This window comes from Methylocaldum sp. RMAD-M (assembly GCF_017832375.1).
In the GTDB taxonomy this organism is placed as follows: domain Bacteria; phylum Pseudomonadota; class Gammaproteobacteria; order Methylococcales; family Methylococcaceae; genus Methylocaldum.
On record NZ_JAFIBZ010000006.1, the window covers coordinates 1 to 57,671 of the forward strand.

Sequence of the window (57,671 nt, forward strand, 5' to 3'; positions counted from 1 at the left end):
TTGGAAGGGTCGCGACTAAAGCGACCGTTTGCGATTGGGAAGGGATTGCCGACCTACCTATCGGGCTCTCTGACACCGAATCGGAAAATGCTCTAAAGGCGGGAGACGTAGTCGACTACCAACCCGAAAAATACCGCCGCGCCGAACCAATGATTGTTCAGAAATGCTTTGAAGCAGCCGGCGGGATCGCGCTCCCGGATCAGATACTGTTGGTAGGCGGCCAGCCCGGCGGCGACCAAGAGACCGAGAAAATAGGCTATTCCAAGCCCGGATTGCCTTCCCACCGAATAAAGAATCAGCAGCACGAAGACCTGAAGCATTCCGATCAGCACCCGATCCATGTCGCCGAACAGAATGGCGGTGGATTTGACGCCGATCTTGAGATCGTCCTCCCGATCCACCATGGCGTACATCGTGTCGTAAACCAAAGCCCACAGGATGGTGGCGAAGTAAAGTTCCCAGCCGACCCACGGAATGCCGCCCGTCTGGGCCGCGAAAGTCATGGGCACCGCCCAGCCGAAGGCGAGTCCCAGATAGGCTTGCGGAAGATAGGTGTAGCGCTTCATGAACGGATAGGACGCGGCGAGAAAAGCGCCGGGGACCGACAGCGCGATTGTGAGCGGGTTGGTGAGTAGAACCAGGCCGAACGATACCAGGCACAGCACGACGAACAGCCAAAGCGCTTCCTTGGGTGTCACCAGTCCGGCGGCGATCGGACGTAATTTGGTGCGTTTGACGTGGGGGTCGAAGTCGCGGTCGGCGTAGTCATTGATCACGCAGCCCGCCGCCCGCATCAGCACGACGCCGGTGACGATGACGAAGCTCACCAGGACGTCGGGTTTGCCGTTTCCGGCAATCAATAGCGCCCACAGGGCCGGCCAAAGCAGAAGGAAGATGCCGATGGGCTTGTCCAGACGCATCAATCGCCAGTAAAGCTCGAGACGACGGCTGGACAGCCGGAAGGTCGGTTGGTCGATCATAGGCTTGCTTCTCGCTTCAACAGAGAAGGTAGAAAAAACTCGGCTACTAACAGGTTTCCGTGCGCGACGGCGTACAGCGAGCGCCGACCCCAGATTCGGTCGGACGATTCGGCGAAGTCAAGAGCTTTGGAACGTTCCGGTAGCCATTTCGCCCTTTCGACGACGGCCAATTCCAGCCCCAGCCGCTTCAGGTTCGGGTCGGAGAAAAGAATCTCTCCCAGCGGGCGGTTGCCCAAAGAAGCCAGATGGCGCTGAGCGCCGCGGAGAATACTTGCCGGTATGATGCTGCGCGCCACGACCAGGGGCTGTTCGCCGCATTGAAGAGCCACCTCGCGTACCAACGCGACCCGCGAAGGTCTAAGTCTCAGCGCTCTCGATTCGTCGGCAAACGGCCTCAGCCAGTCCTGCTGCAGCACCCGGAGGCGAAAATCGCCGCCGCAAAGGCCGCGAACCCGGCGGGTCAGCGAGCCGGCTTCGAAAAGCCATGGATGGAGCCCTTCGGGGATCTGGCTGCGCTGACTGCTTCCAAGTTGAAACCAGTCCGGTGCTCGGCGGAAAAGTTGGCTGCGTGTCGTCAATGGTCGGTCTCGAGAATAAACCGCGAATTTTAGCAGAGCGCGTGAGTTTTCCTGACCGGCCGGATACATTCATCTGCAAGGAATTGCCTAGCTGCGCCTCTGTTCCGGCGGTTCGGTCGGAGCGGCCGCTTCGGTCGGACAAATCGCTATCTCTATCTCTTCCTTGAACCGCGCATGTGGAGAACATTGTCCACGAAGGTTCCGTCGTCGACTTCCTTCATGAATCGCTCGGCAACATCGACGATCGCTTTGCCAACGTAAGCGTACTGTCTCGAAAACGGCGGCCAGAAATCCCCCAGGCCGATCGCGTCGTTAATGACCAAAACCTGTCCATCGCACGATGCGCCGGCACCGATTCCCACGGTGGGCACCTTGATCGACTGCGTGATGGTCTTCGCCAGGGTTGCCGGTATGTGCTCCAGAACCACCAAGAACGCGCCCGCTTCCGCGATGTCGATCGCTTCGCTCAAGATGCGTTCCGCGTCGCTTTTCTTGCCTCCGACCTGTCGGAAGTCGGAAGCCGTCTGGGGCGTCAATCCGGTATGGCCGACCACGTCGATTCCGTTGGCAACGAGATGAGCGATCACGTCGTACTTCGGACCTTCCAGCTTGATGCTGTCGGCGCCGGCGTCCAGCAGCAGTTTGGCGTTATTCAGGGCCGTGGCCGGATCGCGATCGCTGTTGTATGGAAGATCGCCGATGATATGCGTATTCGGCGCGCCGCGGCGGACGGCGCCGATATGGTATTGCATGTGCTCGATGGTGACATGGCGCGTGCTGTCGAAGCCCATTTCCACCATCCCCACCGTGTCTCCGACCAGGATGACCGGAATCCCCGCTTTTTCGAGAGAGCGGGCTACGGGGGCGGTGTAAGCCGTCAGCATCGGGATCGGCTTTACCGACTTCATTTGTCTCAAGGACTCTGCGTTGAGTTTCATGGCTTTCATCTCCGGTGTGTCGGATTCGTATCTGGCGTCGCAAGCGTTTCGTCAGGGTGCTTAGAGCCTATCCCGGTAGGTCCCAGAACCCTTCGACTCGGCTCAGGACAGACCCTTCGACAAGCCTGTCCTGAGCTAAGTCGAAGGGCTCAGGGCGAACGGCCTGGATAGGCTCTTATCTCGTTGGTCGATTTTCCCTCAAGGCGGGGATAAGATGGGGTTTCGCCACGGCGTATCCGCTTCGGAAGAATGTAATGGCATCTCGAAAAACGTCGATACCCCGTACGGGTAGTCATTCAAGCCCCGGCATATTGCACCGAATGACCGACCCAGCGCCGGATAAGGCGTTCGGCACGGTCGGGGTAATCCCGCAGCAGAATGGCGGCCGTTTGAGCAACGGCATCCAAGAGGTGTCCGTCGCGCGACAAGTCGGCGATGCGGAACTGGACCTGGCCGGTCTGCCGGGTTCCCAGGAGTTCTCCCGGTCCCCGCAATTCCAAGTCTTTTTCGGCGATGACGAAGCCGTCATCGGAGTCCCGCAGGATACCCAAACGTTGTTTGGCGGTTTCCGACAGAGGCGGCTGGTACAGCAAGACGCAATGCGCCTCGCCGGGACCGCGTCCCACCCTCCCGCGCAATTGGTGCAGCTGGGCCAGTCCCAAGCGCTCGGCGTTCTCGATGATCATCAGGCTGGCGTTCGGGACGTCCACGCCGACTTCGATGACGGTGGTGGCCACCAGCAAATCGAAATGCCCTTCCTTGAAGGCTGACATGACGGCTTCCTTTTCGGCGGGTTTCAAACGCCCGTGTATCAGCGCGACGCGAACATCCGGAAGCGCTTCGGCGAGCACGACGGCGGTTTTTTCCGCTGCTTCGCATTGCAATGCCTCGGATTCCTCGATCAGCGTGCAAACCCAGTACACCTGTCTTCCTTTGGACGCCCAGTCGGTGATGCGGGCGATGATTTCAGCCCGGCGACTGGTCGGAATGACCACGGTCTTGACGGGAGTCCGTCCGGGCGGACGCTCGTCGATGACCGATAGATCGAGATCGGCATACCCGAGCATCGCCAAGGTTCTCGGAATCGGTGTGGCGGTCATGATGAGTTGGTGCGGATACAAGCCATCATGCAGACCTTTTTCGCGGAGCGCCAGCCGTTGATGGACGCCGAATCGGTGCTGTTCGTCGATGATGACGATCCCCAGGCGATGAAATGCCACCTGTTCCTGAAATAGGGCGTGGGTGCCGATGACGATGCCGGCTGCGCCGCGACCGATGGCGTCGAGCTTGGCTTTCCGGGCTTCGCCCTTGAGGCGTCCGGACAAGAAGGCGATCTGTATGCCGAAGGGTTCGAGCCACTGCCGAAAACTTCGGAAATGCTGCTCGGCCAAAAGTTCGGTAGGAGCCATGATGCCGACCTGGTAGTTGGACGACAGCGCGGTCAGCGCGGCATGGGCAGCCACCACCGTCTTGCCCGATCCCACGTCGCCTTGGACCAAGCGCATCATGGGACGGTTACCGGATAAATCGGCTTCGATCTCGGCAATCACGCGCTTTTGGGCGGCGGTTAGAGAGAACGGCAGGCTGCGCAGAAACCGGTCCGCCGCCTCCCGATTGATCGCCATAACCGGGGCTCGATGAGCCTGCATCTTGGCCCGGAAGCGCCCGAGGCTCAGATGATGGCTAAGCAGCTCTTCGAAGGCGAGGCGCGAACGGGCGGCGGCGAGTTGCGGCGAAGTTTCGTTGTAGCCGGCGGGCGGCTGATGCAGAAGCCGAAGCGCGTCCATGAGTCGCAACCGGTTCGCCGAAGGGATCAAGGGCTCGGGCAATAAGTCGGGAAGCCGGGTTTCGTCGGCCATGGACAGTGCTTGTGCGGCCAGCCGGCGAATGGCTTTCTGATGGATGCCTTCGGTCAAGGGATAAACCGGCGTCAGCGCGCGCTCGGGAACATCGGTCTCCGTATCGTCGATGAGTTTGTAATCGGGATGGGTCATTTCCAGACCGGCATAACCCGTCCGCACTTCGCCGTAACAGCTCAGCCGCCTGCCGCGGGTTAGCTGCTCGCGCTGTTTCGCCGTGTAATGGAAGAACCGCAGATCGAGAAAGCCTGTGCCGTCGCCGATCCGAACAATCAGCGAGCGACGGCCCTTTGGGAGGATTTCCGCGAGTTCGATCCGGCCTTCCACCAGCGCATGACCGCCGGGTTTCAGATGTCCGATAGCGGTGACGGACGTCCGATCCTCATAACGCAGCGGCAGATGGAAAAGCAAGTCGCTGACGGTCGAAATGCCCAGCTTTTCCAGCCGTTTGAGGGTTTGCGCTCCCGCCCCCCTGAGGGTGGCGACCGGAAGCTCGTCGAGAGAACGGTTTTGCGAAGCCAAATAGTCGCGGGACGCCTATTTCGCCAAAACCATGATCGCGTCCATTTCGACTCCGGCGCCACGCGGCAGGGAGGCCACGCCGATGGCGGCGCGGGCAGGATAGGGCTCGGCGAAATATTCGGCCATGATTTCGTTCACCAGCGGAAAATGGGCGAGATCGGTCAGGAAGACATTCAGTTTGACGACATCCCGAAGGCTGCCTCCGGCCGCCTCGGCCACGGCCTTGAGGTTGTCGAACACGCGGCGGATCTGCACGTCCATGCCGCCTTCGACCAGCGTCATGGTGGCGGGGTCCAGCGGAATCTGGCCGGACAGATAAACCGTGTCGCCGACTTTTACGGCCTGGGAGTAGGTGCCGATCGCTTTGGGAGCCTGGTCAGTCTGAATAATTTGTTTTGCCATGGTTCTGTTTCTTTCTGAGTTCGGACTTTACGCGGGAAATTTTCAAAACGACCGATAATTTTCGCAGTTCTCGCATGACCGAGGCGAGATGGACGCGGTCCTTGACCATCAACGTAATGATGTCGGTGGAAATCTGGCTGTCCTGATTGGAGATCTGGACGTTTTCGATGTTGGCGCGCATGCGGGAGATGGTGGAGGCGACTTTAGCCAGGGTACCGACCTGGTTCATCAGTTCCAGACGGATGACCGCCGGGAAATCGCCGCTGGCTTGTTTGTCCCAGTCCACGTCCAGCCAGTTCATGTGTTTTTTTCTGAGCTCCGAGACGTTCTTGCACTCGGTGAGGTGAACGACGATCCCCTTGCCGGGATTGAAGAATCCGACGATGGGGTCGCCCGGTATCGGGCGGCAGCATTTGGCGAGGTTGACCACCATGCCTTCTGTGCCTTTGATGATCAGAGGCGACAGTGCTGGCAGGTTTTCCTGGTTGGCTGTGGTCTCCGACGTGGCGTCGGCTTGCGCCATTTGGCGGACGACCAGGAAAGGCAAACGGTTGCCGAGCCCGATATCTTCCAGCAAGGCTTCGAGAGACGGCAATTCGAGCGCCTTCAGCAAATCGTCGATCCGCTCCCGCGGAATATCCTCGAAACGTATGTTTTGGGCATCGAATTCCTTTTCCAGCAAACGTTTTCCGAGGGCGACCGCCTCCTGTTTCTTGAAATTCCTGAGATAGCTGCGAATGGCCGCGCGCGCTTTGGCGGTGACGACGAAATTGAGCCACAGCGGATTGGGGCGGGCCCAGGGCGCCGTGATGATCTCGACGGTCTGGCCGTTCTCGAGAACGGTTTGCAGCGGCGCGAGTACCCGGTCGATTCGGGCCGAGACGCAAGTATTGCCGATATCGGTGTGCACGGCGTAAGCGAAGTCGACGATGGTGGCTCCGCGCGGAAGCTTGGTGATCTTGCCCTTGGGGGTGAAGACGTAAACTTCCTGCTGAAACAGGTCGACCTTCAAATTGTCCAGGAATTCCATCGAGTCGCCGGCGCTCTTCTGGATTTCCAGAAGATCTCTCAGCCACTCGTGGGCACGGGTCTGGCTGGTCGAAATCTGTTCATGCTCGCTCTTGTACAGCCAGTGTGCCGCGATGCCGGATTCAGCCAGATGGTGCATGGCGCGGGTGCGGATCTGAATTTCCAGCGGCTGGCCGTAAGGCCCGACCAGCACGGTGTGCAGCGACTGATAGCCGTTGGCCTTGGGCACGGCGATGTAATCCTTGAAGCGGCCAGGCACCGGCTTATAGAGGTTGTGAACTATCCCTAAGGCACGGTAACAATCGTCCACCTCATCTGCGATGATGCGGAAGGCGTAAACGTCGTAGACGCCGGAAAAGGAGACATGCTTGATTCGCATCTTTTGATAGAGACTATAAAGATGCTTCTCCCGTCCGATTACTTCGCAGTTGACCAGCCCGGCGTCCTGCAGTCGTTTCGTGATGGCCGACTCGATGATCGCCACCACCTCCTTACGGTTGCCGCGAGCTTTCTTTACCGACTGTTCCAGCACGCGGTAACGTACCGGATACATGGCGGAGAACCCCAGTTCTTCCAATTCCAGCCGCATCTCGTTCATGCCCAGGCGGTTGGCAATGGGTGCGTAGATGTCCAGGGTCTCGCGGGCGATGCGCCGGCGCCGCGTCGGAGACATTATCCCTAAGGTGCGCATGTTGTGAAGCCGATCCGCCAGTTTGACCATGATCACGCGGAGGTCCTTGACCATCGCGAGCACCATCTTTCGGACATTCTGGGCCTGCGCCTCGGCCCTCGATTTGCAGTCGAGCTGGGTCAGCTTGCTGACGCCGTCGACCAGTTCGGCGACTTCGTCTCCGAATTGTTCTCGCAGTTGCTCCTTGGTGACGGAGGTGTCTTCGATGACGTCGTGCAGAATGGCCGCCATGATGCCTTTTGCGTCCATGCGCATCTCGGCGAGGATGATGGCGACCGAAAGGGGATGGCACACATACGGTTCGCCGGTCAGTCGGAATTGGCCCTCATGCGCGGAAAGGGCAAGCTGATAGGCGCGATAAATTTCCTCGACCTGCGCTCCGTCGAGATAGGCCGAGACTATGCTGCACAGCCTGCGAATAAGCTTTTCATTCGGCAGTTCGGTCACTTCTTTGGGAAGAAGCTGGTTCATGGCAGCCTGCGCTCTTGTATCGGCTCTTCGGCGTTTGAGGTACCGATTCGCCTTACTCGAAATCGTCCTCTTCAAGGTTGCCCATGCCTGCGCCATGCGGATTGGGTACCGGCGGACGCTCGATGGCGAACCGCTCCTGTTTCGCGGCCGCAGTGAGATATTCGCGAGTGATCAAGCCCTGTGCAATTTCCCGAAGTGCCACGACGGTCGATTTATCGTTTTCCCACGGCACCTTGGCATCGTCCGGATGGCGGGACAATTGGCGGGCTCTCTTGGTTGCCAGCAAAACCAACTGAAAACGATTGTCGACGTGTTCCAGACAGTCTTCGACGGTTACTCTTGCCATGTTTGCTGTATCCTCGATTTAGAGTCGTTTTGAATGAAAAATTTAATAAAAACAAATAGTTTATGGAACCCTTTTACCCTAAAAGCAAGGTTCTTGTACAGAACACCCGCTTTTCAAAGCGGAATCCGATCCATCGGGCGTTTTGGTCGAAGGATTCTTAATCCAGACCGCCAACGCGGCTGGAAGGTTCAGATCGCCCAAAAAACAAGGCGCGAAGGACAGCTTCGGCCGCTCTCCTTCGCGCCGTGAACTCGAAGAACTATTTTGCCCGTTCCTGCAACATCGCTACGGCGGGAAGCATCTTGCCCTCCAGGAATTCCAGGAAAGCTCCGCCCCCGGTCGAGGTATATGATACCCGATCGCCGATGCCGTATTTTTCGATCGCCGCGAGCGTATCGCCGCCACCGGCGATGGAAAAACCCTTGGTTTCCGCAATAGCCATGGCTACGGTGCGGGTGCCTTCGCCGAACTGGTCGATCTCGAATACGCCCACCGGCCCGTTCCAGACGATGGTTCCGGCCGCTTTGATCATTTCCGCATAACGCGCCGCGGTTTCCGGCCCGATATCGAGGATCAAATCGTCCTCGGCTACTTTGCTGACTTTTTTAATCGTGGCTGTCGCCGAATCGGAGAATTCTTTCGCGCAAACCACATCGGTCGGTACCGGAATCTCCGCGCCTTCCGCTTTCGCTTGTTCCATCAAGCGTTTGGCTTCGGGAATCAGGTCGGCTTCATACAAGGACTTGCCCACCGGATGACCTGCCGCAGCGATGAACGTGTTGGCGATGCCGCCGCCGACGATGAGTTGGTCCACTTTGGCGGCCAAAGAGTCGAGCACCGTCAGCTTGGTGGAAACCTTGGAGCCGCCGACGATCGCCAAAAGCGGGCGCTCCGGGTTTTCCAGAGCCTTGCCGAGAGCGTCGAGCTCGGCAGCGAGCAGGAGGCCGGCACAGGTTTCTGTCGCGAAACGGCCTACGCCGTGGGTTGACGCTTCGGCGCGGTGCGCGGTGCCGAAGGCGTCCATCACGTAGATATCGCAGAGAGCGGCCATTTTCTTGGCCAACGCTTCGTCGTCTTTTTTCTCACCCTTGTTGAATCGGACGTTTTCGCATAAAACGACCTCCCGCGGGTGCATGTCGACGCCGTTCAGCCAGTCTTTCACCAGGGGCACTTTGCGTCCGAGCAGCCAGGTCATGCGATCGGCCACGGGTTTCAGAGAGAATTCGTCGGTGTATATGCCTTCGGTCGGCCGCCCCAGATGGGACATGACCATGACCCTGGCGCCGGCTCTCAAGCAATGTTCGATCGTGGGCAAACTGGCGCGGATGCGGGTGTCGCTGGTGACTTTGCCGTTCTTGACGGGAACGTTCAGATCCGCGCGGATCAGAACGCGCTTGCCGGCGAGATCGAGATCGGTGATTCGCTTGAAAGCGAGGGGCTTCTTCTTAGCGGCCTTCTTAGCGGTCTTTTTGGGTATCGATGGCTGCTCCCGCCATTTGATCGAGCAGCCCATGCTCGGGATTTGCTTCTTCGGACCCTTGCCGGTCTCCGCAACTTGTTTCATGGCGTCGAACAGCTCGCGCCTGACGTCCGGCGGGGCGGTTTCCTTGCGGCTGGCGTCCAGCCGTCCGCGGTACTGCAACTCCAGATCCTTGTTATAGCCGAAGAAGTCCGGGGTGCAGACGGCGCCGTAGGCCTTGGCCACTTCCTGAGTTTCGTCGTACAGGTACGGAAAGGGATAGCCGAGTTGCTCCGCGACGATTTTCATGTTTTCGAAGGAGTCTTCGGGATAATCGGCCGGGTCGTTGGACATGATGGCCACGGCGTTGATGCCGTGTTCCTTGAGCTCTTTGACGTCCCGCACGATGCGGTCCTGCACGGCCTTCACATAAGGACAGTGGTTGCAGATGAACATCACCAAAAGGCCGTTGGGGCCTTTGCACTTTTCCAGAGTCCAGATTTGCCCATCCACGCCAGGCAGAGCGAAATTGTGTGCCTTTTTTCCGAAATCACAAACCGGGGTTTCTGTGCGCGCCATGGAGATCTTCCTTCTTATACGTTATAAGTGAAAATCGATGAAAATGGCTGAAATCATAACAAAGAAATCGAATCCAGTCGTCCGCTTACCGTCCCGCGAATGTCGGGAAGGGCGGCTCCGGTGCTCCTGGAAGGATCGGTTCGACGCTCCAATCGCAAACGGCCTGGCCGGGAGCGCCGGTCAGCCCCTTCCCCGGATGACCGTTTGCGATTGGAAGGGTTGCGGCTAAGGCAACCGTTTGCGATTGGAAGGGTCGCGACTAAAGCGACCGTTTGCGATTGGGAAGGATTCCGGACCTACTCGGTGACGCAGAGCTCGTAGGCCGACAAACCCGCCGCCATGCTGAATCGTTCGTTAAAGCCAGGCGCCGACGAGAAGGAGTACGCCCAAAGCGCCGGCTATTCCGGCGACGGTCAGCGAGGCGGCGGAGCCGGACAGGACGGCCGCGCTGATGACAAGGGCGCCGCCGGTGATTCCGGTCAGCGTGCGCCGCCGGTTCTGGGTGATTTCCCGATGGATCTGTTCGAGTTCCCGCGACTGGAAAGTCACCGTCAGCTTTCCGGTTGCCGCGTTTTCCAGCATCCGATGGATCAGCATAGGCATCTCGGGCCAGCTTTCCGCCCATTCCGGAAGCTGCGACTGGATTTTTCTCAGGCCGGCTTTGGGTCCCATTTCGTCCTTGAACCAACGTTCCAGAAATGGTTTGGCGGTCTGCCAAAGATCGAGGTCCGGATAGAGGTCGCGCCCGAGTCCTTCGATATTCAGCAGGGTTTTTTGGAGCAGCACCAGTTGCGGCTGCACTTCCATATCGAAGCGGCGGGCCACCTGGAACAGCCGCAATAACAAATGGCCGTAGGAGATGTCCTTTAACGGTTTTTCGAAGATCGGTTCGCTCACGGCGCGTACGGCGGACTCGAATTCCTCGACGCGGGTGGTTTTGGGAATCCATCCCGATTCGATATGCATCTCCGCGACACGGCGGTAGTCGCGGTTGAAAAAGGCCAGAAGATTTTCGGCGACGTAACGCTTGTCTTCCCGTGAAATGCTCCCAACGATGCCGAAGTCGACGGCAATGTACTGAGCGGGCGGCGTGACGAAGATATTGCCGGGGTGCATGTCGGCATGGAAGAAGCTGTCCCGCAGCACCTGCGTGAAGAAGATTTCCACTCCTCGTTCCGCCAGAAGCTTGAAATCGACGCCTTCGCGTTTCAAGGTTTCCACGTCGCCGACCGGAATGCCCGATATGCGTTCCATGACCAAGACCTGCCGCCGCGTGTACGGCCAATAGACCTTGGGAATGTAAAGTATCTCGGAATCCTCGAAACGGCGCCGCATCTCGGCGGCATTGGCCGCTTCACGGACCAGATCGAGTTCGTCCAGAATGGTCTTTTCGAATTCGGCGACGACCTCGATCGGCCGAAGACGCTTGGCGTCGCTCCAGAAGCGCTGCGCGAGCCGAGCCAACTCGTACAGCAAGGCGATGTCCGAGCGGATCTGCTTTTCGATGCCGGGTCTAAGCACCTTGACCACTACATCCTGACCGTCGTGCAGCCGCGCGGCGTGTACCTGCGCCACCGAGGCCGAAGCGAGCGGCGTCTCTTCGAATTCGGCGAAAACCAGGCTGACCGGCTGTCCCAATGCCTGCTCGACGATGGCTTTGGCATCGCTGCCGGGGAAAGCCGGCACGCGGTCCTGAAGCTTGATCAATTCTTCGGCGATGTCGTCCGGCAGGAGATCCCGGCGGGTGGACAGGGTTTGGCCGAATTTGACGAAAATGGGACCCAAGTCTTCCAACGTTCGGCGGATCCGAACGCCGCGCGGTTCGTCTTTGGCGCCCAGCCAATAGTTCGGGGAAAGGGTGCCGACAAAGCGGATCGGCCGAAACAGGTGAGTGGCCAGCACCAATTCGTCCAGGCCGTGACGCACCAGCACGCGTTGAATGTGCAGCAAACGCCGGATCTGTTTCGGTCGAATCACGGGCGAGATGTTCCTAGGCAGCGGATTCGGAAGACGAGGAATCAGACGGCAGCGAGCACCGAAGCCGCTCTATCCGGGCTTTGAGGCGGTCGAAATCGGCGCGAAGCCGGTCGACTTCGGCGTAAAAGGCGTCAGCCTCGAATTGCGCCGGCAATTCCCGGCTTTCTTCCTGCCAATATTCAGCAAGATCGAGTCTTAAGGTGTTCAGGGAATCTTTGGTCCAACCGAGCCCCGAGCGAACAAGGTCGAAGCAGGCGGAGGCGAAGGCTCGGCCGGTATATTGGGCAAGGTGGGCCTCCCAGTCGACGTCCAGCTTCTCGAACAGCGCCTGGAAGCGGCGCGCCGTGTCCATGTCGCCGTCGATTTCGATGTCGCCGGAAGAGAGGAGTTGCCTGGCCGGTTCGCCGAACCTGAGCTTGGCAAAGGCCGGAATCGAACCGGCCAGAGTAACGTCCGGCCGGCCGCCGAAATCGCCGAGAATTTGTACGTCCGAATCGGTCGGGCAGAAATAAATCGACAGCTCGAACGGATGCAGTCGAAGCTCGATGACTTTGCCCGCGATCGGGGCCAGTAGTTCTCTGTTGCCTGAATCCAGGCTCAAATAGTGCGCGACCGCACGCTCCAGCGCTTCGGCAAGAATACCGGCCAACACCGGATGACGAGCCATCACGGTCAGACCTTATAGCCCCGGTGGACGGCGACGACGCCGTGGGTCAGGTTGAAGTATTCACAACGTTCAAAACCGGCTTCGAGCATCAGCTGCTTGAGCTTTTCCTGGTTGGGATGCATCCGGATGGACTCGGCCAGATATTTGTAGCTTTCGGCATCGTTGGCAATGAATTTGCCGAGCATCGGCAGGACCTTGAACGAGTAGAGATCGTAGACCTTTTTGAACAGATCCCCCTGCGCTTCGGAGAATTCCAGGATGATCGCCCGCCCGCCCGGCTTCAAGACGCGGTGAATCGAGCGAAGCGCGACCTCCTTGTGGGTTACGTTGCGTAGACCGAACGCGATGCAGACGCAATCGAAATAATTGTCCGGGAACGGCAGCTTTTCGGCGTCGATCTGCGCATAGCTGACGTTGTCGACCACGCCCTCGTCGATCAGCCGGTCGCGGCCGCGCTTCAACATCTCGGCATTGATGTCGGAAAGAACGACACGGCCGTTCGGACCGACCCGTTTCTGGAAGAGAGACGTCATGTCTCCGGTGCCGCCTGCAAGATCCAGAACCTTTTCGCCGGAGCGCACGTGGCTCAGCTGCAGGGCGATCCGTTTCCAAATCCGGTGAATACCCAAAGACATGAGATCGTTCATGACGTCGTACTTGCCCGCGACCGAGTCGAATACGGCCTTGACCATTCTGGCCTTTTCGTTCGCGGGAACCTCACGGAAGCCGAAGTGGGTGGTTTTTTGATCGTTCATTCGTAAGTGGCCGGATGGTTTCTTGATGATCGCCTGGCGAGATATGTGTTGATCTTATACTTCAGCGTGGATCGGGACGTGATCTAAATCACCTTCTCGGCGCCTTTATCGGCTCCGAAGCGCCTCGGTTCGACGTTCGTATCCCGCTTGCTCCAGTTTTTTCAAATACTCGTTCCAGAGTTCCGCCTGATGCACGCCCAGATTGTACAGCATCTCCCAAGTGTAGATCCCGCTATCGTGGCCGTCGCTGAAGCTGGGGGCGATGGCGTAATTGCCCACCGGCCGGATCGCCGTGATGGTGACATCCTCTTTCCCGAGCTGGAGGATCTCCTGGCCCGGTCCGTGGCCACGAACCTCGGCGGACGGCGAATAAACCCGCAGGTATTCGCAGGGCAGTTCGAAGCGGGAACCGTCTTCAAACGCGATTTCGAGTACCCGCGATTTTTGATGGAGCTTGATCTCGGTGGGCAGGGGCGCAGCCATGGCGGGACTGCCGGTTAAAGGATATAGCGGCTCAGGTCTTCGTCCTGGGCCAGCTCGGACAAATACCGGTCGACATACTGGGCGTCGATGACCACGGACTTTCCGGCATGATCCGGCGCTTCGTAGGAGATCGTTTCCAGAAGCCTTTCCAATACGGTGTGCAGCCGTCGGGCGCCGATATTCTCGGTGCGCTCGTTCACTTCCCAGCTAATCTCGGCGATCCGGGCGATGCCGTCCTGAGTGAACTCCAGTTCGACGCCTTCGGTGGCGAGCAACGCGGCGTACTGTTCGGTCAAGGAACTGGCCGGTTCGGTCAGGATGCGGATGAAATCCTCCACGGTCAGGGCGTTCAGCTCCACCCGAATGGGCAATCGCCCCTGAAGCTCCGGAATGAGGTCGGAGGGCTTCGACAGATGGAATGCGCCGGAGGCGACGAACAGGATGTGATCGGTCCGGACCATGCCGTATTTGGTGCTCACCGTGGAACCTTCCACCAAGGGCAGCAGGTCACGCTGCACGCCTTCGCGCGAAACATCCGGGCCTCCGTACTCGCCGCGCTTGCAGATCTTGTCGATCTCGTCGATGAATACGATGCCGTTTTGCTCCACCGACTCTACGGCGCGCAACTTGATGTCCTCCTCGTTGATCATCTTGGCCGACTCTTCCTCGCGAAGGAGCTTGAGCGCATCCTTGACCCGCAACTTGCGAGTGCGCGTGCGTCCGGTGTGCAGGTTCTGGAACAGGCTCTGGAGCTGATTGCTCATTTCTTCCATGCCGGGCGGCGCCATGATTTCCACGCCGATCGGTGCGGCGCTGACTTCGATCTCGATTTCTTTTTCATCGAGTTCGCCGTTACGGAGCTTTTGCCGGAATTTCTGGCGTGTCGCCGATTCCGGGGCCTGTCCTTCTCCGCCCCAGCCCGAGCCGCCGGGCAGCAAAGCGTTCAAAATCCGTTCTTCGGCCGATTCTTCGGCATGGGTTCGTACCTTCGCCATCTCGGTTTGGCGCGTCATTTTTACCGCGGCATCGACCAGATCGCGAACGATGGATTCCACATCGCGTCCGACATAGCCGACCTCGGTGAACTTGGTTGCTTCCACCTTGATGAACGGCGCGTTGGCAAGCCGCGCGAGGCGGCGGGCGATTTCGGTCTTGCCGACGCCGGTCGGACCGATCATGAGGATATTCTTGGGCGTGATCTCTTCGCGGAGCGCGGGTTCGATTTGCATACGCCGCCAACGGTTGCGCAAGGCTATGGCGACCGCGCGTTTGGCGGCGGCTTGACCGACGATGTGTTTGTCCAATTCGTGGACGATTTCTCGGGGAGTCATGTGCGTCATGGGTGTTCGTGCAGTTCCCGTTGCATGTCCAGTTCTTCGATAACCAGATTGCGGTTGGTATAAATGCAGATATCGGCGGCAATTTGCAGCGACTTTTCGACGATGTCGACAGCGCCCAATTCGGTATTTTCCAACAGTGCGCGGGCGGCTGCCTGGGCGAAGGGCCCTCCGGACCCGATCGCGATGAGGCCGTTTTCCGGTTCGATGACGTCGCCGTTGCCGGAAATGATCAAGGATGCTTTCGAATCGGCGACGGCAAGCAAGGCTTCCAGCCGGCGCAGCATTCGGTCGGTGCGCCAGTCCTTCACCAATTCGACCGCCGCTTTGGTCAGGTTGCCGCGCTGCTTTTCCAATTGGCCTTCGAAGCGCTCGAATAAGGTGAACGCATCGGCGGTTGCGCCGGCAAAACCCGCGAGCACGCGGCCGTGATAGAGCCGGCGGACCTTGCGGGCATTACCTTTCATGACGGTGTTGCCCATAGTCACCTGGCCGTCGCCGCCGATGACCACTTTGTCGCCGCGGCGGACGGACACGATGGTAGTGCCGTGAAACTGTTCCACAAAATTGCCTGCTTAGAGAAAACCGCCATTGTACACCATCCGGCTCGCCGCGGCCGCCGGCCGAAGCGGGCGCTCGGTTTTTTAGATTCTGCAAAGGATGGAATCGTGCGAGATAATGGCGAACTATTTTTTGTTTTCAGCGACAGTTATGAGCCAGTTACCTTCGATACGCCTCAAGAAAAATGAAGAACGACGCCTGCGCGGGGGCCATTCGTGGATTTTCAGCAACGAGGTGGATATCTCGGCGACGCCGCTCAAGATTTTCGGGGCGGGTGATTTGGCTATCGTGGAGAGCTCGCGCGGGCAAGCCTTGGGCATCGCCTACGTCAACCCGGCGTCGCTGATTTGCGCCCGTCTTTTGACTCGGGACGTGCACGCGGAGATCGATCAGGCCTTCTTTGAACAGCGCTTGAAGCGTGCCCTGCAATTACGAGAACGGGTGTTTTCCAAGCCTTTTTACCGTCTGGTATACGGCGAAAGCGACGGGATCCCCGGGGCGGTGGTCGATCGTTTCGGCGATGTGTTCGTCATTCAGACGAATACGGCCGGCATGGAGAAGCTTCAGGAACCTCTGGCGGCTGCGATCGAGGCTTTGTTCGGCCCGAGCGCCATTGTCTTGAAGAACACGTCCAGCCTCAGAGCCTTGGAAGGACTCGAGACTTACACGCGCATCGTCAAAGGTGCTCTGGAGGAGGCAATCGAAATCGAAGAAAACGGCGCACGATTTCAGGTTGATCCGGTCGGCGGCCAAAAAACCGGCTGGTTTTTCGATCATCGCGAGAGCCGGGCCGTGTTGGCGAAGCTTTCACGCGGTCTGCGCGTACTGGACCTTTTTTCATACAGCGGGGCGTGGGGCGTACAGGCGGCGCTCGCCGGAGCGGGAAGGGTCGACTGCGTGGACGGCTCGGAGGCCGCTTTGGCCTTGGCGGCCGAGAACAGCCGGCTCAATGGTGTTATGGAGAAAATGCAGTTCGTCAAGGACGATGTGTTCGAATTTCTGAAGCGGGCAAGGGAGGAACGGCTGCGCTACGACGTGATCGTGCTCGACCCTCCGGCTCTGATCAAGCGCAAGAAAGATGTCGGCCAAGGCGTAGAAGCGTACCGGCGGCTGAATCAAGGCGCGATCCAGGTATTGGCTCCGGGCGGCATACTGGTATCCGCATCCTGTTCATTTCACTTGCAGCGGGAGACTCTGCACGATCTTTTGCGGGCGACGGCGAGAAGTTTGGATCGCCATCTGGTCTTCTTCGGACGCGGTGGACAGGCGCCCGATCATCCCGTGCATCCCGCGATTCCAGAGACCGAATATCTGAAAACCTTTTTCTGCCATATCGGCGAGAGCTTATGAACCCTGCATCGGCGCGGAGGACATCGGGTTGGGCGGGATACGCTCGGGGGATGCCTGACTGGTTTGCGTCAGCAAGCGGCTGAGGAATTTTCGGCCGGATGCCGTGCCGAATAGCCCGCCAAAGACAAGCGCCGTCAGCAACAACGTTATCACGAGGGTTACCGGGAATGTGACGGCGAATTCGAAGTGTAGTTTCTTCTTCTGATCCTCATTGCCCGCTTGCGCTGCGGACGCGGCGGATTCCATAACGGCCAGCCGGGTCCGGGCCGATTGAAGTGCCTCTCTGAGCTGGTTGCCTTCCTCCTCCATGTCACGCAGTCTGGCTTGCAGCGCCATCAGTTCGTCGCCATGCTGGCGGCGCACGGTGTCCAACTCGGGATTGTTTCGAGCTCCGGCATTTTTGGCATGTTCCGCCAAGAGGAGCTCATAATTTTCGCGCAAGGATAGTAGCGCGGCTTCTCGATCGCTTGCCAGTTCGCGAGCCTTTTCGAGTTCTGCCTTCAAAGAGTCGATCTCTCCCTTGGCCTTTAGCAATCGCTCTTCAGCCTGCTGATACTTTTCTGTGACGGATGCGACAGACGAAACAATATCGCCGGCTTTGGTCAACTGCTTTTCCAACGCATGGGTTCGAGAAACCGCTTCTGCGGCCGTGTTTTCGGATGCCGCCAAACGCTCGGCGAGATCCCGTTCCCGTAAAAGACTTTCTTGTATTGTTGCTTCGAGTTCCCGCAGCCGGCGCTGCAATGCGGCCGACTGGTCTTCCGAATCCCGGCTTTTCTTCCGCTCAGAGGAGAGTAGCGCATCCAATGTCGGTGCATGGTCCGTTGAAGAAATTGGACCGAGCGATTCGCTCTCCCGAGACGCTGGCTCCGCAAGCGGGGCAGTATCGAGAGTGGTTCGGGTTTCTTCCGAATCTTCGGTTCGGCCGCCTTCGTAGTCCGCCGTCTCATACAGACCGGACAATAGCCCTTCTTGTCGAGTTGAATCCTGGGCGATGTCAGTGTCCATTTCGAATGTTGTCAAATCGGACTGCCCCGGCTGAGATGCCGAGTACGTTGGGGCGGTCGACGAGCGGGAGGGAGACCATTTTGTCGCTTCGACGACCAAGTGATCCCGTGGCACGTTGCCGATACCGCCGGCCAGCACGTGAGCCTCGAAGCCGTACCGAATTAGCAGGAAAGCGGAAGCCTCGCTGAGCCGTCCGTCTTCGCAAACCAAAAGGTATTTGCCTTGCCGGTTCAGGGTGGGAAGCATCACCCGCAGTGAAAAGAACGGAATATTAAGGCTTCCCGGCAAGCGGCCCTGCTCGTAGACATCCGGCGCTCGGACATCCAGCCATACCGCATCGCGACTGGCCATTCTTTGGGCGGTTTCGAAGTCGACATGAGATATCACCGGTTCCTTAAGGAGCTTGATAAAACTGGCTTTGTCCAGTCTCAGCAAAATGCCGTCGGTCACCATAGTGACCGTCACATTGCGCGGGTCTCCGGAAATGAGGGAATCCTCGCCGAAGGTATCGCTGATTTTTAGCGTGGCCAGCTTGATCTCTTTGGCGAGCCGCGACGGCTTGCGGGTTAGGGCGCAGCGTCCTTTCTTGATGATGTAATAAAAGTCGCCGGGGTCGCCTTGACGGCAAATGACATCGCCCGCTTTGACTTCAATTTCTTCGAGACTGCGAAGAATGGCCTGAATGTTCGCCGGAGACAGGCGCTGAAAGAGCGGCGACTTGAGCAGCGCTGTCATCCAGTCGCGCGTGGGTTCCTCCGGAATGTCGCTGACCTTGTACGTAGGCACGTCTCGGTTGAGTTCCTCCTGTTGGTTTATGATTTCCGGTTTGATCCTGACGTATCTGACGGTATCGTTCGCAACAGCCGAAACTTTGCGCGGAATCTGGTGGGCCAGGGCGAATCGGGCCGTATCCGTGCCGCCACTGATCGAATCCATTTCGACTCCCCCTGCCTGCAGCGATATCGTGCCGCTCAACAGGTACACGAACTCGTTCTTCGTTTCTCCTTGTCGAAAGAGAATGGAGCCTTTCGGCGCCTCATCGATTCGGATCTGTGAGCAGAGCTGCTCGAATCGGCTATCCGAGAGCGTATTCAGTGGAATCAGGCGGCGCAATTCCTGTGCATCAGAGGCGCTCAAGGCAGGGGGCATGTTCGTGTTGCTAGAGTATTCGAATTTGTGGACTTCGAGCATCGATCGTTTCCGGCATCCGAGCCGATAGCATTGTTGTTCGGTTTTCCTACGCTTCCATATAATAGACCATCCCTCCGTAAGCACTTTGTGATGTCTATCAATTATCGTTGGCCAAGGATCCGGGCCATTCAATCTTCTTGAAACGACCGAGGTATAACGAATGAGCGATAACCGTCGATTGCTTCCGCTTTTTTTGGCCGGTCTGCTGTTATTTCTGAATGCAGCGTATGCGGCCTGGCCGACCAGCGTGGATGGCCAACCCCTGCCTAGCCTTTCGCCTATGTTGAAGAAGGCGACGCCGGCTGTGGTGAATATTTCGACGCGTACGCAGATTCAAGAAGCCGAGCATCCTTTGTTGCGCGATCCGTTTTTCCGCTATTTTTTCGACATCCCGAATCAACCGCGCCGCCGCGAAACCTCCAGCTTGGGCTCGGGCGTGATCGTCGATGCGCGACGCGGCTACATCCTCACCAACAATCACGTCATCGACAAAGCCGATGAGATCACGGTGACGCTTAATGACGGTCGTCATCTCAATGCAAAATTGATCGGAGCCGATCCGGAATCGGACATCGCCGTGATCAAGGTCGAGCCGCAGAACTTGAGCGAACTACCGATCGCCGATTCCAGTCAATTGCAGGTAGGCGATTTCGTGGTGGCCATCGGCAATCCATTCGGACTGGGACAAACCGTAACTTCCGGCATTATCAGCGCACTCGGCCGGTCCGGGCTCGGCATCGAAGGTTATGAGGACTTCATCCAGACCGATGCTTCGATCAACCCCGGCAACTCGGGTGGCGCGCTCGTCAATCTGCGCGGAGAGCTGATCGGCATCAATACCGCCATCCTGGCGCCGAGCGGGGGCAATGTGGGTATCGGCTTTGCCATTCCCGCCAATATGGCGACCAGTATCATGACCGCCCTGATCGAGCATGGTGAAATTCGGCGCGGTTTGCTCGGCGTAACGGTTCAGGACTTGACCCCGGAATTGGCGCAAGCTTTTGGCCTTACCCAAACCCAAGGCGCCGTCATTACCGGCGTCCAGCCCGATTCCCCCGCTGCCAGGGCCAAGCTGGAGCCGGGCGACATCGTGCTGGCGATCAACGACCACCACGTGAGGAACAGCATGGACGTCCGAAACGCCATCGGTTTGCAGCAGATCGGCGACAAAGTCTCGATCGAAGTTCTGCACAAAGGTGAAACCATGGTCCGTGAAGCGAAAATTGCCGAGCCCAAGATCACACGGGAGGAAGGCAAGAAGATCCATCCGAAGCTTTCCGGTACCTTGCTCGCCAATACCGAGCCGAACGAAGCGGTGCGAGGCGTGCGCGTGGAAAAGATCCATACCGCCTCCCATGCATTCCAGGCCGGTTTGCGCCCCGGCGACGTCATCGTCATGGCCAATCGCCAGCCGGTGGGCAATCTGAAGGAGCTCAAGGCCGCCGCAAACGGCAGCGGCGAGCTGCTGCTCAATCTCCAACGGGGGAACGGCTCGTTCTTCTTGCTGCTGCGCTAATAAAGAATGCCGGCTGATTAAGGGGCTGTTTAACAGCCCCTTTTTGTTGCGAGAGAAGTCTATGGATTTTTTGTGGGCGATTTCCCAACCGAACTACTGGCTACCCTTACTGACCGCAGCCTTGCTGCATGTGCCGATGTTTATTCTGCTCGACAGGCTGCAACTGAGACTGGAAGGCGTTCCGCTAAGCCGCGAAATCGCCGCACGGGTTGGACCGCCGTTCGTTCATGCCGCACTTGCCCTCGGATTTGTCCTTCTCGTATACCCTCACCAGTTCGGACGCGCCGGGGAGCCGGATTTCGTTCGAAATCTCCATGCCGGAGCCAGGCCGATCTCGGATCTGTTCAATCTGGCTTTCGTGCTGGCGGTCTTTTTGCCCTGGCTGCCGGTGCTCGGCAAGTACAGAGGCATGGTGACATCGCTTCAGATCACTGTCCTCGGAGCCGTGCTGTTGCACTGGCGGTATCCGGAGGTGTCGATGAAATATTTTCCGCCTGCTTCGATGCTTCTCGGACTCATCGCCTTGTCGATCGGTTCGCATTTCTTGGCACGAGAGTTCGGCGAACGTCTAGGGCGCCGATTGGACGGCGTGTTTGAAACGGAAGGGTGGGCAAATCTGATCGAAGCGCCGCTCGATTTTCTGCTGCAAGGCGCGGTGTTGCTCAGATACGGGCTCTATCTGGGTGGGCAGTTGCCGGGGTAAACGAAGCGGAGCCGCCCGCAGGGTGCCGCACACGGATGTACGGCATGACCCGTATCAATCGCGAACGATGCCTGTCCTGAGCCCGGTCGAAGGGCGCTTCACTTCGTTCAGCACATCCTACGAGCTTTATTGGGGTGAGCAGTTGCCTAGTTAGCAAAGTGGGGTAGGGCGGGAAAATCCCGCCCCGAAGTACGGCTGAGGGTTGATCAGCCCACGTAGCTGAGCCACTCCTGATGGTCGTTACGGCGGCCGTGCACGTAATCGAAATACAGAGTTTGCAGCTTTTCCGTGATCGGTCCGCGTCCGCCTTCGCCGATGGTCCGCCCGTCCACTTCCCGGATGGGGGTTACTTCGGCGGCTGTACCGGTGAAGAAAGCCTCGTCCGCGACATAGACTTCATCGCGGGTAATCCGCTTTTCGACAACTTCCAGCCCGTTCTCCCGGGCGATGGTGAAGACGGTTTCGCGGGTGATGCCTTCCAGCGCCGAGGTCAGGTCCGGCGTATAGAGCTTGCCGCGGCGCACGATGAAGATGTTCTCGCCGCTGCCTTCGGCTACGTAACCCTCGTGATCGAGCAACAAGGCTTCGTCGCAGCCCGCTTCCACGGCTTCCTGAACGGCCAGGATCGAATTCAGATAGTTGCCGTTCGCCTTGGCCTTGCACATGACGCTGTTGACGGAGTTGCGGGTATAGGACGAGGTGCGGACCTTGATGCCGCGCGCCATGTTTTCGGCGCCGAGGTAACTGCCCCATTCCCAGGCGGCGATCATGACATGTACATTGAGCCCCTTGGCGTGCAGGCCCATGCCTTCGGAACCGTAGAAGCACATCGGCCGGATGTAGGCGCTGGACAGGCCGTTCCGGCTTACGGCTTCGCATTGCGCCCGGTCGAGGATGTCCTTGTCGAAAGGAATCTTCATGTTCATGATGTGGGCGGAGCGGAACAGCCGGTCGGTGTGGTCGCGCAGGCGGAAGATCGCCGCGCCCCGGTCGGTCTTGTAAGCCCGAAGACCCTCGAATACGCCGCAGCCGTAATGTAGGGTATGGGTCAGCACGTGAACCTTTGCGTCTCGCCAGGGCAGCCACTCGCCGTCGAGCCAGATGACGCCGTCTCTGTCATCCATCGCCATCAGTCGTTCTCCGAAATTACCAGTGAATTGAAAAGCTTAGCGTTCCATCACGTTCCGCCAAATCTGCTGCACGCGGGAACGCAGTTCGAAATGTTCATGGGCCGGAACCAGCGCGGGCACTTCAAGCAGCGCAAGCCGGTGGGTACGTTCACGGAAAAGGCAATAGGCCTGCCCTAATAGTCCGGCATCGTCAGAACTTAAAAAACCGGCCTTCGTGAGAGAGTCCAGCAGGCGTACCACGTCGGTCCACTCGGTCAGTTTATTGCAATCGTGAGCACGCGAAAGAACCCCGAATTGTACTATAAACTCGATATCGACGATACCGCCGAAACTTTGCTTCAAATCGAACACGTCGGGGTCTTTTGCCGCCAGATTGGCGCGCATTTTTTCGCGCATTTCGCGAATTTCGGTCCGTAGGGTTTCGGTATCCCGCTCCCGGCACAGAGACTTCTCGCGGATAGTGCCGAACCGTTCGCCGATTTCGGGATCTCCGGCGACGAACCGGGCCTTTACCAGCGCCTGCTGCTCCCAAGTCCAGGCGTTATCCATTTGGTAGGTGTCGTATGCGTCGACACTGCTGACCAGAAGACCGGAACTTCCGGACGGCCGAAGCCGCAAATCCACCTCGTAGAGAATGCCCGCGGGGGTATTCGCCGTCAAAAGATGAATGATGCGCTTGCCCATCCGCGCGAAAAACTCGGCGGTGCTGACCGGCCGCTCGCCATTGGTGAGAGCGCTGTCGACGCCGTCATAGAGGAAGACCAGATCCAGATCCGATCCGTAGCCGAGTTCCAGCCCGCCCATTTTGCCGTAGGCGATTACGCCGAAACCGCCGACTTGGTCGACGCTTGCGCCGGGAGGAACGCCGTGCCGCGCGGCCGTCAGTCGCCAAGCTTGTCGCATGACTTCGTTCACCAGCACTTCGGCGATATAGGTGAGATAGTCGCTGACCACCATGATCGGAATGGCGCCGACGAAATCGGCTGCCGCGACTCTCAAGATGCTGCTTTGCTTGAACTGGCGCAGGCCGATCAGGATTTGTTCGAGATCCTCGGGATCGATCGAGTCGAGCTTCCGGCTCAGTTCCCGTTCCAGTTCCGCCTTCGACAGCGGCGTGTAAAGCGCGCGCGGGTCCAGCAATTCGTCCAGAAGCAGAGGATGTTGGGCGATATAGTTGGTGATCCAGGGGCTGCCCGCTGCCAGTTTGACGAGCTGCGACAAAGCTTGCGGGTTCTCCGCCAGAAGGGTCAGATAAACGTTGCGGCTAGCGATGGCCTCCAATAGCGCGAAAATCCGCTCCAGGGCATTTTCGGGCTGTTCGGTCGAGGCCGTGGCTCGGAGCAGCATGGGCATCAGGCGAGCGAGTTCCGAAGCGCCCCTCGGAGTGAGATTCTTGATGGCGTGGGAAGTCTGAAACGTCTCGATGAGTTTTGCCCCGGATTCAGGTGTAGGCCAGCCGAGATTCCGCAATGCCATGTAAATCTGTTCGCGATCGCCGCTCAATGCGAAAAAGTCTCGGCCCTCGGCCTTGACCGGCGCGACGACCTGTTCGAACACCTCGTGAACCTCCCGGCGCACCGCATCGATGCGCGCTTTGAAGCTCTCCCAGGCGGAAAAGCCCATCGCGAAAGCGAGGCTGAGCCGCTGTACAGGGCCGGTGGGAAGATCGTGGGTTTGCCTGTCGGCGTATTGTTGCAGCCGGTTTTCGACCGTGCGGAGAAAGCGATAGGCCTCCTGAAGTTTTTCGACCGTGGGCTTGGGCAGCAAGCCCAGATCGGCCAGGGTTTCCAGTACGACCTGGATGCGGCGCTCCTGCAGGCGTTTCTCGCGTCCGCCGCGGATCAGTTGAAATGCCTGGCCGATGAACTCGATTTCCCGAATGCCGCCCGGACCGAGCTTGATGTTTTCCTGGCGGTCCTTGCGTTGCAGTTCCAGCGAGATTTTCTGCTTCAATTCGCGCAATTCGCCGAGCGTTCGGTAATCGAGATAACGCCGATAGACGAAAGGCTTGAGAAATTCCTGAAGTTCGCGTCCGGCTTCGATATCGCCGGCGATGGGGCGCACCTTGACCATGGCGTAGCGTTCCCACTCGCGCGCCTGGCTTTGGTAGTACGCTTCCAAGGCATAGAAGTTCTGAACCAGGGGGCCCGAGTCGCCGAACGGGCGCAAGCGCAGGTCGACGCGGAAGATGAAGCCGTCCTCGGTCTGGGTGTCCAACACCTTGACCAGATTGCGCGCCAGCTTGGTGTAAAACTCGCAGTAGCTGGTTTCGCGCTTGTCCGCCAGAACCCCGTCGTCCCGATAGGCGAAAATCAGATCGATGTCGGACGAGAAATTCAGCTCGAAGGCGCCGAGCTTGCCCATGCCCAGCACGACCAGCGATTGCGGCCGGCCTTGCTTGTTGACCGGCGTTCCCTTGGCGGCGCAGGCTTGGCGAAAAAGAAAGTCCAGGCTTTCCTGTACACACACGTCGGCGAGCGCGGATAAATCCCGGAGGGTTTCTTCCAGGCTTGCCCAGCCGGCAATGTCGCGCCAGGCGATGCGCACCATTTCCCGGTTACGGAAGCGGCGCAGAACGGCCATCAACTCCGTTTCGGTAGCTACGCCTTCCAGGAGCTGTCGCAGGTCGCCGCGACAGGTTTCCTCGTCGGTCGAGTTCACCAGCCGGCCCGATTCCAATAAGTCTTGCAGGAGCTCCGGCCGGCGGGCGCATTGTTCGGCGACGAAAGGGCTCGCGGCCCAGACCGGACCTAAAGAGCCTTTGATCTTGTCCGGAAACTCGTCGAGTTCGATTCCGAGGTGCGCCGAGTTTGCGGAAAACGCGGCCCAAGCCGAGGCTACCGGCTGTTTGAGCGGTTCGGGCAAGCGCTGCAGAAAATCGGAGTTGTCGGACATAAGACAGTCTTAACGATGATGGAGTGGGTCAGGCCTCGGGACATGATCGTTTCAGGGCTTTTTAGCATCGTTACCGAAAAACGACGTCAAAAAGCTCTGGAAGAAATCCCCGTGCTCGTCCCGCTTTTCGCGTGCGGCTATCAGTGCCTCACGGACTTCTTCCTTCAATTTGGCATCGGAAAGCAACATGTAAGGCCGAATCGGTGCTTTCTCGGCTTTTTCCAAATAAGGCAGGGCCTTGTCATACTCGCCCTGCTGCAACAAAAAGTCGCCGTAAAAATAATTCGAATCCAGGGCGTTCGGATATAGCTTCAAAGCCGCTTCCAGATATTGACGGGCCGAATCGTCGTCTCCGAAGGAGATTGGCCAGCCGGGAAGCCGGTAATAAAGATTGCCGAGGGTGATATAAGCCGATCCTTCCATGGCGCGGGGATCGATGTCTATCGCCTTGATGAGCAGTTCCCGGGCCTCGCTGACCCTGCTCAGCGAGCTCAAACCGACGTCCGCAGCGGCGTAGGTGCAGAGGACGATGGCCTCCAGAACCAGCGGATCGGCTTCTTTGGGGTGCTGCTCGGACACGGCATGAACCCTGGCCAGAAGGCCTTTGAACTTCTCTGCATGTTCGGATGGCGGCAGGCGGTAAAAAATCTCCGCCCATTCGTCTTCAAGACGCCGGACGGCCTCATGAACGCCCGATTCGGCCTTCGAGTGGCTGGTACCGGGGAGAATAACAGCTAACAAGGCGAGTACGAGATGTAAGGATTTCAAATGCAAATTTTCAGCAGTGGGCGATGAAACGAGCATTCTAACAATCGAGGATCGGGTGGTTAATGAGGAATGTCTATAGATTCTCGAGGTGGCGGCCGGTCCGATTGACTGGCTACGGCTGATCGGATTTTTCGTTGCCGAAATTTCTTCTCGTTTTTTCTATCTCTCGCCGATAAGTCTCGGCGTCGCCGTAATCGAGAAACCGGCCGTATGAGGAGTGGGGCGATTTGATGCGGCGCGCGTGTTTGATGGGGCACCAGTGCAGTTCGGTGCGGGCGGCAATCTCGCGGACGTACGCGAGAAGGCCGTTACCGTAGGAACAGTACGCGCAATTGAGTTTTTCGATCAGATTCAGATAGGCCAATCGCCCTCGGTCGAAGACCAGGTAATCGCCGCGTTTTACCTTAGGAATGCCGTAAATCGGGAAGCAAACCGCCTGGTATAGCGTGACGGCCAGATCCAGAAGGACGAAAGGGACGATCAATGAGTAAATGATCGGCGCGGTGAGCAGCGTGAGCGGGTTGGCCCTGACGATGTACTTGGTCAGGCTCGCCTTGAGTCTGCGGTGCTCCCGCAACAGTTCGTGGGCGTAATCGATCCTGCCGTTGCGGAGCTTGATCCGAAATTCTTCCCTATGTTTGGCCAGTTCGGCTTCGAGTTCCTCTTCGAGCGCTTGGATGTTTTCGATCAGGGTCGCGATTCGTGGGTTCATGAGGTGCTCGAAGAGACGGGAAAATGGATCGTCTACGATAGCACGAAAGTTCGTGGAAAATCGTAGACTCAATCGGCCAGAACGCTTCAGGTTTGATACAGCGCCCCTCCGGGTGAAGTAGGTCGGCAATCCTTTGCCGACAAAACCTGCCACACCACGCCGGAAAATGCTCTAATGAAAATCCCGGCAGGGCACGCTCAAGTTACCCAGCCAGTGGCTCAAGTCTTCCAGCCGGCCGGCAACGAGGTGCAACACGCCGTCTTCTTCCTGCACCGTGCCGTGCACGGCGAGGAGTCCCGCTTGCAGAACGATGTGGCGCTGCCGCTGGACCAGGCTGGGCCAGACGATGACATTGGTCTGGCCGGTTTCGTCTTCGAGGGTGAGAAAGATGACGCCGGAAGCGGTCATCGGGCGCTGCCGGCAGATGACAAGGCCGGCGGTGCGCGCGAAGCATCCGTGGCCCAGTGCGCGCAATTCCTCGGCACTGAGCAGGCGCCGTGCGGCGAGCCGGGAACGCAGCAGAGTCAAGGGATGGCGGCGCAGGGTGAGTCCGGTGGACGCGTAATCGGCGACGATGTTTTCGCCCTCGCGGGGCGGACGCAGCAAGGGCTCGCCCTCGTCGAACGCCGGCTGGCCGAACAGCGGCGTGGGGCGTTCGTGCGCGCTCATATCCCAAAACGCGCGATGCCGGTGGCCGGCGAGTCCGTGCAAGGCATCGGCCGCGGCCAATGCTTCGGAATCACGGCGGTCGAGTTTTGCGCGGGCGATCAGGTCGGCGGCATCGGCAAAGGGCTTCTCCAGCCGGGCGGCGACGATGCCTTCGGCGCCTTGCCGCGACAAACCTTTCATCAGGCGCAGGCCGAGGCGGAGGGCGGATGGTTCGGGGGGCGACCCTTCGAGTGTGCAATCGTAATCGCTGTACCGCACGTCGACTGGGCGGACATCCACGCCGTGACGGCGCGCATCCTGAACGAGCTGGGCGGGAGCGTAAAAGCCCATGGGCTGGCTGTTGAGCAGCGCGCAAGTGAAAGCAGCGGGATGATGGCATTTCAGCCAGGCCGAAACATATACCAATAAGGCGAAGCTGGCGGAATGCGATTCCGGAAAGCCGTATTCGCCGAAACCCTGAATCTGCCGGTAGATCTGCTCCGCGAACTCGGCGCTGTAGCCGCGTTCGCGCATGCCTTCGATCAGACGGCTTTCGAATTTTTCCAAACCGCCGCGCCGGTGCCAGGCCGCCATCGCGCGGCGGAGCTGGTCCGCCTCGCCGGCGCTGAAACCGGCGGCCACCATGGCGATCTGCATCACCTGTTCCTGGAAAATCGGGACGCCCAGGGTGCGCTTGAGCACTTTTTCGACGTCCGGGCCGGGATAAGTGACCGGTTCCCGCCCGCTGCGGCGCGCGAGATAAGGATGAACCATGTCGCCCTGAATGGGACCAGGGCGCACGATCGCCACCTGGATGACCAGGTCGTAGTAGTTTTCAGGTTTCAAGCGGGGCAGCATGGCCATTTGGGCGCGGGATTCCACCTGAAACACCCCAAGGCTGTCGGCCCGTTGCAGCATGGCGTAGACCGCCGGATCTTCCGCCGGAATGCGGTCCAGGCTCAGTGCTTCACCGCGCCAGTTGCTCACATAATCGAGCGCCTTGCGGATGGCGGTCAGCATGCCTAAGGCGAGAACGTCCACCTTGAGCAGGCCGAGCGCTTCCAGATCGTCCTTGTCCCATTGAATCACGGTGCGTTCAGGCATCGCCGCGTTTTCCACCGGCACCAAGCGCGGCAAGGCGTCCGCCGCGATGACGAAGCCGCCGGTGTGTTGCGACAGATGGCGCGGAAAGCCGCGCAATTGCCGGACCAATCCGGTGAGCAGGCGGAGTTTCGGATTCTTAGGGTCGAAGCCGGCGGCTTGGAGGCGTTCGGTATCCACACCGTCGCCGCTCAAAAAATGGGCGGCTCCGGCCAGATGGTCGATCTGCTCGCGGCTGAAGCCTAACGCCTTGGCCACGTCGCGCACCGCGCTGCGGGTCCGGTAAGTGATGACGCTGGCGGCCAGGGCGGCGCGCTGCCGGCCGTATTTGCGGTAGATGTATTGGATGACTTCCTCGCGCCGCTCGTGCTCGAAATCCACATCGATGTCGGGCGGTTCGTTCCGCTCGCGGGAGATGAAGCGCTCGAACAAAAGGTCGAGACGCCCCGGATCGACTTCGGTGATGCCTAGGCAATAGCAGACCGCCGAGTTGGCGGCCGAACCGCGGCCCTGGCAGAGAATGCTGCGCTCGCGGGCGAAGCGGACGATGTCTTGAATGGTGAGGAAATAGGGCTCATAGGCGAGATCGGCGATCAAAGAGAGTTCGTGTTCGATTTGCCGCCGCACCTTGTCGGGAGCGCCGTCAGGCCAGCGGCGCCTGACACCTTCCTCGGTCAAATGACGCAGCCAACTCTTTGGTGTATGGCCTTCCGGTACCAGTTCGGCCGGATATTCGTAGCGGAGTTCATCGAGCGAAAACCGGCATCGTTCGGCGATGCGCACGGCTTCCGCCAGCAGCTCCGGGGGATAGAGCCGGGCCAGGCGGGACAGCGGGCGGAGATGACGCTCGCCGTTCGGGAACAGCGCGTAGCCGAGCTCGGAAAGCGGCCGGTTCAGGCGAATGGCGGTGAGCGTGTCTTGCAGAGGCTGCCGTTCCGGGCTGTGCATGTGCACATCGTTGCAGGCCACCAAAGGCAGTCCCAGCTCGCTGCCGAGCCGGCAAAGGCGATTCAGCCGTTCCCGGTCCGTTCCGCTCAGGAACAGCTCCACGCCGATCCAAAGACGGCCGGAAAAACGCTCCTTAAGCCAGACGCCTTGTTCCGGTTGCGGCGTTTCGCCCGGCAGCCATAGCGCCAGGCAATGGTCCAGCGGGTGTCGTTCCAGTATGAGGCGGTCCAGCCGGTAATGGCCTTTGGGCGCATTCATCCGGGCTGCGGTGATGAGGCCGGAAAGCTGCGCGTAGCCTTCCCGATCGGTGGCCAGCAGCACCAGCTTGAGCCCGTCTTCCAATCGCAAACGGTCGTCCCGTGAGCGCCAGGACGACCCTTCCAATCGCAAACGGTCGTCCGGGGAAGGGGCTGGCCGGCGCTCCCGGCCAGGTCGTTTGCGATTGGAGCGTCGAACCGATCCTTCCAATCGGAATTCGCTGCCGACGATCAGCTTCAAGCCGTGACGGCGCGCCTCCAGATGAGCTTTTACCACTCCGGCCAGGGAGCATTCGTCGGTCAGCGCCAGTGCGGTATAGCCGAGGCGGGCTGCCGTTTCGACCAGCTCTTCCGGGTGCGAGGCGCCGCGCAGGAAGCTGTAATTGCTGAGGCAATGGAGTTCGGCCATATCCTATGACGCCGAGCCGAGATAAGCCCGCAGCTGCGGTGGGACGGTCCTTTGCGTCAGCCGGTTCTTGAACTCCCACTCCCGGTGTTTTTCCACCGAAACCAGGAATTGTGTTTCCTTGCCGGCGTGCAGGGCTGTCGGGATGCCGTCCCGGAACAGCACGCGATTGCCCGGGAGCGCGGGGATTTTCGCGCCGGGCGTGACGATGCCGACGAGATTCAGCGGATCGACGGCGCTGAGCGTGACCAAGGTTTCGGTGTCTTTCTCCTTGCGCACCGCGCGCAGGGCTTCCACGGCTTCGGGCAGGGCGAACTGCTCGCCGAAATGGCCGGCCACGAAGCGTCCTCCGCGTATTTCGCCGCGCGCTTCCAGACGCCGGTAAATGCGTAGGAGATCCTGCCAGGGCGGCGCGACGGTCTCGCGGGCCAACAGCGCCCGAAACACGACGCCATAGCGCTTGAGCAGTGTGCCGGCGATATGCTCGACGGCTTCCTGATCGGCCGACTCGGATGCGTTCTCGTCGAGTAGCAAGGGCGGCTGCACGAGCGTCCAGCGCCCGGCTTCCGCCATTCCGAAGGAAAGTCCCCGATAGCGCTGCTTTTTTTGCTCGGGGATCAGCAGGGCGCGCAGCCCCATGAAACTGTCCGAGGCGACCCACCCGCGCGCCACCAGTTCCGCCAGCGTGTTTTCCAGCTGGGTCGGCAGTAGACCTGTCCACTGCGCCAGTTCTTCGAAAAAGAGAGCGCCGCGGGTTTTCAGGATATCCGCTACGTGCCGTGCGGCGGGCGACAGCTCGGTTGACTCGCTTTGAACGGCGAACTGCCGCCAGTACGATAGATGACGCCGGGCTATGAGCGCCATGGGCGAGGATTTGACGGGCCCTTGGCCGCCTTTGGCGGCGGAAAGCCGGGTCCAGACAATCTTGCCCGAAAGACACAGGGCGTCGAGCCAGGCGGGGTCGTAATCGGCAATTCGCGCCGGCAGCACATCGCCTTCCCAGGCAACCGCGGCCGCCTCGAAGCCTTCCAGTTGGGCCAGGACCGCCGCGAGGGCTTGCGCGCCCTGCATGCGGTTTTCGGGATGCACGTGCTGCCAGCGGAACAGGAAACGCATGAAATCGGCGCTGGGCACCGGTTCGATTTCCTGGCGCAGACGGTTGATGGTGTAGCGGTGGATGCGCGCCAGAAGGCGCCTTTCGCACCATTCTTCCGTGCCGGCTCCTGGCGTATACGACCCGCGCAGGACGAAGCCTTCGTTCTGCAGCGCCAGGAGAGCATACTCGACGCGGCCGACGGGAAGAGCCATGGCTTCCGCCAGTTCCGCCGCCGTGACCGGCCCGGTGCAGTCGATGCGCGCGCGGACGATTTCCTTCAGCGCGTCTTCCGGCGTCCAGGTTTGCTCCAGATACTCCGGCGGCAGTTGTGCCGCATAACCGATGCCAGCCGACGAGGAGCCATCGGCCTGCGCATACACCGCCTGGAATTGCGGCAAGCGCTCGGCCGCAATCCAAAGAATGTTGCCGCTCGCTACATGCAATTCCGCCACGCGCCCTTGCAGCTTCAACTCCCGAAAGAATGCTTCCCAGCCGATTTCCGCTTCGGATTGCTGGAGAAAGCCCAGCATCTGCAAGGCGTCGTGCAGCTCGTCGGCGTTGGAGGCCTCGGGCCAGGCTTCCTGCCGCACCCGGTCGATGGCCGCCTGGTCGAGACGTCCGAGGTCCGCGGCTTCGGAAGGATCGAGCCAGCGGCGGCTGGCCACCGCGCGGGTCCGGCGCTCTTCCAGGGGAGCTCCGTCCAGAAAGCTGTAGACCTTGGAATTGACGATTTCGGCGGCGAGCGGCGAGGGTTCGGTCAGATCGCGGCACACCACGCGGATCGCGCCGCTTTCGATCCCGCCGATCACCTCGATCAACCGGTCGATGTCCATGGCTTCGGTCAGGCAATCGTGCACGGTCTGGTTGACCAGCGGATGATCGGGCACCTCCCGGTCGCCGACGATGTTCTCGAAGCACGCGAGCTGGTCGGGAAACACGCAGGTGACGAGATCTTCCGCCTGCATGCGGAGGAGATAGGGGGGCGTCTTACGGCCGCCCTGAAAGCGCTTGAGCGCGAGCGAGCAGACGGCGTTCCAGCGCCAGCGCACGTTGAACATCGGGGCCGCGAGCAGCGCCTGCACCAACAAATCGCGCACGGTGTTGGCGTTCAGGAAACGCGTGACGTCCTCCAGCGGAAAGCTTTGCGAGACGCCCAGTGACAGGATGATGGCGTTCTCGGTGGCGGCGGCTTGCAGCTCGAAGTTGAAGGTACGGCAGAAGCGCTTGCGCAGGGCGAGTCCCCAGCCGCGATTGACCCGGCTGCCGTAGGGCGCGTGAATGATGAACTGCATGCCGCCCGATTCGTCGAAGAAACGTTCGAACACCAGGGTGTCCAAGGTGGGCAGTGTGCTTAGGGCCAGCTTGGCCGCGGCCAGGTAGTTGACGGCCTGCACTGCGGCCAGCGACGACACGCCGACCTCCTTTTCGAGAAAGGCATTGGCGGCGGGTAGATTCAGGTTCTTATCCGGGCCTACAAAGCCTGTATCGAACGGCCTTTCCAAGCGCTCCTCGATTTCCCGCCGGAGCCGCGCCACCGCGTAAGACAGCTCATGAGTCCGCCCTGGCGCTTCGCCGAACCAGAACGGGATATTGGGCGGCTGATGTCGGGCATCCTCCACGCGCAAGGTGCCGGCTTCGAGCCGCAAGACCCGCCAGCTCGCGTTGCCGAGCTGGAAAATGTCGCCGGCCAGGCTTTCGATGGCGAAATCTTCGTCCACGGTGCCGATGAATTCCCCGGCGGGCTCCAGGATCACGCGGTATTCGGCGTTGTCCGGAATCGCCCCGCCGCAGGTCACGGCGGTGAGTCTCGCGCCTCTCCGGGCCCGCAAGCGCTTGTGGATGCCGTCCCGGTGCAAATAGGCGCCGCGCGGCCCGCGCCGGGTACTGAAGCCCTCCGCCAGCATCTTGACGATTTCGTCGAACTCTTGCCGGCTCAGTTCGCGGTAGGGAAACGCGCGGCACACGGTGCGGTAAAGCTCGTCCTCCGACCAGTCCGCCGCGGCCACCATTGCGACGATCTGCTGAGCCAGGACATCCACGGGCTTTTGCGGCATGATCAAGCGATCCAGATCGCCTCGTCGTATCGCATCGATCAGAGCGATGCATTCGATGAGATCGTCCCGGCTGGCCGGGAACAGTCGGCCCTTGGGCAGACCTCCTGCAAAGTGCCCGGAACGGCCCACTCGCTGCAGAAAGGTGGAGATCGAGCCGGTGGTTCCCAGTTGGCAAACCAGGTCCACGTCGCCCACGTCGATGCCGAGTTCCAAGGAGGCGGTGGCGACCAGCGCTTTCAGCTTCCCCGTTTTCAGCCGGTGCTCGGCGGAAAGCCGCTGCTCCCGCGACAGGCTGCCGTGGTGCGAGGTGACGTGTTCCTCGCCCAGCCGTTCGCTCAGGGCGCGAGCCACCCGTTCCGCCATGCGGCGCGTGTTGACGAAGATCAGCGTGGTCTTGTGCGCCTCGATCAAGGTCGTCATGCGGTCGTAGATTTCCTTGGCCGCTTGCTGGGAGAGCACCGCCTCCAGCGGCGAATCGGGCAGCTCGATGGCCAGGTCGAGTCGGCGCCGGTGGCCGGTATCGATGATGCGGCAATTGGTCCCGCCGGTCAGAAAGCTTGCGACCGATTCGATGGGGTTCTGGGTTGCGGAGAGACCGATGCGGATGAGGCGGTGCTCGACCAGTCGCTCCAGCCGTTCCAGCGACAAGGCCAGGTGCGATCCGCGCTTGCTGCCCACCACCGCATGGATTTCGTCGACGATCACCGTCCGAACGGTTTTCAGCATTCGCCTCCCGCCTTCGCTGGTGAGAAGGATATAAACCGACTCGGGAGTGGTCACCAGAATATGCGGCGGATGCTTGTTCATAGCCGCCCGAGCGAGTGCCGGGGTGTCGCCGGTGCGGACCTGGGAGCGAATCGCCACGTTTGTCGAGCCGAGTTCGAACAGTCTGGTGTTGATTCCGTCCAGCGGCGCTTCGAGGTTCTTGTGGATATCGTTGCTCAGCGCCTTGAGCGGCGAGATGTAGAGCACGCGGGTTTCTTCCGGCAAACCGAAGACTTCGCCTTCCCTAACCAGATCGTCTATGGCGGCCAGAAACGCCGCGAGGGTTTTGCCGGAACCGGTGGGCGCGGCAATCAGCGTATGCCGGCCGGATTTAATGGCGTCCCAGGCTTCGGTCTGGCATTCGGTCGGCGCGGGGAAGGCGTCCCGGAACCAAGCCGAGACAGCTGGGTGAAATCGATCGAGAATCATGGAACTACGTTACCCCAAAGCGGACGGCAATCTCAATCAGGCTTATCGTCGCGGCCGGGCGATCGCGCAGTTTTCACCCTTTCCCTCTGGGAGAGGGTGAAAACAACGCCGCACCGGGACCCTTTGACCGATGTCTCAGTTTTGTTATAGCGGTTTCGGTCAAGGTATCGTATTTTCCGCGGCAGTCGATTTTACGGTTTCGATTTCATCCGAAGAGATTCGGATCAATAAGGGCATACCTCCTTGCACAGATTTCCAATCAGACGGATTTTGAGTAACGGCTATGTTGTAGCGGCATTGGCGACAGCAACCATAGTGATCGTTCAGTATTTCCTGCTGCCGCTTTTCATGGGATCGCCTCCTTTGCTTCTCTTCCTGCTCGGAGTGGCGCTTGCGGCCTGGTACGGCAGCTTTAGGGCGGGACTTTTTGCCACCGTGTTGAGCACCTTGGCGAGTATCTTCTATTTGATCGAGCCTCTCCATTCATGGCAGATCGTGGAACAAAGGGAGTGGCTCAGAACCTTGCTGCTGTTGAGCGTGGGCGCTGTGCTCAGCCTGATGGTTTCGCTTCTGCGTAGCGGAGAACGAAAGGCGCTCCTCGAGGTGCTGCGGCAAAAGGAACGACTCGAGCGGGAAATCGTCGAGCGCCAGCGGGCCGAACAGGCGCTGAACGCGGCGCATACCGAGGTCGTGAACGAGCGCAGCCGGCTCGAAGCCATCATGGAAACCTTGCCCGTGGGTGTGGCCATCCTGGACGCACAAGGCGGCATCATCGGCACCAACCGAGCCGTCGATCAGGTTTGGGGCGGGCCGTGTCCGCCCGTACGGTCGGTCAGCGATTATGCCGTCTTTAAAGCGTGGTGGGTGGATACCGACGAGCGCGTCCGGCCGGAGGATTGGGCCCCGGCGCAAGTCTTGAAAAAAGGAGAGCCGGTCGTCGGGCAGCTGATGGAAATTCTGCGTTTCGACGGCGCTCGGGCCATTGTTCACAACAGCGCCGCACCCATCCGCGACGCTACCGGTCGCATCGCGGGCGCCGCGGTGGTGATTATGGACATCAGCGAAAGCGTCAAGCGGGAACAGGCGTTGCGGGAGAGTGAGGAGCGGTACCGATTGGCGATCGATGCCGCGCAGATGGGTACCTGGGATTGGGATCTCGGCAGCCGGAAAGTCGTGGGGAATCCTCGTCATGCCGCGCTTTTTGGCTACCCGCCCAAGGAGACGGTGATGGACGAAGGAATGATTTCCGATCGGATACATCCGGAGGATTTGCCGCATGTCGCGGCCACCGTCGACGAGGCGAGGGAACGTCACACCCGCTATGACTGCGATTTCCGCATTGTCTGGCCGGACGGTTCGGTTCGATGGGTTTCGTCGATCGGAGATTTCCACTATGACGCCCATGGCACTCCGGTGCGCATGATCGGGGTGTTGCGGGACATTACCGACCGTAAACAGGCGGAGGAAGCGCTTCGCGATGCCGACCGGCAAAAGAACGAATTCATCGCCATGCTCGGACACGAACTCCGGAATCCGCTGGCGCCTATCCGGAATGCGGTTCATCTGATGCGCAAGCTGGATACTCCCGATCCCAATCTGCGGTGGGCGCGCGATGTGGTCGACCGGCAAGTCGATCATCTGGCTCGCTTGGTGAGCGATCTGTTGGATGTGTCGCGAATCGTGCAAGGCAAACTCACGCTTCAAATCACTCTGGTCGATCTCGTGACGGTCATCAACCAGGCTGTCGAAACCAGTCAGCCGCTGATCGAGTCCAGACACCACACGCTTTCGGTCGCGATGCCCGAAGAGCCGGTGTATCTCGAAGGTGACCACGTGCGCTTGGTTCAAGTCGTTTCGAATCTTCTCGACAATGCTGCCAAGTACACGCCGGAAGGCGGCAGAATTTGGCTTGCCGCAGTCGCCGAGAACGGGGAAGCGATCATCTCCATCCGCGATACCGGCGAAGGAATCTCCAGCGCATTACTGCCCCATCTTTTCGATGCATTCACCCAAGCCGCGAGAACGCTGGACCGAGCGCAAGGCGGGCTCGGACTGGGTTTGATGATCGTTCAGAAAATCATCGAGATGCACGGGGGAAACGTCGAAGTCAAAAGCGAAGGGCTCGGCAAAGGCAGCGAATTCGTAATACGCTTGCCGCTCTGCGAGCAGGTGTGCGTGGTTCCCGGATTGTAGGATGCGGTTTGTGCCTCACCGCATCCTACGTTCTCGTTTCTTGATTACAAGTCAGTTTGTAGGATGTGGTGACCGAAGTGAACCGCATCAATCGCGAACGATGCGCTTCCAATCGCAAACGGTCGCTTTAGTCGCGACCCTTCCTTCGTCAGCACATCCTATAGACGAGGCTCAATGCAGCTTGATCTTCGGCCTCAATCTCCGCCGGAAGAATCCCGAGACCATCAGCATGCTGACCCGGATCGGTCCGAATAGCGCCAGTTGGTGCATCTTGTAGAGCGAAAGGTAAACCAGCCGGGCTATCAGGCCCTCGATCATCACCGTGCCCATCAGATTGCCCATCAGATTGCCGACGGTGCTGTATTTGCCGAGCGATACCAGCGAGCCGTAGTCCTTGTATCGGTAGGTGAGCATGGACTTGCCCTCCAGTTTTCGACGGAGATTCTTCAGGACGAGGGTGGCTTGCTGATGGGCGGATTGGGCGCGTGGCGGAACGGTGGAGTTTTTTTCCGGCCAAGGGCAGGCGGCGCAGTCGCCGATGGCGAAGATGTCGTCGTCGACGGTGGTTTGCAGGGTGGGGCGGACCACGACCTGGTTGATCCGGTTGGTTTCGAGATCCGCGATGGTCTTGAGAAAATCGGGTGCTTTGACGCCGGCAGCCCAGACTTTCAGCGCCGCCGGGATGAATCGGCCGCTTTGGGTCTTCATGCCGTCCTTGGTAACTTCCACCACACGCTCGCCGAGATGGACCTGAATGCCGAGTTTTTCCAGCTGTTTGAGCGTGGATTTGGAGAGGCGCTCGGGCAGTTCCGGGAGCAATCGGTCGGCGGCCTCGATGATGTGAATCTGGAGGTCGGACGGCTTCACGTTATCGAGCCCGTAGGCGCTCAATAGCCGTGTGGCCTGATGAAGCTGGGCGGACAGCTCGATGCCCGTGGCGCCTCCGCCGACGATGGCGACGTCCAATTGACCGGTTTCCTTGACGCCTCCGGTGGCGTGGGCGTGGAAATACGCTTCCAGCAGCCGGTTTTGGAACTGTTCCGCCTGGTCGGTGGTATCCAGGAACAGGCAATGTTCGGCCACGCCGGTGATGCCGAAATCGTTGCAGATGCTGCCCACGGCGATGACCAGCATGTCGTAGGGATGGGTGCGGGGCGGCATGATTTCTTCGCCCTTTTCGTTCACCATCGCCGCCAGATGGACTTGTTTGTTGGTGCGATCGAGACCGTCCATGCGGCCCAATACGTACCGGAAACCGTTGCTGCTCGCCTGGGCTAGATAATCCAGTTCGTCGTCGTGGGAATCCAGGGTGCCGGCGGCCACTTCGTGCAGCAGCGGTTTCCAGATGTGAGTGCGGCTGCAATCGATCAGCGTGATATCGGCCTTCTTCCGGCCAAGGCTCTTGCCGAGCTGCGTAACCAGTTCCAGACCGCCGGCGCCGCCGCCGACCACCACGATCCTGGGCCGGTTTTCACTTGTTTTAGATTCGCTCATATCCTCTCCCCCCTTTTTTAATAGATGACTGATCTAAGACTGGAATAAGCCGGTCTTGCCCCCTTGAAAGGGCGGTACCCGTTCCCGGCATTTTCGCGTCTTGCCGAAAATGTGATGCTTATCCCGTGCGTAATTCTTTTCCGGTGCTTTGCTTGGTATAAGCATCCGTCTGAAGCGGCGTTGATGGGACGGCTGCGTAAATCCGCTGAAACAATCGATGAGTCTACGCTGTTATCGATGGCGAATTGATCGGTATGCCAAAACCGCTAGTCCAAACTGTGATAGCGGAAAAATGCGACATCGAGCGCCTCCCGAATATTCGCTGAAGCCGGCTCCCCCGGCCCGCTGGCGGTCCGGATTGAGTCGCGCCGATGACGGATTACCGTGAGATGTTCGGCCGCTGCGGATTCTGCCACAGCCGAAGGTCCGATGTCTTTAATCCGGTGTGCGTCGAGGAACGCGGTGGATGTTCGTCTTAGCCCTTGCTAATATTCGAGCATAGGATTTGGTTATCGGTTGGCTGAAGAACTAGCGATGAGTCGGTTTGTCTTACGGACGTTAATCAGATGTGTGCCCCACAGGATTTTGTGCTGAATTCCGAGTTTCCAAATCCCATTCCCGATTGGAGCGACCAAATTCCTGTTCCGCTCGTTACTATTCGACTGGCCGATCAAAAGCTGCTTTTTCTCAATCGCCCGGCTCGCGAACTTTTCGGCGATACCGTCAAACCCGGACTCGATGCGTCGGTGCTGTTCGACGACCCTAATGCTCTGCGGCAGTTGCTCGAATCGGTGTGCTCTGACAAGAAGACGGTCCGTTCGGAGGCGCTTCTTAAGAACGCGTCGAACAAACACCATAAGTATTCGATCGACGCAAGCGCGGCCGAGCTGGACGGCGAGCCTATCGCCGTGTTGTCCTTGATCGATGTGCCCGCCTATATACCCCAGCCGGAAGAAGCCGAGTTTCGTTCCAACATCGCTTTGTGGCGGGGGGTGTTCGACCAGGCGGCCGTCGGGATCGCTTTGTTGGATACGAATTTTCGGTTTATCGAGGTGAATCGGCGTTGGTTGGAACTGTTCGGATACACCGCCGACGAAATGAGCGCGTTATCTCCGAGCGATCTCATTTCCTCGGAAGACAGTTTCGTATCGCGCGAACGAGCCGAGGCGCTTTTGGGCGGTGAAGTCGACCAATACCGGGGAGAGAAGCGTTTGGTCCGAAAGGACGGAAGCGTATTCTGGGGCGATTTGTCCGCGAGCATGCTGCGGGACGGGAAAGATACGGTATCCGTGATTTTAACTTTTCTGATCGACATTACCGATCGCAAGCTGGCGGAAGATAAATTGCAGGCCAGCAACGAGCGGCTCGAAGCGCAATTGGCCGAGAACCGGATATTGCAGGAAAAACTGAGAGATTTGGCGGTACGCGATCCGCTGACGTCGCTGTTCAACCGGCGGTACATGGAAGAGACCCTGAGGCGCGAGTTGTCACGATCGGCCCGGGAAGATCAGCCGCTCAGTCTGGTCATGATCGACATCGACCATTTCAAGCAACTCAACGACACTTATGGTCATCCGGCGGGGGATCTGGTCCTGAAGGAACTGGCGGCACTGTTGCTGCGCCACCTGCGCAGCGAGGATATCGTCTGCCGCTTCGGCGGCGAGGAATTCGTGGCCATTCTGCCGGGCGCTCCGTTGTTGACGGCGGCTCAGCGTGCCGAATCCTGGCGTTTGGCGTTTCAGGAATTACACATCGTTTATGAAGACCAAGTATTAACCAGCACGCTCTCGATGGGGATCGCGGAATATCCTCGTCATGGCGCGACCAGCGAGGACCTTCTGTTCCAGGCCGATAGTGCGATGTACATGGCCAAGCGTGCGGGAGGCAATCGGGTGATGGTCTGGGGTTGAGTAGTCTTTGGCGCTGGTGCGCCGTTTGCTTGTCTTGCTCGACCTTGTGTGTTTATACGGATTTTCATGAAGCATTCTCTGTCTCGCTCCGATATCTCTTCTCACGCTATCGATGACTTGGAGGCGCGGCTGATGGCTGCTGCCGGCGGGGCCGAACGCGGCAAGATCGCCGAGGCCCTGAACCTCGCCCGCAGGGCGCGGGATCAAGATACGATCGTCAGGCCGCGCGGCATCGACGTCGCGGATATTCTCCTCGGGATCAAGGCCGATGGGCTCACGCTGCAGGTTGCGCTGCTGAGCGATCCTTATCTCCGCGATACGCTCAAGGAAGCCGACATCAAGGCCCAATTCGGGGAGACCGTCGCCGATTTGGTGCAGAAGGTCAATTGGCTCAACACCTTCGACGAATACCGTCCGACCGAAATCAAGGAGCCCGCCCAGGCGGAACTCTTGCGCCGCATGCTTTTATCGGTGGTCAACGACGTGCGTGCGGTGCTGGTCAAGCTCGCCTATCGTCTGCAGCGCTTGCGGCTGCTCAAGAATCAGGACGGCGAGTTGCGCCAAAGGATCGCCATGGAAACCCTGGACGTGTTCGCGCCCCTGGCGAACCGGCTGGGCGTGGGGCAGCTCAAGTGGGAGCTGGAGGATCTCGCTTTTCGCTATCTAAACCCCGACAAATACCGCGATCTTGCCAACCAGTTGGCGACCAACCGCGCCACGCGGGAAGCTTTCGTCGGTCAATTCATCGAGATACTGCGGCAGGAATTGGAAGCGAACCATATCCACGCCAAGGTTTACGGCCGTCCCAAGCACATCTACAGCATTTATCGGAAGACGCAGCGCAAGGAGCTGGACCTGGAGGAGCTGTATGACCTGCACGCCGTAAGGGTCATCGTCGACGATGTTGCGACCTGTTATGCGGTGCTCGGTCTGGTGCACGGCCGCTGGCTCCACGTTCCCAAGGAGTTCGACGATTACATCGCCAACCCCAAGGAAAACGGCTATCAATCGCTGCACACGGTAGTGATCGGACCCGAAGGCCGGCCGGTCGAAGTTCAGATTCGCACCCAGGCCATGCACGATTTCGCCGAATACGGTGTCGCGGCTCACTGGCGATATAAGGAAGGCGGCAAGCAGGACGCGGTTCTCGATCGCAGCATCAATGCCCTGCGCCGCCTGCTGGAAAGCAGGGACGACGATCAGTCGATGCTGGAGGATTTCCGCGCCGAACTGTTCGAGGACCAGATCTTCGTGCTGACGCCGAAAGGGCAGGTGGTCCGGTTAAGTAAAGGAGCGACGCCGCTGGATTTCGCCTATCACATCCACACCGAGGTGGGGCACCGCTGCCGCGGCGCGAAGGTCAACGGACGTATCGTGCCGTTGACCTATTCGCTCAAGTCCGGCGAAAAGGTCGAAATTCTCACCGCCAAGCACGGCGGCCCGAGCCTCGGGTGGCTGGATCCGCACCTGGGTTATGTCAGGACCGGCCACGCGCGTACCAAGATCCGCCAATGGTTCAAGCAGCAGGATCATGAAAAGCATCTTCGCGCCGGGAAATCCATTCTGGACCGGGAGCGGCAGAAGCTGGGCATCAAGGACGTCGATCTGGACGAGCTGGCACGGCATTTCCATTTGCCGCGCGGGGACGATCTGCTGCTGGCCGTCGGCCGCGCCGACATCGCTCCGGCCCAGCTGGCCAATGCCTTGAAGCTTCCGGAATGGCAGCCGAAGGTTCCGGCGGCTCCCCCGGCGAAAAAGCCCTTGCCGCCGGCGACGGGCAAGGCATCGGAAGAGGTGACCATCCAGGGAGTCCGCAACCTTCTGACCTATTTCGCCCATTGCTGCGAGCCCAAGCCCGGCGATCGGATCATCGGCTATGTGACGGTGGGCAAGGGCGTCGCCATCCATCGCCAGGATTGCGACAACATCATTCAGTTGCCGCCCCGCAAGATGAGCCGTCTGATCGACGTGGCCTGGGGTACGGAGCCGGAAGCGTTCCCGGTGGAGCTCGAAGTCAAGGCGCTGGATCGAAAGGGGCTGCTCAAGGACATCACCCATATTCTGGCGCACGAACATATCAATATCGTGCGCACCCACAGCGAGACCAACGGGGACGATCAGTCGGTCGTCATGAGGATCACGGCCGAGGTATCGGACCCCGGACAGCTCAGCTCGGTGCTGGACAAGATCGGCCAGGTGCACAACGTGTTCAGCGCCAGGCGCTTGCAGCACGGGTGAGGGGTTGTGATTTCTTTTCGCATTAGTCGCTTTGGTAAAAGGTGCCGCTGATCGCGGCGACTGCTTTGGAGCGGGTCTCGCCCCGCTGGCGAGTTACTTTTCTTTGCTTGCCCAAAGAAAAGTAACCCAAAGAAAGGGCACCCGGATGGCGCGCTGATCCTGCGCTTCGCCGCCTTGATCCGGGGGCGACAAAAGGCACGTCCGTGTGCCTTTGTCGCCGCACGCGATCCCTCGCGTGCCCCTTCGGGCGGTTCCGACTCAAGCCGGCGATGCTCGGGCGCGCCATAACGGGAAAAAAACAGAAGACCGAAATGTTCTATACGTAATACGTAGTCTCCTTAGTGTTGCCCCCATCGGTCGATCATTGCGCCAAGCCAGCCCCGGGAATAGGCCAAACCGTGATAGATCGCCAACGCCAGACGCGCCCAGCGGATATAGAGCCCCGGCCGGCGGATCAAACGGGCGAACCGGAATACCGGATGGCTCCAGGCCGTGATCAGGCTGCGAAACCGGTAAATCAGTTTTCTTCGGGCGGATAGGCCTCGGGAATCCGGCGGTACACGCTTGCTCGGCTTCACGCCGGGACGCCGCCAACTCAGTCGATAGGCGAGACCCTCCCGGCGCTGCCGAAAACCCGCGGCCTGCGTTTGTTCGACGAACCGGGCGTCGACCGGCGTCAGGTGCAGCCGGCCTTGTTCGAACCCGGTCGTCACGAGCCGTTCCATTTCCGGCGAGCGGACGATGACCACATTCGTGCCGCGCCCGTCGGATGAATAAGGTTCCACCCAGGCATCGCCGAAGGCGATGTCGGCCGTTTCCGCGACCACGTCGTCGCAGGCGTTGCAGGCCGAGTTCTGAAAAAAACCGGCGCCCCAGTCGCCGTCCGCCAGATGCCACCAGTCCTTCTGTACCACTTGCCCGTTCCTGAGCGTCAATTGAGCGGTGTACCAGTTCGCCGGACGATCGGGATCTTTGCGGCGGAATTCGACACCTTGAACGTCGTCTACCGGGACACCCATTTGCCAGGCGAAGCTTTCCACGAAACGGGCACTCTTCATGTGGCCGCAGAATAGCCCCAGGGTGAACCGAATGCGTTCGCGAAACACGGGATCATAGCGGCGGAGGAGTTGTACCGCCTTGATGAAACAGGGGACTCCGACCACGGCATAGCGTCCCGGATTCGCCCGGATGAGTCCGAGCGCGTCCGATAATTCCACCGGATAATAGCGCGACTTCGCGCCAGCCAGGATTTCGTCCTCGGTGCGCGAGATCCGATAACGGAAGAACAGCCCGTCGCGCTTCGGGTCCGTGGCCGCGACATGCGCCGCGCCGTCGATCCGCCCGCTGCGCAGCAATTCCGCCAAAACCCAGCTGACCATGCCGCCCGAGCTTCCACGCTCGCGGAAGTCCTTTTCGGCCACGTAACCCACGTAGGCGGCTCGAAAATGTCCCACGGCGGAATCGTGCCGGCCGGCATCCGGAAAAAGCTGCTCGGCCAGCTCGTTCTCGTCCCTTGCACCAGGCGAAAACGGGCAGATTCGCGCGAACTCCGAGGATCTGCGGCGCAGCCATTCGGGAGACCCTGTCGGCTTATATTGCCCGTACCGGTCCAGCTCCATCCGCGAGGCGAAGGCATTCGCCCGTGCCACGCAACTGCCGCAGCCGATGCAGAGATCAGAATCCACGATGTCCCGCGGACTGAAGGTCTGTCGATCGGCTGGGGTCGGCATCGGTCAATCCAATGCGTGATCGAGAAATTCGTTCGACTGTCGACGGAGCCGATCGACCCGGTCGAGTATCCGGGAATCCAAAAGTTCGCTCAGGCAGACGTCGTAAGTGGTCGCCGTCGAATCTTCCGATAGTAGACGCTTTTCTCCGCCGATCATGGCCATCAAGTTTTCGATCTTGGTGGACCGGTACGGGGAGCGCTCGGAGACGAAAGGTTTGGCATGGCGGAGGGCAAAAATACAGCCGTGGAAGAAGTTGGTCGCTACCGCTTCCGCACGGGCCATGGCATGGGCGAAATCCTGCGGACCGGCGGTGATCCATTGCTGATCGGCCCAGTCGTTCCGATAGCCCAGGCTGACCATCGGATAGCCGTGCGATCTGGCCCAGCGCCTAACATTTCGGCCGAATGCCTCGGAGAAATTGTGCCCATAGACCGCTACGAAAGGCCGATCCGGCCCGCGCCAGATTCCTTCCGGTCTCGGCATGAACTGAAGACAGGGGTCGAGCACCAATTCCGGTTCGAAGCCGAGCGCGTTTTGAATAATGGCGCGGGAGTTGTCGTCGCGAACCGAAATCGCCTCGAACCTGCGCAGTCGATCCGCCCAAGCCGGTTCGAGTTCTTGCGAAGCGTCGTAATTGCCGAAACTGGCGCCATAGGAAACCAGCCGTGCCCCGATGCCGGCGCCGAAGAACAGTGGACATCCGCCATACCAGGGGTGTCTCAGATTCCACACTTCGTCGCTGCCGACGATCACCCGATCGAAGCTTTCCAGATTGCTCGCATGTTCGAGGTTGAAGCGCGGCGAACGCGGCAGCTTGGAAATGGCACGGAGAAACTTGAGGAGCTTCAAGCCGTAGAGCAGGTAGTCCATGCTTGGAACCGACGTCGGCAGGACAGGGCGGAGTGCGCACGTCCATTCGGCGCGTTTGATCCGCCAGGCATCGTGATCCAGGATCACGGCCTCGTGCCCGCGCGAGCGTAGTTCCTCCACCAGGCAACGCGCTTGCCAGTAGCTGCCGTAATTGATGCAGCGGTGAAAGGTCAGGATTCCCATCCTTGGCTTAGGATTCCCCATAGCGTTCCGTTCCTGCTTTAACGATTAGATGGCGCGCGAAAAGCGACGTGCGGCACGGTCCAAGAAAATATGATCGTTTATGGCGACCCAAGCTACGAAGAGCCTGTTACCGCCACACTCGGCCGGGTTCGGCAATGGGCCGAGCGTGCGAGCGGCCATGCGCCGGATCGAACGGATTCGTCGGCAAAGGATTGCCGACCTACCGATCGATGCCGCCGAGTAGGTCGGGAATCCTTTCCCGACGCAATGGATGGGCAAGCGGATACGGCGCCACAGTATGCGGCGGGCGAAGGACGGGACGCCCGCCGAAGGCTGCTGATCGACGCGGGACAACTGGAGCAAGCCCTGGCCGACCGGGTGGAAAACGACACGCTCGTAGAACGCATCATGAGCGTCACCGATCTCGCCGCCGACGCGTTTCTCCACGATTCCGATCTCGGGCCACTCCAAGAAGCGCTCGCCCAACTCGAACTGCCGGCGGACTTGACGGTGCGCGTCAAAGTGCCGGAAGGATTTGCATTCTACGCGCTCTATCCGGAGCAATACGCCCAAGCCGCGAGATTATGGGTTCGCAATCATGCGGATTCCGATTCGCGGCGGGCGGTGGTGGTCGGCATTCGCAGCATCGGGACCAGTCTTTCGGCGGTGGTGGCGCGGGAGCTGGCTCAAGCCGGATGGAACGTGCGACGGCTGACGGTCAGGCCGTCGGGGCACCCGTATGCGCGGCGCGCGGCGATTCCTCGCGAGGCGGTTCAAGGAGCGGTTTTCGGATTGGTCGTCGACGAAGGACCCGGGCTATCCGGCTCGTCGATGGCGGCCGCGGCTCAAGCGCTGGTCGAAGCGGGACTCGATCGATCCGGAATCGGCTTTTTTCCGGGACATGACCGCGGCCCCGGAAACGCCGGAACCGAAGACGTGCGGAGGTGGTGGAGCGATACGCCGAGGTATGTCGTCGGGCCGAGCGAAATGGCTTGGCAGGGCCGGCCGCTAGCGGAAGAGCTGGCATATCGCAGCGGCCCGGCCGTTCGGGTGGACGATCTGAGCGGCGGGATGTGGCGGCATGCCGTCTATCGGCATGAGCAGGAATGGCCGGCGGCGTTCGTCGCATTCGAGCGGGCCAAATATCGGGTGGTGCGGCGTGACGGCTCGTCGGTGCTGTGGAAATTCGAAGGACTGGCCGGCGGGGCGGAGGCGGTCAGGGATAGCATGGCATGGCTGGCTCAACGCGGATGGACCCTGGCTCCTCTGGATTCCGCCCACGGTTTCGTGGCGAGGCTCTGGATCGAAGGCAAGCCGCTTCAAATAGATCAATGCAATACCGCTGTTCTGGATCGAATCGGGCGCTACATCGTCGATGCGGCCGGTACCGCGCTTTCGATTTCCGAGCAAAGGACATCGCTGGAGCGGCTCAAAGAGATGTTGTACTGGAACACTCGGGAAAGTCTGGGAGAGGCCTTGGCAACGCGTACGCTGCGGTGGAACGGGTTGGTCCCGGAGCATCCATGGCCAGCCTACGGCGATGGGCGGCTGGCACCCGAGGAGTGGATACGCTCGATCGACGGGAGGCTGATCAAGGTCGATTGCGCCGGGCATTCGACGGATCATACGGTAATCGGACGTCAGCCCCTGATTTGGGACTTGGCGGGCGCGACGGTCGAATGGCGGCTCGATAGCGAAACCGTCCGGCCTTTGCTGAGTGCGTTCGCCGATGCGGGCGGCGAGTTGCCTGCACCGGGGACGCTGGCCTTTTACTGCGCGGCCTATGCCGCGTTTCGCTTGGGACAGTGCGCGATCTGCGCCGGCATGAGCGATCCGAGCGAGCAGCGGCGGCTCCTTCGCGCCGGCGATTTCTACGAGTCGCAACTGTTTCGAATTCTCGCTTAGTAAGGCATGGGTAATTCGCTGCCCGTATTGTTGACGCAAAGCACCCACGGGCCATGGTCGAAGATGGCGACGATGCTGACCGAGGCCAGTCCGATCTCGATGCGGCTGAAAAGATCCAAAGGCACGCCCAGAAAATAGGCGAGAGCGGCTTTGATCACGTCGCCGTGGCTCACCAGGGCGATGCAGTCGTCCGGGTGTTTTTCGCGCAGGCGGAGCATTTCGCCGACGATGCGGGCTTGCGTCTCGACCATCGCTTCGCCGTTGGGGACGCGTGTCCCGCTGCGAAAACTATTCCATCGGCCAAAGGTTTCCAGACGGCGGAGATCTTCGAGCTTCCTTCCGGTCCAGTCGCCGAGATCGATCTCGTGGAGGGTTTCGAGGGGTTGAACCGGCAGGCCGAGCCGTTCGGACAAGAATTCGGCCGTCTCGCGGGTTCGGTCGGCCGGGCTCGAATAAAGAGCCGCAACCGGCAGACGGGCGACCCGTTCTGCCATGTCGTTGGCCTGATTCCGGCCAAGTTCACTGAGGTGCACGCCCGGCGCTCGGCCGGCGATGGTGTCGCCGCCCAAGAGATGCGCACCGTGGCGAATCAGCAGAAACGTGGTCATCACGCGTAGCGCCGGGTCATTTCGACGCAGAATTCGGCGAATTCCTCCACGCGTTGCGGCGGGCTGGTGTGGTGGGCGTTGATGCCGCGGTGCTCGGGGGTGAAGCAGTAGGTTACGGTTACCCGGAAGGGTTCGAGCGCCCGCATCTGCCGGTCGAACCAATCGAGTGCGTTCGGCCGAAAACGGTCGGCCCAGCTCAGGCCGGTACGGAGATAGGTGACGCCCAAATCTTTCATGATTCGCACCGCATCGTCGAGCCGGTGGTCCTCGAAATGAAACCACTGGCACAGGCCCATTTCCGGCGCATACTCGTAGAAATGCCGAAAAGCGCGTTTGGGCATGCCGTCTTCCCGCAGCAGGCCCATGTAGAAATGGCGGTAATAGGACGAGCCTTCGGCCTCGCGGTGACGGGTCGTGGCGGGCCAGGCTCTGGGCAGGTCGTAAAGGCTGTACCAGTGAATCCGCGGCGCTTGCTCCAGCAGCAGTTCCGCGGTTCGCTTGAGCCCGAATTCCTGTACTTCCTCGGCGCCGAAGCTGGAGACGCCGACCTCGGAAATCCAGATGGGCTTGTCGTCGACGACGCTGTGAATTTCGTTCAGCTTGTCGGGCCATTCGTGAATCTGCCAGTGGTTCCAGTCCAGCGGAAACCCGTGGACGGCCACGGCATCCATGCGCGGAATGACGCCGTAGTTTTTCATCCGTTCCATGAACAAGGGATCGATGGGAGAGATGCCCCCGAGGACGACCGGGAGTTTCGGATGTTCCTCGTGCAGGGCATCGGCCGTGAGATTCACCATTTCGGCGAAAAGACTCCAGTCCTGGTCGATCTCGAAATCCCAGTGGGATTTATTGTTGGGTTCGTTCCAGAGCATCACTGCTTCGATCATGATTTCCCTCCGCAAAGCTGTAGCGGGTCGCAAAAGCCTCGTTCCTTTTGGGGTGTCGCAAACGGTCGTCTTGGGAGCGCTAGGGCGAGCCTTCCCGACGCCATCGGTCGGCCAAGTGGAGCCGTCGGCGAGGGATTGCCGCCCTGCAACCGTGCCACTGTGTAGGTCGGGAATCCTTTCCAATCGCAAACGGCCTGGCCGGGAGCGCCGGCCAGCCCCTTCCCGACGCAATGCCCCATCCAGCGGATTCATCCGCCAGGGACGGCCGACCGACGATTTTTCGCCGGCGACTTTTCGTAGGCTCGAAAGGTATACCGTTCCCGGCAAACCGCCAATGCTTATTCCGGCCTACGGTTTTCTCCCGCGACAGGGATAGACCGCCCGATGATCCCAGTCTTCCAGGTTCAGTTCGGTCCTGCGGCAGACGTAGACCTCCTCCTCCGGACGGTCGAGGATATCGAAGCCCGCGCTGCGCAGCATCGCTTCGGTGCCGGCGCGGTTGGGAATCCACCAGTTGGTGGGATCGCCGGAATAGCGGTGTTCTATGAAATGCATCCTGGGAAAACCTGGCCGGTCGAAGACATCCCGTTCCTCGAAGCCGTAGTCCCGTCCTACCGCCTCGATCTCCGGGCTGCCGCGCTGCATGGACTGGAACAGCAGCAGGTCGCGGGCGACGTGTTCGTGGATCAGGTCCAGCGCCAGCAAGGGGTGGCGCAGGTGATAGAACACGCCCATGAAGATCACCAGACCGAAGGTTTCGCCGAGGTCGGCGATGTCGTAGACGGACAGCCGGCGAAATTCGATGTCGAGCCCTTTGACCTCGGCCGCGAAGCGGGCCTGGGCCAGATAATCCTCGTCCGAGTCGATGCCGACGACCCGCTCGGCACCGCGCTTTTTCATCTCGATGGCGTAGAAACCCGCGTTGCAGCCGATGTCGAGCACCGATCGGCCGCTCAAATCGGCGGGAAGCGCGTCGGCGAATTGCCGCCACTTGACGGCGGGATAATCTCCGAGGAAATGATCGGGAGCGGTATGTACGCCGTCGAGGTCGAGGTTGTGGAACCATTCGCCCAGCTCGCGGACGCGCCGCTCGATGCGGTCGCGGGTCCAGACGGTGGTCCCGTGAGTTTCGGTGGGTTCGATCATGGCGACTCCGTCAACGCGGCGCCTTGCCGCGTATGAATGCCTCCGTACGGGCACGGGCTTCGGCATCGGTGAACTGTTCGGGCGGGGATTTCATGAACCAGGCGGCCGGTCCGATCAGCGCTCCGCCGATGCCCCGATCGAGCGCCAGCTTGACGCAGCGCACCGCATCGATGACCACGCCGGCGGAATTGGGCGAATCCCAGACTTCCAGCTTGAGTTCGCCGTGCAGCGGCACGTTGCCGAAGGTCGTGCCTTCCAGCCGGATGTAGCAGAACTTGCGGTCGGTGAGCCAGGGCACGTAGTCGCTGGGGCCGACGTGGGCCTCGGCGTCGGACAGGGCATGGTCGAGCTGGCTGGTCACGGCGCGGGTCTTGGAGAGCTTCTTGGACTCCAGCCGTTCCCGTTCGAGCATATTCAAAAAGTCCGTGTTGCCGCCGAAATTGAGCTGATAGGTGCGGTCCAGCCGGACGCCGCGCTCGCGGAAGAGATTCGCCAGCACCCGGTGGACGATGGTGGCGCCCACCTGCGATTTGATGTCGTCGCCGATGAGAGGAAGGTTTTTTTCCTCGAAACGCTTGCGCCAGCGGAGGTTCGAGGCGATGAACACGGGAATGCAGTTGACCATGCCGCAGTCGGCTTCGAGAGCCTGCTCGGCATAGAACTCGGTAGCCTTTTGGGCGCCGACGGGAAGATAGGAGACGACCACGTCGGTGGCGGTATCGCGGAGGACCTGGGCAATATCTGAGGGCGGATCGGGCGATTCCTCGATGACTTCCCTGAGATATTTGCCGAGGCCGTCGAGCGTGATGCCGCGGCGGACTTCGACGCCGATTTCGGGGACTTCGCAGAACCGGTATGTGTTGTTCGGCTCCGCGAAAATGGCTTCGGACAGGTCCTTGCCGACCTTGCTCACATTGATGTCGAAGGCGGCGGAAAACTCGATATCGGAAATGTGATAGCCGCCGAGGTTGACGTGCATCAGGCCAGGGACGGCATCGCCGTTCTTCGCCTTGCGGTAGAACTCGACGCCCTGGACCAGCGAGGATGCACAATTGCCTACGCCGACGATGGCGATCCTTACCTTCTTGCGATGCATACTCTCTCCTTGAGCATGTCTGGCAGATCGGGAGCGGCCTACGAGACCGTCCGGTTATGGCCGCGGTTTCCTCCCTGGAATAGGCGCAGGGACGGCATTCATTGCCGGAAGCGCCGGAGGAAAGTAGATCCCGGTTCGAATATATTTTTCGAGATTAATTTTTGCAAGAAGTTTCGCGGCGTACGGCGGGTTTCACTCCGTTAACCCGCCCTACGAGCTGGGTAGGGCGGGTTAGGCCGACAGGCCGTAACCCGCCGTACGCCGCGAAAAGGCGGGTTACGCGAGTACGCTAACCCGCCCTACAACCTTCGTCGGGAACGGATTCCCGACCTACTCGATGTTTGGAACGAAACCGTGCCTCAGCGTGTTCTCGCTCACCACCCGAGTCCACAGAAACTGCTTGAGATAGTCGGGGCCGCCGGCCTGTACGCCGGTTCCCGAAAGCCGGGTGCCGCCGAAGGGCTGTACGCCGACGCGCGCGCCGGTGGTGCGGCGGTTGAGATACAAATTGCCGACGCGATACCGTTCCCGCGCGAGATCGAGATGTTCCGGAAGGCGCGAAAAAACGCCGCCGGTCAGAGCGTAGTCCGATTCCAGCGCCAGCGTGAGCGCGGCCTCGAAGGTGGGCGCGCGCAGCACGGCCAGCACGGGGCCGAAGATTTCCTCCCGCGCTAAACGGTGATGGGACTCGATGCCGGTGATTATGGCGGGCGGACAATAGAAACCGTCCGCGGGAACGCGTCCGAGATAATGAAGGCGACCCTCGGTCCGGCCGAGCTCGATATAGCTCATGGCCTTCTGCTGCGCATCGCGGGTGATCATCGGTCCGAAAAGAAATGCCGGATCTTCCGGCGGACCGTAGTCGTAGCTGTCGAGGGTTTCCGTCAGCCGTTTCACCAGCCGGTCGTGAACCCGGCCGACGGCGATGAGACGGGAGCAGGCCGAGCATTTCTGGCCCTGGTAGCCGAACGCGGAGTACAAGGTTTGGGCGACCGCTTCGTCCAGATCGGCGTCCTCGTCGACGATGATCGCGTTCTTGCCGCCCATTTCGCAGACCACCTGCTTGATGTACCGTTGCTCCGGCGCGAGCGTGTGCGCCTCCCGAAGAATCTCCAGGCCCACCGTCTTGGAGCCGGTAAATGCAATGACATGAACGTCCGGATGCTTGACCAGATATCGTCCGACCGTTGCGCCGCTCCCCGGCAGGAGCTGGCATACGCCGGGCGGAAAACCGGCCTGGTCGAGGACGGACTTGAATCCGTGGGCGACGAGATTGGCGGGCGTCGCCGGTTTCACGATGGCGGTATTGCCGGCGACCAGCGCCGCCGCGGTCATGCCGGTGAGAATCGCCAGAGGGAAATTCCAGGGCGGAATCACGGCGGCGACGCCGCGCGGCTCGTAGCGAAGATGATTCGGCTCGCCGGGAAAGCGGCGGGTGGGCCGCCAACCGGCCAGTTGCTCCATCTGGTAGGGGTAATAGCGCAAGTAGTCGACCGCTTCCGCCACGTCCGCGTCGGCCTCGCGCCAATTCTTTCCCGTTTCCAGAACCTGCCAGGCGGCCAGTTCGCCGCGGCGAGCGTCCATGATGTCCGCCGCTCGCCGGCACAGCGCGACCCGAGCGGCGGCGGGCGTGTCGCGCCAGCCGGGGAATGCGCGGTACGCATTGCGGACGGCGCGCTCGGCATGGGTGACATCGGCAACCGCCACATGTCCCAGAATCTCGGACGGTCGCGCCGGATTTCTCGATACTTCCAACTCCGCGCCCTGCGGCGGAACGCCGGCCATGTCCAGCGGGTAGGTCGCGCCCAGTTTCGTACGCACCGCCGCCAGCGACCTTCGGAAATCCTCGCGAACCGGGTCGTGGCTGAAGTCCTTTAACGGGGCGTTGAGAAAGGCGGGAGAAAGTGTTTCGGTTCCGGGTTCGTGCGGGTCGGGCGCCGCCAGAAGGTCGTCCAAATCGGCGCCTTCGACATAGGTTTGCCGCAGAATGGACGTGTTGGCGGTATTTTCCATCAAGCGGCGTATCAGATAGGCGATGCCCGGAATCAGCTCGCCCGTGGGGAGATAAACCCGGAGCGGGATATCGGATGCGGCGACGGCGTGGCGCAGGGGCTCGGCCATGCCGTAGAGCATCTGGACCTCCCAGTCGGCCGTGGAAAGGCCTTGCCGGGACGCCGACGCGATGGCGTAGGCGAGACTCCGAAGATTATGGCTGCCCACGGCGGGATAGACAGCATCTGCATGCCGGAATAAGAGATCGACCAGCGATTCGAACTGGGCGTCGGTAGCGGACTTGTCGAGAAACACCGGCACTGGCCAGTTGCGCTGCTCCGCAAGAGCCACTTCCGTGTCCCAGTACGCGCCTTTGACCAGACGCACGGAAATCCGGCGTTTTTCCCGCTCCGCCCAGTCGATCAGCTCTCGGAGATCGTCGGCGGTCTCCGGAAGATAAGCTTGCAGCGCGATGCCGGGATGCCAGCCGTCATCTCCCTCGCTTTCGACCAGGTCGCGGAACAGGCGGAGCGTCAAGGACTTGAGTTCGTAATGCTCCATGTCCACCGTCATGCCGGCTCCAAGTTCGCGAAGCCTGGCCACCAAGGGCTCCAGCCGGGCGAATACCCGGCGGCGCACGCCGGCGTAGTCGAGCGGATCGAAGTGGGCGGTCAGAGCCGAGAGTTTGACGGAGATATGAATCGGCGGATGTCCGAGCGGCAAGCGGTTCGCCGCCAGAAGATCCAGCAGTGACAGGTATCGGCCCAGATAAATATCGCATTCCCTTTCGCTCAAAGCCGCTTCGCCCACGGCGTCGACGGTAACGGCCGCGGGTATCCGGGAGATGGTATTCAGCGCTCGGTTCAGGCGATCTTCTTGCTCCTCGACAACGAATTGACGCGCAAGGCGCGATACGGCGCGGCGCAGTGCGAAACCGCTGAAGGAATGGCCCCCCAGCTTGAACATCCGGCCCCACGGTCCCCGAAGCCGATCGGCATGAGGTGCCAGATAGTTCTGAAAATGGCGGGCCAGTTCCCGATCGGTTTCCAGTACCGGCAACACGTCGACGAATTGGAACAGCGCGGCGCGTAAACCTTCGTCATGCATGGCCCGCATCAACACGCGCCCTCTCAGGCCCCTCGGGTCGAATAAGGACGGGGGCGACTCTCCGGCCAAACGGTAAAGATTTTCGCCGATGTCGCGGACCCTTCGCTCGAAAGCCGTGTCGTTCATGACCCTACCTCAGAGTTGTCCAACGAATTCGGACCTCACCCGCGATGATAGTTCCATGGCGGAAGCCGCAGCGGGCGTCTCCGACAAGGAACAGAGTGCAGCAAATCGTCTCTAAGGGGAAGTGGCATGAGTGTGATAGATTGGAGGCTATTCCAATGCTTTCCGGATCATCTCTCATGGACGACAAAACCTTAAAACCGATACGACTGATCGGCGTGGCCTTCGACCGCGACGCCGAAACGGGGCCGGAATCCTTGCGCCTTCTGGGCTTGGATCGGAGGCTGAGGAGCCGGGGCGTTCCAGCCAACTGGCAAACGATTCTCCATCCGCACCGAATACTGGACAAGGTGCCCAAGGTGGCGGATCTCTGCGAACGAGCGGCACAGGAAACCGAGAGCGCCCTGAGAGCCGGCGAATTTTTCGCCGTATTGGGGGATGACCATTCTTGTGCCGTAGGCTCCTGGACTGGTGCGGCGGCGGCTTTGGCCGAACGAGGCCCTTTGGGGCTGATCTGGATCGACGCCCACATGGACAGCCATGTGCCGGAGACGAGCCCCAGCGGCGCATTGCACGGCATGCCTCTCGCGTGCCTCCTCGGTTTCGGCGAACCGTCTCTGGTGAATTTGGGCGGATTCGGCCCGAAGCTGTTTCCCCGGCATGTTTGCCTGATCGGCGTCCATAGCTTCGAGCCGGCCGAGCAAGCTTTGCTGGAAAGGCTCGGCGTCCGGATCTTCTATTTGGGCGAAGTCCTTCGGCGCGGCCTGAACAACGTCATGGAGGAAGCGTTGTCCATCGTCCAATCCGATACGGCCGGCTTCGGCGTCACCCTCGATCTCGACGCCATCGATCCGAAGGACGCGCCTGGGGTCACGACGCCGGTGGCGGGCGGCATTTCCGGCGAGGAAATGATCGGCGCTTTGGCCATGCTCCAGGGCAATCCGGGCTTTCTCGGCATCGAAATCGTGGAATTCGACCCGCCCCGCGATAGGAGCCGTGCCACGATCTATCTGGCCAGCGATCTCTTGCTGGCTGCCGTGGTTCCCGAGCGAACCGCGCGAGCGGAAGACGTTCTGAGCATCACCGAACGCTATGGCGCGCACAACTACGACACCTTGCCGGTGGTTTTGACCCGAGGCGAGGGCGTCTACCTTTGGGACGTCGAAGGGAAACGCTATCTGGACATGATGGGCGCCTATTCCGCCGCAAGCCATGGTCATGCCCATCCGCGCCTGGTCCGAACCTTGACCGAGCAGGCGAAGCGGCTGGCCATCACCTCGCGGGCCTTTCACAGCGACCGGCTCGCGCCTTTCCTCAAGAGGGCTTGCGAACTGACCGGACAGGACATGGCGCTGCCGATGAACACCGGCGCCGAAGGCGTGGAGACCGCGCTGAAAGCCGCCCGCAAGTGGGCGTATCAGGTCAAGGGCGTGGCTCCCGACAGCGCCGAAATCATCGCCTGTCGAGGCAATTTCCACGGGCGGACTATCGCGATCGTAGGTCTTTCATCCGAGCCCGGCTACCGCGAAGGCTTCGGGCCGTTTCCGCCGGGCTTGAAACTGATTCCGTACGGCGATTCCGCGGCCTTGGCCGATGCGATTACCGAGAACACGGCGGCGTTTCTGGTCGAGCCGGTCCAGGGAGAGGGCGGCATCGTCGTCCCGCCGGCGGGTTATCTCGCCGAATGCGTCCGGATTTGCCGGGAGCGGAAGGTTTTGCTGCTGTGCGACGAGGTTCAGACGGGGCTTGGCCGAACCGGCAAATTCCTGGCTTCCGAGCATGAAGGCGTGAAACCCGACGGCCTGATCCTCGGCAAGGCGTTGGGAGGCGGTTTGCTGCCGGTGTCGGCATTTCTGGCGAGCCGCGAGGTGATGGGCGTTTTCGGCCCGGGCCATCACGGCAGCACCTTCGGCGGCAATCCTCTGGCTGCGGCGGTCGGGCTGGAGGCGCTCAATGTGATCGTCGAGGAAGGGTTGGCCGAGCGCTCGGACGAGCTCGGCGCCCATTTTCTCGAAGGGCTGCGCGCTTTGAGGAGCCCTCTGATTCGCGAGGTCCGCGGCAAAGGTTTGTTCATCGGTCTGGAACTTAACTCAGGTTTCTCCGGCCGCGAGTTCTGTATGAGACTGATGGAACATGGGATTCTGACCCGCGAGACCCATCAAACCGTCATCCGATTCGCACCGCCTCTGGTCATCGAACGCAAGGAAGTCGAGTGGGCGGTGGAGACGCTCGAGACCGTCATTCGAGATCTGGAACGCAATTGTCCCGGCAAGGGGTAAAAGCATGCGGCTCCGGTCTTTGCGCTTTTTCCAATTCCACTTGGAAAACGGTGTTCATGGCCGATCAGTTCAGCGATGTCCACAATGCAGAAGGGCGGGTCAATCCCGATGGAACGCCCAGTCCGAGCGGGCAGTTCGGCAAGATCGAGGACTGCGCCATCGTCAAGCTCGCGGCCACGTATCGGATCAAGCCCTTGAACACCGACGTGTTCGTCAGCGTGAAAAACCTCTTTGACCAGAACTACATCGTGGATCGCACCCGCAGCATATTGCCGGGTTCGCCGAGAGTGGTGCAGGCGGGATTCAAACTAGACTTCCGAGCCTTTCCTGACCGCTCTTAGCCGGTTTGACGCCGCACGAGGGCGTACGGCGCAAGGTCATTCCTTGACGCTTCCCAATACCAGTCCTTCGATGTAGTACTTCTGGAGGACGAGAAACAGGATGATCACCGGCAGCACGGTGAGCACCGAGCCGGCCATCATCAGTTCGGCGTCTTGCACGTGTTCGCCGAGCAGGTTGGCGAGAGCGACCGGCAGCGTGTAAAGATCGCTGTCGGTCAGGATGATGAGCGGCCACATGAAGTCGTTCCAGGTGCCCATGAAGGTGAAGATGGCCAGGGTGACCAGGATCGGCTTGCACAGAGGCAGTACCAGGGTCCGGTAAATCCTGAATTCGCCGGCGCCGTCGATGCGGGCGGCATCCAGCAGGCTGTCCGGAATCGACAGCGCATACTGCCGGATCAGAAAAATGCCGAAAATGCTCGCCATGCCGGGTACGATCACGCCGCTGTAAGTATTCACCAGCCCCATCTCTTTAAGCATCAGGAACAAGGGCAGCATGGCGACCTGCGCCGGAATCACCATGGAGGCCAGAAGCAGACGAAACAGGCGGTCGCGTCCCTTGAACCGCAGCTTGGCGAAGGCGTAGCCCGCCATGGAATTGAGCAGCAGGGAGAGCACGGTGACCGATGTGGCGATCAGCGTGCTGTTCAGGAGATAGGCGGCGAGATTCAAGCGGGAGAACAGCATCCGGTAATGTTCCAGCGTCGGCGCTGCCGGCAGCAGCGGAGGCGGGAACCGGTTCGCCTCGGCCGAAGACATCAAGGACACGGAAACCATCCAGAACAGCGGGAACAGAGTCGCGATCACCGCCGCGATCAGCGCGAGGTGAAGCAGCAGTGTCTTGATCGGTTTTTCGGAAAATACGGCCACTGTCAGATTTCCCGTCGCCTCAATCTCAACTGCAACACTGTCCCCGTCAGAATGATGAGAAACAACGTGAAGGCCACCGCCGCCGCGT

Annotated in this window: 41 protein-coding genes and 1 pseudogene (1 of these 42 running past the window's edge); 10 read left to right on the plus strand and 32 right to left on the minus strand. The window is 60.2% G+C overall.

Going from position 1 to position 57,671, the window contains the following annotated elements; translation table 11 throughout:
* Nucleotides 1–92: 92 nt before the first annotated feature.
* The 15 genes and pseudogenes from ubiA to hslV all read right to left on the minus strand — a co-directional run bounded on the left by ubiA (nucleotide 93) and on the right by hslV (nucleotide 15,636).
* Nucleotides 93–980, minus strand: coding sequence for a 4-hydroxybenzoate octaprenyltransferase (ubiA, locus tag JOD69_RS07940; protein WP_077728841.1), 888 nt, complete (start codon nucleotides 978–980; stop codon nucleotides 93–95).
* Entirely contained in the window at nucleotides 977–1,558 is a 582-nt protein-coding gene (locus JOD69_RS07945) for a chorismate lyase (RefSeq protein WP_240502407.1), read from the minus strand. The genes ubiA and JOD69_RS07945 overlap by 4 nt, the downstream gene beginning before the upstream one ends.
* Before the next feature lie 152 nt (nucleotides 1,559–1,710).
* The gene (gene panB / locus JOD69_RS07950) at nucleotides 1,711–2,496 is read right to left on the minus strand and encodes a 3-methyl-2-oxobutanoate hydroxymethyltransferase (RefSeq protein ID WP_077728843.1); all 786 of its coding nucleotides are present in this window, start codon (nucleotides 2,494–2,496) and stop codon (nucleotides 1,711–1,713) included.
* Nucleotides 2,497–2,792: 296 nt separating this feature from the next.
* On the minus strand, nucleotides 2,793–4,877 hold the full coding sequence (gene recG, locus JOD69_RS07955; protein WP_086134569.1) for an ATP-dependent DNA helicase RecG: 2,085 nt from the start codon (nucleotides 4,875–4,877) through the stop codon (nucleotides 2,793–2,795).
* 15 nt (nucleotides 4,878–4,892) lie between these two features.
* On the minus strand, nucleotides 4,893–5,279 hold the full coding sequence (locus JOD69_RS07960; RefSeq protein WP_086134568.1) for a RidA family protein: 387 nt from the start codon (nucleotides 5,277–5,279) through the stop codon (nucleotides 4,893–4,895).
* The gene (locus JOD69_RS07965; RefSeq protein ID WP_077728846.1) at nucleotides 5,254–7,470 is read right to left on the minus strand and encodes a RelA/SpoT family protein; all 2,217 of its coding nucleotides are present in this window, start codon (nucleotides 7,468–7,470) and stop codon (nucleotides 5,254–5,256) included. The genes JOD69_RS07960 and JOD69_RS07965 overlap by 26 nt, the downstream gene beginning before the upstream one ends.
* 52 nt (nucleotides 7,471–7,522) lie before the next feature.
* Nucleotides 7,523–7,816: a DNA-directed RNA polymerase subunit omega gene (gene rpoZ / locus JOD69_RS07970; RefSeq protein WP_077728847.1), complete on the minus strand. Its 294-nt coding sequence runs from the start codon at nucleotides 7,814–7,816 to the stop codon at nucleotides 7,523–7,525.
* A 259-nt stretch (nucleotides 7,817–8,075) separates the two neighbouring features.
* A complete protein-coding gene (locus JOD69_RS07975; protein WP_240502418.1) occupies nucleotides 8,076–9,293 on the minus strand; it encodes a phosphoglycerate kinase in 1,218 nt (405 codons plus the stop codon).
* A 147-nt stretch (nucleotides 9,294–9,440) separates the two neighbouring features.
* Nucleotides 9,441–9,854 (minus strand): annotated as a pseudogene (locus JOD69_RS07980) (thioredoxin family protein); the annotation flags it as partial.
* A gap of 354 nt (nucleotides 9,855–10,208) precedes the next feature.
* The gene (ubiB, locus tag JOD69_RS07985; protein ID WP_077728849.1) at nucleotides 10,209–11,831 is read right to left on the minus strand and encodes a ubiquinone biosynthesis regulatory protein kinase UbiB; all 1,623 of its coding nucleotides are present in this window, start codon (nucleotides 11,829–11,831) and stop codon (nucleotides 10,209–10,211) included.
* Between the two features lie 13 nt (nucleotides 11,832–11,844).
* Nucleotides 11,845–12,498 (minus strand): SCP2 sterol-binding domain-containing protein, encoded by a 654-nt coding sequence (locus tag JOD69_RS07990; protein WP_077728850.1) that lies wholly within the window; start codon nucleotides 12,496–12,498, stop codon nucleotides 11,845–11,847.
* Between the two features lie 5 nt (nucleotides 12,499–12,503).
* A complete protein-coding gene (gene ubiE, locus JOD69_RS07995) occupies nucleotides 12,504–13,253 on the minus strand; it encodes a bifunctional demethylmenaquinone methyltransferase/2-methoxy-6-polyprenyl-1,4-benzoquinol methylase UbiE (protein ID WP_077728851.1) in 750 nt (249 codons plus the stop codon).
* Between the two features lie 105 nt (nucleotides 13,254–13,358).
* Complete coding sequence (locus JOD69_RS08000; RefSeq protein WP_086134567.1) at nucleotides 13,359–13,736, minus strand: DUF971 domain-containing protein; 378 nt, start codon at nucleotides 13,734–13,736, stop codon at nucleotides 13,359–13,361.
* A gap of 14 nt (nucleotides 13,737–13,750) precedes the next feature.
* Nucleotides 13,751–15,076: an ATP-dependent protease ATPase subunit HslU gene (gene hslU / locus JOD69_RS08005; protein WP_077728853.1), complete on the minus strand. Its 1,326-nt coding sequence runs from the start codon at nucleotides 15,074–15,076 to the stop codon at nucleotides 13,751–13,753.
* Complete coding sequence (gene hslV / locus JOD69_RS08010) at nucleotides 15,073–15,636, minus strand: ATP-dependent protease subunit HslV (RefSeq protein WP_077728854.1); 564 nt, start codon at nucleotides 15,634–15,636, stop codon at nucleotides 15,073–15,075. Before hslV ends, hslU begins: the two co-directional genes overlap by 4 nt.
* On the opposite strand from hslV, the gene JOD69_RS08015 reads away from it, so the two are divergent.
* Entirely contained in the window at nucleotides 15,622–15,822 is a 201-nt protein-coding gene (locus JOD69_RS08015) for a hypothetical protein (protein WP_168183843.1), read from the plus strand. The two genes, hslV and JOD69_RS08015, sit on opposite strands and share 15 nt — an antisense overlap.
* Entirely contained in the window at nucleotides 15,785–16,984 is a 1,200-nt protein-coding gene (locus JOD69_RS08020; RefSeq protein ID WP_086134566.1) for a class I SAM-dependent rRNA methyltransferase, read from the plus strand. The genes JOD69_RS08015 and JOD69_RS08020 overlap by 38 nt, the downstream gene beginning before the upstream one ends.
* Here the strand turns inward: JOD69_RS08020 and JOD69_RS08025 are convergent.
* Nucleotides 16,979–19,183, minus strand: a complete 2,205-nt coding sequence (locus tag JOD69_RS08025) for a cyclic nucleotide-binding domain-containing protein (protein WP_210023847.1) — start codon at nucleotides 19,181–19,183, stop codon at nucleotides 16,979–16,981. The two genes, JOD69_RS08020 and JOD69_RS08025, sit on opposite strands and share 6 nt — an antisense overlap.
* A gap of 160 nt (nucleotides 19,184–19,343) precedes the next feature.
* On the opposite strand from JOD69_RS08025, the gene JOD69_RS08030 reads away from it, so the two are divergent.
* Nucleotides 19,344–20,699 (plus strand): DegQ family serine endoprotease, encoded by a 1,356-nt coding sequence (locus tag JOD69_RS08030; protein WP_210023848.1) that lies wholly within the window; start codon nucleotides 19,344–19,346, stop codon nucleotides 20,697–20,699.
* A 61-nt stretch (nucleotides 20,700–20,760) separates the two neighbouring features.
* Complete coding sequence (locus JOD69_RS08035; protein ID WP_210023849.1) at nucleotides 20,761–21,402, plus strand: hypothetical protein; 642 nt, start codon at nucleotides 20,761–20,763, stop codon at nucleotides 21,400–21,402.
* Nucleotides 21,403–21,608: 206 nt separating this feature from the next.
* Here JOD69_RS08035 and JOD69_RS08040 read toward each other — a convergent pair whose 3' ends face one another.
* The 6 genes from JOD69_RS08040 to JOD69_RS08065 form a co-directional block, all read right to left on the minus strand.
* A complete protein-coding gene (locus tag JOD69_RS08040; protein ID WP_077728859.1) occupies nucleotides 21,609–22,532 on the minus strand; it encodes a branched-chain amino acid transaminase in 924 nt (307 codons plus the stop codon).
* Between the two features lie 36 nt (nucleotides 22,533–22,568).
* The gene (glnE, locus tag JOD69_RS08045) at nucleotides 22,569–25,427 is read right to left on the minus strand and encodes a bifunctional [glutamate--ammonia ligase]-adenylyl-L-tyrosine phosphorylase/[glutamate--ammonia-ligase] adenylyltransferase (protein ID WP_210023850.1); all 2,859 of its coding nucleotides are present in this window, start codon (nucleotides 25,425–25,427) and stop codon (nucleotides 22,569–22,571) included.
* Between the two features lie 51 nt (nucleotides 25,428–25,478).
* Nucleotides 25,479–26,168 carry a tetratricopeptide repeat protein gene (locus JOD69_RS08050; protein WP_210023851.1) on the minus strand — a complete coding sequence of 230 codons (690 nt, stop codon included), beginning with the start codon at nucleotides 26,166–26,168 and terminating at the stop codon, nucleotides 25,479–25,481.
* Between the two features lie 139 nt (nucleotides 26,169–26,307).
* Complete coding sequence (locus tag JOD69_RS08055) at nucleotides 26,308–26,907, minus strand: hypothetical protein (protein ID WP_133717777.1); 600 nt, start codon at nucleotides 26,905–26,907, stop codon at nucleotides 26,308–26,310.
* 171 nt (nucleotides 26,908–27,078) lie between these two features.
* On the minus strand, nucleotides 27,079–30,270 hold the full coding sequence (locus tag JOD69_RS08060) for an error-prone DNA polymerase (RefSeq protein ID WP_210023852.1): 3,192 nt from the start codon (nucleotides 30,268–30,270) through the stop codon (nucleotides 27,079–27,081).
* Nucleotides 30,271–30,273: 3 nt separating this feature from the next.
* Nucleotides 30,274–34,611, minus strand: a complete 4,338-nt coding sequence (locus JOD69_RS08065; RefSeq protein WP_210023853.1) for a DEAD/DEAH box helicase — start codon at nucleotides 34,609–34,611, stop codon at nucleotides 30,274–30,276.
* Nucleotides 34,612–34,854: 243 nt separating this feature from the next.
* Here JOD69_RS08065 and JOD69_RS08070 point away from each other — a divergent pair, with 243 nt between their 5' ends.
* The gene (locus JOD69_RS08070) at nucleotides 34,855–36,804 is read left to right on the plus strand and encodes an ATP-binding protein (RefSeq protein ID WP_077728865.1); all 1,950 of its coding nucleotides are present in this window, start codon (nucleotides 34,855–34,857) and stop codon (nucleotides 36,802–36,804) included.
* Nucleotides 36,805–36,975: 171 nt separating this feature from the next.
* On the opposite strand, the gene JOD69_RS08075 is transcribed toward JOD69_RS08070, so the two are convergent.
* Complete coding sequence (locus JOD69_RS08075; RefSeq protein ID WP_210023854.1) at nucleotides 36,976–38,298, minus strand: NAD(P)/FAD-dependent oxidoreductase; 1,323 nt, start codon at nucleotides 38,296–38,298, stop codon at nucleotides 36,976–36,978.
* A gap of 566 nt (nucleotides 38,299–38,864) precedes the next feature.
* Here JOD69_RS08075 and JOD69_RS08080 point away from each other — a divergent pair.
* Nucleotides 38,865–40,208 (plus strand): diguanylate cyclase, encoded by a 1,344-nt coding sequence (locus JOD69_RS08080; RefSeq protein ID WP_086134558.1) that lies wholly within the window; start codon nucleotides 38,865–38,867, stop codon nucleotides 40,206–40,208.
* 66 nt (nucleotides 40,209–40,274) lie between these two features.
* On the plus strand, nucleotides 40,275–42,446 hold the full coding sequence (locus tag JOD69_RS08085) for a bifunctional (p)ppGpp synthetase/guanosine-3',5'-bis(diphosphate) 3'-pyrophosphohydrolase (protein ID WP_133717781.1): 2,172 nt from the start codon (nucleotides 40,275–40,277) through the stop codon (nucleotides 42,444–42,446).
* A gap of 338 nt (nucleotides 42,447–42,784) precedes the next feature.
* Here the strand turns inward: JOD69_RS08085 and JOD69_RS08090 are convergent, their stop codons facing one another.
* Nucleotides 42,785–44,176: a Coenzyme F420 hydrogenase/dehydrogenase, beta subunit C-terminal domain gene (locus JOD69_RS08090; RefSeq protein ID WP_210023855.1), complete on the minus strand. Its 1,392-nt coding sequence runs from the start codon at nucleotides 44,174–44,176 to the stop codon at nucleotides 42,785–42,787.
* Between the two features lie 3 nt (nucleotides 44,177–44,179).
* Nucleotides 44,180–45,250 carry a polysaccharide pyruvyl transferase family protein gene (locus JOD69_RS08095; protein ID WP_210023856.1) on the minus strand — a complete coding sequence of 357 codons (1,071 nt, stop codon included), beginning with the start codon at nucleotides 45,248–45,250 and terminating at the stop codon, nucleotides 44,180–44,182.
* Between the two features lie 69 nt (nucleotides 45,251–45,319).
* Here JOD69_RS08095 and JOD69_RS08100 point away from each other — a divergent pair, with 69 nt between their 5' ends.
* The gene (locus tag JOD69_RS08100) at nucleotides 45,320–47,134 is read left to right on the plus strand and encodes a hypothetical protein (protein WP_210023857.1); all 1,815 of its coding nucleotides are present in this window, start codon (nucleotides 45,320–45,322) and stop codon (nucleotides 47,132–47,134) included.
* Here the strand turns inward: JOD69_RS08100 and JOD69_RS08105 are convergent.
* The 5 genes from JOD69_RS08105 to JOD69_RS08125 form a co-directional block, all read right to left on the minus strand.
* The gene (locus tag JOD69_RS08105) at nucleotides 47,131–47,742 is read right to left on the minus strand and encodes a histidine phosphatase family protein (protein WP_143735072.1); all 612 of its coding nucleotides are present in this window, start codon (nucleotides 47,740–47,742) and stop codon (nucleotides 47,131–47,133) included. The genes JOD69_RS08100 and JOD69_RS08105 overlap by 4 nt on opposite strands.
* Nucleotides 47,742–48,629: a glycosyl hydrolase gene (locus tag JOD69_RS08110; RefSeq protein WP_143735073.1), complete on the minus strand. Its 888-nt coding sequence runs from the start codon at nucleotides 48,627–48,629 to the stop codon at nucleotides 47,742–47,744. Before JOD69_RS08110 ends, JOD69_RS08105 begins: the two co-directional genes overlap by 1 nt.
* Nucleotides 48,630–48,977: 348 nt before the next feature.
* A complete protein-coding gene (locus JOD69_RS08115) occupies nucleotides 48,978–49,775 on the minus strand; it encodes a TIGR04290 family methyltransferase (RefSeq protein WP_210023859.1) in 798 nt (265 codons plus the stop codon).
* Between the two features lie 10 nt (nucleotides 49,776–49,785).
* Complete coding sequence (locus JOD69_RS08120) at nucleotides 49,786–50,871, minus strand: inositol-3-phosphate synthase (protein WP_077728873.1); 1,086 nt, start codon at nucleotides 50,869–50,871, stop codon at nucleotides 49,786–49,788.
* A 330-nt stretch (nucleotides 50,872–51,201) separates the two neighbouring features.
* On the minus strand, nucleotides 51,202–54,096 hold the full coding sequence (locus JOD69_RS08125; RefSeq protein WP_210023860.1) for a proline dehydrogenase family protein: 2,895 nt from the start codon (nucleotides 54,094–54,096) through the stop codon (nucleotides 51,202–51,204).
* Between the two features lie 176 nt (nucleotides 54,097–54,272).
* Between JOD69_RS08125 and rocD the strand changes: the two genes are divergently transcribed.
* Complete coding sequence (gene rocD, locus JOD69_RS25000) at nucleotides 54,273–56,372, plus strand: ornithine--oxo-acid transaminase (protein ID WP_280858873.1); 2,100 nt, start codon at nucleotides 54,273–54,275, stop codon at nucleotides 56,370–56,372.
* A 56-nt stretch (nucleotides 56,373–56,428) separates the two neighbouring features.
* Nucleotides 56,429–56,713, plus strand: a complete 285-nt coding sequence (locus tag JOD69_RS08135; protein ID WP_210023861.1) for a hypothetical protein — start codon at nucleotides 56,429–56,431, stop codon at nucleotides 56,711–56,713.
* Nucleotides 56,714–56,749: 36 nt separating this feature from the next.
* On the opposite strand, the gene JOD69_RS08140 is transcribed toward JOD69_RS08135, so the two are convergent.
* Nucleotides 56,750–57,583 (minus strand): carbohydrate ABC transporter permease, encoded by an 834-nt coding sequence (locus tag JOD69_RS08140; RefSeq protein WP_240502409.1) that lies wholly within the window; start codon nucleotides 57,581–57,583, stop codon nucleotides 56,750–56,752.
* Between the two features lie 2 nt (nucleotides 57,584–57,585).
* Nucleotides 57,586–57,671, minus strand: partial view of a sugar ABC transporter permease gene (locus tag JOD69_RS08145; protein ID WP_077728877.1) — the 3' portion only. The gene runs 799 nt beyond the window's last position; 86 of the gene's 885 nt are visible here — the last part of the coding sequence; its start codon lies beyond the right edge, outside the window; its stop codon occupies nucleotides 57,586–57,588.

Excerpts from the sequence above, each read along its gene's own strand:
- JOD69_RS08075 (WP_210023854.1), bottom strand. The coding sequence starts at position 38,298 with ATGAGCGAATCTAAAACAAGTGAAAACCGGCCCAGGATCGTGGTGGTC.
- rocD (WP_280858873.1), top strand. The coding sequence starts at position 54,273 with ATGGACGACAAAACCTTAAAACCGATACGACTGATCGGCGTGGCCTTC.
- JOD69_RS08035 (WP_210023849.1), top strand. The coding sequence starts at position 20,761 with ATGGATTTTTTGTGGGCGATTTCCCAACCGAACTACTGGCTACCCTTA.
- JOD69_RS08110 (WP_143735073.1), bottom strand. The coding sequence starts at position 48,629 with ATGATCGAAGCAGTGATGCTCTGGAACGAACCCAACAATAAATCCCAC.
- JOD69_RS08025 (WP_210023847.1), bottom strand. The coding sequence starts at position 19,183 with ATGCTCGAAGTCCACAAATTCGAATACTCTAGCAACACGAACATGCCC.
- JOD69_RS08090 (WP_210023855.1), bottom strand. The coding sequence starts at position 44,176 with ATGCCGACCCCAGCCGATCGACAGACCTTCAGTCCGCGGGACATCGTG.
- JOD69_RS08030 (WP_210023848.1), top strand. The coding sequence starts at position 19,344 with ATGAGCGATAACCGTCGATTGCTTCCGCTTTTTTTGGCCGGTCTGCTG.
- JOD69_RS08115 (WP_210023859.1), bottom strand. The coding sequence starts at position 49,775 with ATGATCGAACCCACCGAAACTCACGGGACCACCGTCTGGACCCGCGAC.
- JOD69_RS08105 (WP_143735072.1), bottom strand. The coding sequence starts at position 47,742 with ATGACCACGTTTCTGCTGATTCGCCACGGTGCGCATCTCTTGGGCGGC.
- JOD69_RS08080 (WP_086134558.1), top strand. The coding sequence starts at position 38,865 with ATGTGTGCCCCACAGGATTTTGTGCTGAATTCCGAGTTTCCAAATCCC.
- JOD69_RS08060 (WP_210023852.1), bottom strand. The coding sequence starts at position 30,270 with ATGGCCGAACTCCATTGCCTCAGCAATTACAGCTTCCTGCGCGGCGCC.
- hslU (WP_077728853.1), bottom strand. The coding sequence starts at position 15,076 with ATGACGCACATGACTCCCCGAGAAATCGTCCACGAATTGGACAAACAC.
- glnE (WP_210023850.1), bottom strand. The coding sequence starts at position 25,427 with ATGTCCGACAACTCCGATTTTCTGCAGCGCTTGCCCGAACCGCTCAAA.
- JOD69_RS08095 (WP_210023856.1), bottom strand. The coding sequence starts at position 45,250 with ATGGGGAATCCTAAGCCAAGGATGGGAATCCTGACCTTTCACCGCTGC.
- JOD69_RS08040 (WP_077728859.1), bottom strand. The coding sequence starts at position 22,532 with ATGGCGATGGATGACAGAGACGGCGTCATCTGGCTCGACGGCGAGTGG.
- JOD69_RS08000 (WP_086134567.1), bottom strand. The coding sequence starts at position 13,736 with ATGGCTGCGCCCCTGCCCACCGAGATCAAGCTCCATCAAAAATCGCGG.
- ubiE (WP_077728851.1), bottom strand. The coding sequence starts at position 13,253 with ATGAACGATCAAAAAACCACCCACTTCGGCTTCCGTGAGGTTCCCGCG.
- JOD69_RS08020 (WP_086134566.1), top strand. The coding sequence starts at position 15,785 with ATGAGCCAGTTACCTTCGATACGCCTCAAGAAAAATGAAGAACGACGC.
- JOD69_RS07990 (WP_077728850.1), bottom strand. The coding sequence starts at position 12,498 with ATGGCTCGTCATCCGGTGTTGGCCGGTATTCTTGCCGAAGCGCTGGAG.
- JOD69_RS08120 (WP_077728873.1), bottom strand. The coding sequence starts at position 50,871 with ATGCATCGCAAGAAGGTAAGGATCGCCATCGTCGGCGTAGGCAATTGT.
- rpoZ (WP_077728847.1), bottom strand. The coding sequence starts at position 7,816 with ATGGCAAGAGTAACCGTCGAAGACTGTCTGGAACACGTCGACAATCGT.
- JOD69_RS08135 (WP_210023861.1), top strand. The coding sequence starts at position 56,429 with ATGGCCGATCAGTTCAGCGATGTCCACAATGCAGAAGGGCGGGTCAAT.
- JOD69_RS07965 (WP_077728846.1), bottom strand. The coding sequence starts at position 7,470 with ATGAACCAGCTTCTTCCCAAAGAAGTGACCGAACTGCCGAATGAAAAG.
- JOD69_RS08125 (WP_210023860.1), bottom strand. The coding sequence starts at position 54,096 with ATGAACGACACGGCTTTCGAGCGAAGGGTCCGCGACATCGGCGAAAAT.
- panB (WP_077728843.1), bottom strand. The coding sequence starts at position 2,496 with ATGAAACTCAACGCAGAGTCCTTGAGACAAATGAAGTCGGTAAAGCCG.
- JOD69_RS08085 (WP_133717781.1), top strand. The coding sequence starts at position 40,275 with ATGAAGCATTCTCTGTCTCGCTCCGATATCTCTTCTCACGCTATCGAT.
- ubiA (WP_077728841.1), bottom strand. The coding sequence starts at position 980 with ATGATCGACCAACCGACCTTCCGGCTGTCCAGCCGTCGTCTCGAGCTT.
- JOD69_RS08100 (WP_210023857.1), top strand. The coding sequence starts at position 45,320 with ATGATCGTTTATGGCGACCCAAGCTACGAAGAGCCTGTTACCGCCACA.
- JOD69_RS08065 (WP_210023853.1), bottom strand. The coding sequence starts at position 34,611 with ATGATTCTCGATCGATTTCACCCAGCTGTCTCGGCTTGGTTCCGGGAC.
- JOD69_RS08055 (WP_133717777.1), bottom strand. The coding sequence starts at position 26,907 with ATGAACCCACGAATCGCGACCCTGATCGAAAACATCCAAGCGCTCGAA.
- JOD69_RS07960 (WP_086134568.1), bottom strand. The coding sequence starts at position 5,279 with ATGGCAAAACAAATTATTCAGACTGACCAGGCTCCCAAAGCGATCGGC.